42 protein-coding genes and 1 pseudogene are annotated in these 57,671 nt (G+C 64.6%); 23 read left to right on the top strand and 20 right to left on the bottom strand.

Annotated features, from left to right (window positions below):
- Nucleotides 1-20: 20 nt before the first annotated feature.
- From urtA to CT676_RS25210, 9 genes are all read left to right on the top strand, one after another.
- Nucleotides 21-1,280 (top strand): urea ABC transporter substrate-binding protein, encoded by a 1,260-nt coding sequence (gene urtA, locus CT676_RS25250; RefSeq protein ID WP_135215591.1) that lies wholly within the window; start codon nt 21-23, stop codon nt 1,278-1,280.
- A gap of 130 nt (nt 1,281-1,410) precedes the next feature.
- Nucleotides 1,411-2,337: an urea ABC transporter permease subunit UrtB gene (urtB, locus tag CT676_RS25245; RefSeq protein ID WP_085404025.1), complete on the top strand. Its 927-nt coding sequence runs from the start codon at nt 1,411-1,413 to the stop codon at nt 2,335-2,337.
- An 18-nt stretch (nt 2,338-2,355) separates the two neighbouring features.
- On the top strand, nt 2,356-3,498 hold the full coding sequence (gene urtC / locus CT676_RS25240) for an urea ABC transporter permease subunit UrtC (protein WP_085404024.1): 1,143 nt from the start codon (nt 2,356-2,358) through the stop codon (nt 3,496-3,498).
- A 64-nt stretch (nt 3,499-3,562) separates the two neighbouring features.
- Nucleotides 3,563-4,318: an urea ABC transporter ATP-binding protein UrtD gene (urtD, locus tag CT676_RS25235; RefSeq protein WP_085404023.1), complete on the top strand. Its 756-nt coding sequence runs from the start codon at nt 3,563-3,565 to the stop codon at nt 4,316-4,318.
- 70 nt (nt 4,319-4,388) lie between these two features.
- Nucleotides 4,389-5,078 (top strand): urea ABC transporter ATP-binding subunit UrtE, encoded by a 690-nt coding sequence (urtE, locus tag CT676_RS25230; RefSeq protein ID WP_085404022.1) that lies wholly within the window; start codon nt 4,389-4,391, stop codon nt 5,076-5,078.
- Between the two features lie 28 nt (nt 5,079-5,106).
- Nucleotides 5,107-6,336: a formamidase gene (gene fmdA / locus CT676_RS25225; RefSeq protein ID WP_085404021.1), complete on the top strand. Its 1,230-nt coding sequence runs from the start codon at nt 5,107-5,109 to the stop codon at nt 6,334-6,336.
- Nucleotides 6,337-6,430: 94 nt separating this feature from the next.
- On the top strand, nt 6,431-6,808 hold the full coding sequence (locus CT676_RS25220) for a zinc ribbon domain-containing protein (RefSeq protein WP_085404020.1): 378 nt from the start codon (nt 6,431-6,433) through the stop codon (nt 6,806-6,808).
- A gap of 45 nt (nt 6,809-6,853) precedes the next feature.
- Nucleotides 6,854-7,894, top strand: a complete 1,041-nt coding sequence (locus tag CT676_RS25215) for an aliphatic amidase (RefSeq protein WP_028155256.1) — start codon at nt 6,854-6,856, stop codon at nt 7,892-7,894.
- A 393-nt stretch (nt 7,895-8,287) separates the two neighbouring features.
- Entirely contained in the window at nt 8,288-11,284 is a 2,997-nt protein-coding gene (locus tag CT676_RS25210) for an autotransporter outer membrane beta-barrel domain-containing protein (RefSeq protein WP_135215590.1), read from the top strand.
- A 159-nt stretch (nt 11,285-11,443) separates the two neighbouring features.
- On the opposite strand, the gene CT676_RS25205 is transcribed toward CT676_RS25210, so the two are convergent.
- The 5 genes from CT676_RS25205 to CT676_RS25185 all read right to left on the bottom strand — a co-directional run bounded on the left by CT676_RS25205 (nt 11,444) and on the right by CT676_RS25185 (nt 19,011).
- Nucleotides 11,444-12,274, bottom strand: coding sequence for an MlaD family protein (locus tag CT676_RS25205; protein ID WP_085404018.1), 831 nt, complete (start codon nt 12,272-12,274; stop codon nt 11,444-11,446).
- A gap of 142 nt (nt 12,275-12,416) precedes the next feature.
- Complete coding sequence (locus tag CT676_RS25200) at nt 12,417-14,636, bottom strand: acetate--CoA ligase family protein (RefSeq protein WP_085404017.1); 2,220 nt, start codon at nt 14,634-14,636, stop codon at nt 12,417-12,419.
- Between the two features lie 213 nt (nt 14,637-14,849).
- Nucleotides 14,850-15,842, bottom strand: coding sequence for a glycosyltransferase family 2 protein (locus CT676_RS25195; protein ID WP_085404016.1), 993 nt, complete (start codon nt 15,840-15,842; stop codon nt 14,850-14,852).
- Between the two features lie 153 nt (nt 15,843-15,995).
- A complete protein-coding gene (locus CT676_RS25190; protein ID WP_085404015.1) occupies nt 15,996-16,565 on the bottom strand; it encodes a class GN sortase in 570 nt (189 codons plus the stop codon).
- 181 nt (nt 16,566-16,746) lie between these two features.
- Nucleotides 16,747-19,011, bottom strand: coding sequence for a marine proteobacterial sortase target protein (locus tag CT676_RS25185; RefSeq protein WP_135215589.1), 2,265 nt, complete (start codon nt 19,009-19,011; stop codon nt 16,747-16,749).
- A gap of 187 nt (nt 19,012-19,198) precedes the next feature.
- Here CT676_RS25185 and CT676_RS25180 point away from each other — a divergent pair, with 187 nt between their 5' ends.
- On the top strand, nt 19,199-19,969 hold the full coding sequence (locus tag CT676_RS25180) for a helix-turn-helix transcriptional regulator (RefSeq protein WP_085404013.1): 771 nt from the start codon (nt 19,199-19,201) through the stop codon (nt 19,967-19,969).
- A gap of 48 nt (nt 19,970-20,017) precedes the next feature.
- The gene (locus CT676_RS25175) at nt 20,018-21,508 is read left to right on the top strand and encodes a glycosyltransferase family 2 protein (protein ID WP_085404012.1); all 1,491 of its coding nucleotides are present in this window, start codon (nt 20,018-20,020) and stop codon (nt 21,506-21,508) included.
- On the opposite strand, the gene CT676_RS25170 is transcribed toward CT676_RS25175, so the two are convergent.
- Entirely contained in the window at nt 21,505-22,725 is a 1,221-nt protein-coding gene (locus tag CT676_RS25170; RefSeq protein WP_085404011.1) for an ABC transporter substrate-binding protein, read from the bottom strand. The two genes, CT676_RS25175 and CT676_RS25170, sit on opposite strands and share 4 nt — an antisense overlap.
- Before the next feature lie 88 nt (nt 22,726-22,813).
- Nucleotides 22,814-24,364, bottom strand: coding sequence for a long-chain fatty acid--CoA ligase (locus CT676_RS25165; RefSeq protein WP_085404010.1), 1,551 nt, complete (start codon nt 24,362-24,364; stop codon nt 22,814-22,816).
- 265 nt (nt 24,365-24,629) lie between these two features.
- Between CT676_RS25165 and CT676_RS25160 the strand changes: the two genes are divergently transcribed.
- From CT676_RS25160 to CT676_RS25125, 8 genes are all read left to right on the top strand, one after another.
- Nucleotides 24,630-25,766, top strand: coding sequence for an acyl-CoA dehydrogenase family protein (locus CT676_RS25160; protein WP_085404009.1), 1,137 nt, complete (start codon nt 24,630-24,632; stop codon nt 25,764-25,766).
- Between the two features lie 169 nt (nt 25,767-25,935).
- Complete coding sequence (locus CT676_RS25155) at nt 25,936-27,099, top strand: acyl-CoA dehydrogenase family protein (RefSeq protein ID WP_085404008.1); 1,164 nt, start codon at nt 25,936-25,938, stop codon at nt 27,097-27,099.
- Complete coding sequence (locus tag CT676_RS25150; RefSeq protein WP_135215588.1) at nt 27,099-27,755, top strand: glutathione S-transferase family protein; 657 nt, start codon at nt 27,099-27,101, stop codon at nt 27,753-27,755. Before CT676_RS25155 ends, CT676_RS25150 begins: the two co-directional genes overlap by 1 nt.
- A gap of 205 nt (nt 27,756-27,960) precedes the next feature.
- Nucleotides 27,961-28,761, top strand: coding sequence for an AraC family transcriptional regulator (locus CT676_RS25145; RefSeq protein WP_085404006.1), 801 nt, complete (start codon nt 27,961-27,963; stop codon nt 28,759-28,761).
- Between the two features lie 198 nt (nt 28,762-28,959).
- Nucleotides 28,960-29,826 (top strand): 3-keto-5-aminohexanoate cleavage protein, encoded by an 867-nt coding sequence (locus tag CT676_RS25140; RefSeq protein WP_028155241.1) that lies wholly within the window; start codon nt 28,960-28,962, stop codon nt 29,824-29,826.
- 114 nt (nt 29,827-29,940) lie between these two features.
- Nucleotides 29,941-31,557 (top strand): acyl-CoA carboxylase subunit beta, encoded by a 1,617-nt coding sequence (locus CT676_RS25135; RefSeq protein ID WP_085404005.1) that lies wholly within the window; start codon nt 29,941-29,943, stop codon nt 31,555-31,557.
- Complete coding sequence (locus CT676_RS25130) at nt 31,554-33,530, top strand: acetyl-CoA carboxylase biotin carboxylase subunit (RefSeq protein WP_135215587.1); 1,977 nt, start codon at nt 31,554-31,556, stop codon at nt 33,528-33,530. The genes CT676_RS25135 and CT676_RS25130 overlap by 4 nt, the downstream gene beginning before the upstream one ends.
- Before the next feature lie 266 nt (nt 33,531-33,796).
- Nucleotides 33,797-34,609 carry a hypothetical protein gene (locus CT676_RS25125; RefSeq protein WP_085404090.1) on the top strand — a complete coding sequence of 271 codons (813 nt, stop codon included), beginning with the start codon at nt 33,797-33,799 and terminating at the stop codon, nt 34,607-34,609.
- On the opposite strand, the gene CT676_RS25120 is transcribed toward CT676_RS25125, so the two are convergent.
- The 7 genes from CT676_RS25120 to CT676_RS25090 form a co-directional block, all read right to left on the bottom strand.
- Entirely contained in the window at nt 34,581-35,567 is a 987-nt protein-coding gene (locus CT676_RS25120; protein WP_085404089.1) for a dipeptide ABC transporter ATP-binding protein, read from the bottom strand. The genes CT676_RS25125 and CT676_RS25120 overlap by 29 nt on opposite strands.
- Nucleotides 35,564-36,571 carry an ABC transporter ATP-binding protein gene (locus CT676_RS25115; RefSeq protein ID WP_135215586.1) on the bottom strand — a complete coding sequence of 336 codons (1,008 nt, stop codon included), beginning with the start codon at nt 36,569-36,571 and terminating at the stop codon, nt 35,564-35,566. The genes CT676_RS25120 and CT676_RS25115 overlap by 4 nt, the downstream gene beginning before the upstream one ends.
- Nucleotides 36,571-37,464, bottom strand: a complete 894-nt coding sequence (locus tag CT676_RS25110) for an ABC transporter permease (protein WP_071909067.1) — start codon at nt 37,462-37,464, stop codon at nt 36,571-36,573. The genes CT676_RS25115 and CT676_RS25110 overlap by 1 nt, the downstream gene beginning before the upstream one ends.
- Nucleotides 37,465-37,473: 9 nt before the next feature.
- Nucleotides 37,474-38,421, bottom strand: a complete 948-nt coding sequence (locus CT676_RS25105; protein ID WP_071909068.1) for an ABC transporter permease — start codon at nt 38,419-38,421, stop codon at nt 37,474-37,476.
- Nucleotides 38,422-38,456: 35 nt separating this feature from the next.
- Nucleotides 38,457-40,055: an ABC transporter substrate-binding protein gene (locus tag CT676_RS25100; RefSeq protein WP_085404088.1), complete on the bottom strand. Its 1,599-nt coding sequence runs from the start codon at nt 40,053-40,055 to the stop codon at nt 38,457-38,459.
- A gap of 350 nt (nt 40,056-40,405) precedes the next feature.
- The gene (locus CT676_RS25095; protein ID WP_071909070.1) at nt 40,406-41,956 is read right to left on the bottom strand and encodes an AMP-binding protein; all 1,551 of its coding nucleotides are present in this window, start codon (nt 41,954-41,956) and stop codon (nt 40,406-40,408) included.
- Between the two features lie 18 nt (nt 41,957-41,974).
- Nucleotides 41,975-43,129, bottom strand: a complete 1,155-nt coding sequence (locus CT676_RS25090) for an iron-containing alcohol dehydrogenase (protein ID WP_085404002.1) — start codon at nt 43,127-43,129, stop codon at nt 41,975-41,977.
- A 338-nt stretch (nt 43,130-43,467) separates the two neighbouring features.
- Between CT676_RS25090 and CT676_RS25085 the strand changes: the two genes are divergently transcribed.
- The 3 genes from CT676_RS25085 to CT676_RS25075 all read left to right on the top strand — a co-directional run bounded on the left by CT676_RS25085 (nt 43,468) and on the right by CT676_RS25075 (nt 49,324).
- Nucleotides 43,468-44,679, top strand: coding sequence for an efflux RND transporter periplasmic adaptor subunit (locus CT676_RS25085; protein WP_085404001.1), 1,212 nt, complete (start codon nt 43,468-43,470; stop codon nt 44,677-44,679).
- A complete protein-coding gene (locus CT676_RS25080) occupies nt 44,676-47,846 on the top strand; it encodes a multidrug efflux RND transporter permease subunit (protein WP_085404000.1) in 3,171 nt (1,056 codons plus the stop codon). Before CT676_RS25085 ends, CT676_RS25080 begins: the two co-directional genes overlap by 4 nt.
- Nucleotides 47,847-48,130: 284 nt before the next feature.
- Entirely contained in the window at nt 48,131-49,324 is a 1,194-nt protein-coding gene (locus CT676_RS25075) for an ABC transporter substrate-binding protein (RefSeq protein ID WP_063979973.1), read from the top strand.
- A gap of 150 nt (nt 49,325-49,474) precedes the next feature.
- On the opposite strand, the gene CT676_RS25070 is transcribed toward CT676_RS25075, so the two are convergent.
- From CT676_RS25070 to CT676_RS25055, 4 genes are read right to left on the bottom strand one after another with little or no spacing between them, the layout of a single operon-like run.
- Nucleotides 49,475-49,861 carry an MAPEG family protein gene (locus tag CT676_RS25070; protein WP_085403999.1) on the bottom strand — a complete coding sequence of 129 codons (387 nt, stop codon included), beginning with the start codon at nt 49,859-49,861 and terminating at the stop codon, nt 49,475-49,477.
- A gap of 27 nt (nt 49,862-49,888) precedes the next feature.
- Nucleotides 49,889-50,971, bottom strand: a complete 1,083-nt coding sequence (locus tag CT676_RS25065) for a lipocalin-like domain-containing protein (RefSeq protein ID WP_085403998.1) — start codon at nt 50,969-50,971, stop codon at nt 49,889-49,891.
- Nucleotides 50,961-53,423, bottom strand: a complete 2,463-nt coding sequence (locus CT676_RS25060; protein WP_135215585.1) for an ABC transporter permease — start codon at nt 53,421-53,423, stop codon at nt 50,961-50,963. The genes CT676_RS25065 and CT676_RS25060 overlap by 11 nt, the downstream gene beginning before the upstream one ends.
- Nucleotides 53,420-54,073: an ABC transporter ATP-binding protein gene (locus tag CT676_RS25055; protein WP_085404087.1), complete on the bottom strand. Its 654-nt coding sequence runs from the start codon at nt 54,071-54,073 to the stop codon at nt 53,420-53,422. Before CT676_RS25055 ends, CT676_RS25060 begins: the two co-directional genes overlap by 4 nt.
- A gap of 146 nt (nt 54,074-54,219) precedes the next feature.
- On the opposite strand from CT676_RS25055, the gene CT676_RS25050 reads away from it, so the two are divergent.
- On the top strand, nt 54,220-55,557 hold the full coding sequence (locus CT676_RS25050; protein WP_085403996.1) for an MFS transporter: 1,338 nt from the start codon (nt 54,220-54,222) through the stop codon (nt 55,555-55,557).
- Nucleotides 55,558-55,760: 203 nt separating this feature from the next.
- Here the strand turns inward: CT676_RS25050 and CT676_RS25045 are convergent, their stop codons facing one another.
- Nucleotides 55,761-57,479 (bottom strand): amidohydrolase family protein, encoded by a 1,719-nt coding sequence (locus tag CT676_RS25045; RefSeq protein WP_085403995.1) that lies wholly within the window; start codon nt 57,477-57,479, stop codon nt 55,761-55,763.
- A gap of 77 nt (nt 57,480-57,556) precedes the next feature.
- Nucleotides 57,557-57,671: pseudogene (locus tag CT676_RS25040) on the bottom strand (IS110 family transposase); the annotation flags it as partial.

Raw genomic sequence — 57,671 nt, 5'->3', positions numbered from 1 at the left:
CGAACAAAAGTGGGGTGCTCATGTCAGACGAAGCAAACAAGGGCCTGTTGTCGCCGCTCCGGCGCAAACTATTGATGGGAATGGCCGTCGTGCCGGCCATCACGATGCTGCCGCGGGCGTCTTTCGCGCAGGCTCCGGCGACCTCGGCGGTCAACACCACGGGCCTCGCGGTCACCGACACCGAGGTGACGGTCGGCATCCTGCACTCGGCGACCGGCACCATGGCCATCTCCGAGACCGGCTCGATCGAGGCCGAAAAGCTCGCCATCGAGCAGATCAACGCCATGGGCGGCGTGCTCGGGCGCAAGATCAAGTTCATCCAGGAAGACGGCGCCAGCGATTGGCCGACCTTTGCGGAGAAGGCCAAGAAGCTGCTCGTCAACGACAAGGTCGCGGCGATCATGGGCTGCTGGACCTCGGCATCCCGCAAGGCGGTGCTGCCGGTCATGGAGCAGTACAACGGCATGCTCTATTACCCGACCTTCTATGAGGGCCTCGAGCAGTCCAAGAACGTGATCTACACCGGCCAGGAAGCGACCCAGCAGATTCTCGCCGGCCTGAACTGGATCGCCAAGGAAAAGGGCGCCAAGTCGTTCTTCTTCATCGGCTCCGACTACATCTGGCCGCGCACCTCGAACAAGATCGCGCGCAAGCACGTCGAGAACGTGCTGAAGGGCAAGGTCGTCGGCGAGGAGTATTATCCGCTCGGCAACACCCAGTTCAACTCGGTGATCAACAAGATCAAGCTGACCAAGCCCGACGTGATCTTCACCGACGTCGTCGGCGGCTCGAACGTCGCGTTCTACAAGCAGCTCAAGGCCGCCGGCATCGACCTCTCCAAGCAGGCGCTGCTGACGATCTCGGTGACCGAGGACGAGATCGACGGCATCGGCGGCGAGAACATCGCGGGCGCCTATGCCTGCATGAAGTACTTCCAGTCGCTCGACAATCCGAACAACAAGACCTTCGTGCCGGCGTTCAAGAAGATGTGGGGCGAGAAGACCGTGATCGGAGACGTCACCCAGGCTGCCTATCTCGGCCCGTGGCTGTGGAAGTTGACGGTGGAGAAGGCGGGCTCCTTCGACGTCGACAAGATCGCGGCGGCCTCGCCCGGCGTCGAGTTCAAGGGTGCGCCGGAAGGCTATGTGCGCATCCACGAAAACCATCACCTCTGGTCGAAGACCCGGGTGGGGCGCGCCAAGCTCGATGGTCAGTTCGAGCTGATCTACGAGACCGCCGATCTCGTCGAGCCGGATCCGTTCCCCAAGGGTTACCAGTAAGTCGCGACGTCGCTCGCGCCTTTCCTCAACACCAAGCCTCTCCCTGGCGTGGACAGCAAATCCACGCCCAAGACCCCCGCGTCGCGAACCTGCTCGCGACGCGGGACCTTATCCCTGACGGAGGACATCGATGTTCGGCGACTATTCGCTTGGTGATCTTGGCTCCATCTTCGTCATGCAGGGGTTTGCAGGACTGATCCTGTTCTCAGTCTACGTCCTGATGGCGCTTGGGCTTGCGATCATCTTCGGCCAGATGGGCGTCATCAACATGGCTCATGGCGAGTTCATGATCCTCGGGGCCTACGTCACTTGGATGACCTCGAATTTCTTCCAGGCCTATCTGCCGAGCCTGTTCAGCGGCTACTTCTTCCTGGCGATGATCCTGGCCTTCGTCGCATCCGGCGCGCTGGGAATGCTGGTGGAGTGGGTGCTGATACGGCATCTCTACAAGCGCCCGCTCGATACGTTGCTTGCGACCTGGGGCCTCAGCCTGATGCTGCAGCAGGCCTATCGTTCCGTGTTCGGCGCGCGCGAGGTCGGCGTCGAGCTGCCGCAATGGATGCTCGGCTCGCTGCACGTCACCGACAGCATCGAGGTGCCGATCAACGGCGTCTTCGTGATGTGCCTCACTTTGCTGATCACCATCGGCGTCGCCTATGTCATGTACAAGTCGCGCTGGGGCCGCCAGGTCCGCGCCGTCGTGCAGAACCGCATCATGGCCGGAGCCGTCGGCATCAACACCGAAAAGGTCGATCGCTACACCTTCGGTCTCGGTTGCGGCATCGCCGGTGTCGCCGGCAGCGCCTTTACGATGATTGGCTCCACCGGGCCAACCTCCGGACAGCTCTACATCGTCGATACGTTCCTGGTGGTCGTGTTCGGCGGCGCCGCCAGTTTGATCGGCACCATCGCCTCGGCCTTCTCGATCTCGCAGACGCAATCGACCCTCGAGTTCTTCATGTCGGGCTCGATGGCGAAAGTGCTGACGCTGCTCGCGGTTGTCGGAATCCTGATGCTGCGGCCGCAAGGGCTGTTCGCCCTCAAGGTCCGCAAGTGAGAAACTGGGGCTGATGCAATGACCGACAATCGTTTCTGCAATCGATCGGAGTTCATCGGAATTCTGGTGCTCGCGGTCTTCCTGGTGGTGGTCCTGCCGCTCACACTTGATGTCTTCAGGCTCAATCTGGTCGCGAAATACCTGACCTATGCCTTCGTCGCGCTGGGGCTGGTGATCTGCTGGGGCTACGGCGGCATTCTCAGCCTCGGTCAGGGCGTGTTCTTCGGGCTCGGCGGCTACTGCATGGCGATGTTCCTCAAGCTCGAGGCATCGAGCGTGGAGAACACCAAGATCCAGTCGACGCCCGGCATTCCCGATTTCATGGACTGGAATCAGATCACTGCGCTGCCGCTGTTCTGGAAGCCATTCAGCAGCCTCACCTTCACGATCGCCGCCATCATTCTCGTGCCTGGCATCTTCGCCCTCATCATCGGGACCGCGATGTTCAAGCGCCGGGTCGGCGGCACCTACTTCGCCATCATTACCCAGGCGGTCGCGGCCATCCTCACGATCCTGATCGTGGGACAGCAGGGCTATACCGGCGGCATCAACGGCATGACCGACCTGCGGACGCTCAAAGGTTGGGACATCCGGCCCGACCATGCCAAGATCGTGCTGTACTTCTTCGAAGTGGGATTGCTGTTCGCCTGCATCATGATCGCGCAGTTCGTCCGGCACTCCAAGCTGGGACGCATCCTGGTCGCGATGCGCGAGAAGGAGGACCGCGTCCGCTTCTCCGGCTACAGCGTCGCGAATTTCAAGATCTTCGCCTTCTGCATTGCCGCCGTGTTCGCCGCGATCGGCGGCGCCATGTTCGCGCTCAATGTCGGCTTCATGTCACCGTCCTTCGTCGGCATCGTGCCGTCGATCGAAATGGTGATCTACACGGCGGTCGGCGGCCGGCTCTCGATCCTCGGCGCGGTCTACGGCACGCTGCTGGTCAACTTCGCCAAGACCAGCCTGTCGGAAACCTTTCCCGAATTGTGGCTGTTTGGCCTCGGCGGATTGTTCATCGCCGTGGTCCTGGCCTTCCCGAACGGTCTCGCCGGGATCTGGGGCGACTACGTGCAGCCGCGCATCGATCGCCTGATCTCGTCGCGCAAACCGAAACCCGAAGGTTGGACCGACAGCTCCGTCGCTGACGGCGCCCCGGCGGAGTGAGGAGATCGTCATGCTCGTAGGTCGCCACGATGCCGATGCCACGCTGGCAGTGAGGAGATAGATCATGCTCGTCGGTCACCAGCCCAAGGAATTCCTGCTCGCCGTCGAAGCGCTGACCGTGTCGTTCGACGGGTTCAAGGCGGTCAACGACCTCTCGTTCTACGTCGACGAGAACGAGATCCGCGTCATCATCGGTCCCAACGGCGCCGGCAAGACCACCGTGCTCGACCTGATCTGCGGCAAGACCAAAGCAACCTCAGGCTCGATCCAGTTCCGCGGCAAGGAGCTGACCCGGATGAAGGAGAACGAGATCGTCAAGACGGGCGTCGGCCGCAAATTCCAGAACCCCTCGATCTACGACGATCTCACGGTGTTCGAGAATCTGGAGATCTCCTATCCGCGCGGCCGCTCGGTATTCGGCGCACTGACCTTCACCCGCGACGCCGCCGTGCGCGACCGGGTGCACGAAGTCGCCGAAATGATCTTCCTGAAGGATCGGCTCAACGTGAACGCCGATCTGCTCAGCCACGGCCAGAAGCAGTGGCTCGAGATCGGCATGCTGCTGATCCAGGATCCGGATCTGCTGATGCTGGACGAGCCCGTTGCCGGCATGAGTGTGTCCGAGCGCACCAAGACCGCCGAGCTGCTCAACCGCATCATCAAGAACCGTTCAGTGCTGGTGATCGAGCACGACATGAAATTCGTCGAGGACATCGCGCACAAGGTCACCGTGCTTCACCAGGGGCAGATCCTCTCCGAGGGCACCATGGAAAAGGTGAAGAACGACCCCAAGGTCGTCGAAGTCTATCTGGGCCATTAGCACATGATCCCGGAAAGTGGCGTCCGGTTTCCGGACAAGATCATGTGCAAGAAGTAAGGAGCGCGCGACGATGCTGGCAATTTCCGATCTTCACGTCGCCTACGGCCAGAGCGAGGTGCTGCACGGGCTCAACGTCAAGGTCGCGCCCAACGAGATCGTTGCGATCATGGGCCGCAACGGCATGGGCAAGACCACGCTGATGAAGTCGCTGATGGGCATCCTGCCGGCGAAGAGCGGTTCGGTGACAATGGACGGCGCCGAGCTCGGCAGTCTGCCGAGCTACGAGCGCGTCGCCAAGGGCCTCGCCTATGTGCCGCAGGGCCGCATGATCTTCTCGACCATGACCGTGAAGGAGAACATCGAGACCGGCCTCGTCGTCTCCGGCGGGACCGAGGTGCCGGCCGACATCTACGAATTGTTCCCGGTGCTGCTGGAAATGAAGGGCCGCCGCGGCGGCAATCTCTCCGGCGGACAGCAGCAACAGCTCGCGATTGCGCGTGCGCTCGCGACCAAGCCGAAAGTGTTGCTGCTGGACGAACCGACCGAAGGCATCCAGCCGTCGATCATCAAGGAGATGGCGCGCACCTTGAAGCGCATCCGCGACGAAAAGGGGCTCTCGATCGTGGTGTCGGAGCAGGTCCTGAGCTTCGCGCTCGATATCGCCGACCGCGTGCTGGTGATCGAGAACGGCGAGATCGTGCGCGACGATCCGCGCGACGCCGTCGATGCCGCGCAGGTCTCGAAATATCTATCCGTCTAACCAACCGCAGTAAAAGGGGAGCATCTCGATGCCAGAGACACTGATCAAGGTCGATCTCACCAAATCGGCTTACGATAATGACATGGTGCACAACCGCTGGCACCCCGACATCCCGATCGTGGCCTGGGTCAATCCCGGCGACGATTTCATCATCGAGACCTATGACTGGACCGGCGGCTTCATCAAGAACAACGATTCCGCCGACGATGTGCGCGACATCGATCTGTCGATCGTGCACTTCCTGTCCGGCCCGATCGGCGTCAAGGGCGCCGAGCCCGGCGACCTCCTCGTCGTCGACCTACTCGATGTCGGCCCGATGAAGGAGAGCCTGTGGGGCTTCAACGGCTTCTTCTCCAAGCAGAACGGCGGCGGCTTCCTGACCGACCATTTCCCGCTGGCGCAGAAGTCGATCTGGGACATCAAGGGTCTCTACACCTCGTCGCGTCACGTGCCCGGCGTCAACTTCGCCGGCCTGATCCATCCTGGCCTGATTGGCTGCCTGCCCGATCCGAAGATGCTGGAGACCTGGAACAAGCGTGAGGCCGAGCTGATCGCGACCAACCCGACCCGCGTGCCCGGCCTCGCCAATCCGCCATTCGCGCCGACCGCCCATGGCGGCCGCGCCAAGGGTGACATCAAGGCCAAGATCGGCGCCGAGGGTGCGCGCACCGTGCCGCCGCGCGAGCACGGCGGCAATTGCGACATCAAGGATCTCTCGCGCGGCTCGAAGATCTACTTCCCGGTCTATGTGCCCGGTGCGGGTCTCTCGATGGGCGATCTGCATTTCAGCCAGGGCGACGGCGAGATCACCTTCTGCGGCGCCATCGAGATGGCCGGCTGGCTGCATCTGAAGGTCGAGGTGATCAAGGACGGCATGGCGAAGTACGGCATCAAGAACCCGATCTTCAAACCGTCGCCGATCACGCCGAACTACAAGGACTATCTGATCTTCGAGGGCATCTCGGTCGACGAGCAGGGCAAGCAGCACTATCTCGACGTCCACATCGCCTATCGCCAGGCCTGCCTCAACGCGATCGAGTATCTGAAGAAGTTCGGCTACTCCGGCGCCCAGGCTTATTCGATCCTCGGCACCGCGCCGTGCCAAGGCCACATCTCCGGCGTGGTCGACGTTCCCAATGCCTGCGCCACGCTATGGCTGCCGACCGAAATCTTCGACTTCGACGTGATGCCGTCGGCGGCAGGACCGATCAAGCACATCACCGGCGATATCCAGATGCCGATCTCGCCGGACAAATAGTCTCCCTGCGCGACGGGATGCGGGACGGCGCGACTTTGCAGCCCCGCATCCGCCGCGGGAATTCTCTCACAGGCAACAGCGTAGGGATGATGCGATGCCGGTCTATGAATATCTCTGTGACGATTGCGGGCCGTTCAAGGACCTGCGCCCGATGGCGGAATGCGACGATCCGCAAAGCTGTCCGCACTGCGAGACGATGGCGCCGCGGGTGATCCTGACCGCGCCGAATTTCTTCTGCATGCCGGCGGAGAAGCGCAAGGCGCACGCCGTCAACGAGCGCAGCACGCATGCGCCGCAGACGCTCGCGCAATACAAGGCCTCGCACGGTCCCGGCTGCGGCTGCTGCTCGTCGGGCAAGACCGTGAAGGACAAGAGCTCGACGGACAAGACAAAGCCCGCGCGGCTGATGACCAAGACCAGGAGTGGCGCCAAGGGCTTTCCGACCGCGCGGCCCTGGATGATCAGCCACTAACGCCACGCGCCAACATCAAACGAACAAAAGACAGGAGCGGCCCAAATGCTTCACGGTGACATTTCCAGCAGCAACGACACCGTCGGCGTCGCAGTGGTCAACTACAAGATGCCTCGCCTGCACACCAAGGCCGAGGTGCTCGACAACGCCCGCAAGATCGCCGACATGCTGGTGGGCATGAAGGCGGGCCTGCCCGGCATGGATCTCGTGATCTTCCCGGAATACTCGACCCAGGGCATCATGTACGACTCCAAGGAGATGTACGAGACGGCCTCGGCGGTGCCAGGTGAAGAGACCGCGATCTTCGCGGAGGCCTGCCGCAAGGCCAAGGTCTGGGGCGTGTTCTCGCTGACCGGCGAACGCCACGAGGAGCATCCGCACAAGGCGCCCTACAACACCCTGATCCTGATGAACGACAAGGGTGAGATCGTCCAGAAGTACCGCAAGATCATGCCATGGGTGCCGATCGAGGGCTGGTATCCCGGCAATTGCACCTATGTCTCAGACGGCCCGAAAGGGATGAAGGTCAGCCTGATCATCTGCGACGACGGCAACTTTCCGGAGATCTGGCGCGACTGTGCCATGAAGGGCGCCGAATTGATCGTGCGTTGCCAGGGCTACATGTATCCGGCCAAAGAGCAGCAGGTCATGATCTCCAAGGCGATGGCGTGGGCCAACAACGTCTATGTCGCCGTCGCCAACGCCGCCGGCTTCGACGGCGTCTATTCCTACTTCGGTCACTCCGCGATCATCGGCTTCGACGGCCGGACGCTCGGCGAGTGCGGCGAGGAGGACTACGGCATCCAATATGCCCAGCTGTCGAAACATCTGATCCGCGATGCGCGCCGCAACGGCCAGTCGCAGAACCATCTCTACAAGCTGGTCCACCGCGGCTACACCGGCATGATCAATTCCGGCGAAAGCCCGCGCGGCGTCGCGGCCTGCCCCTATGATTTCTACAAGAACTGGATCGCCGACCCGGAAGGGACGCGGGACATGGTCGAGGCGATGACCCGCTCGACGCCGGGGACGGAGGAATGTCCGATCGACGGCATCCCGAATGGGTCGGCCCCGAGCAATTACTGAGCTATTGCGGACGGCGCGCTTGCCATTCATGCGAATGCACCGAGGAATGGGGGCACGGGGCGCGGCCCTGGATGATCAGCCAAGATGTGAACAGCCGTACATGGAACGGACATTCTGACGCATGGGCGCATGCGCGGGGTAGGAATTGAGCCCGGCAAAACCGTGGCTCGGTTGCAACATGAGTTGTTGAATCTGCCCAAGTTGCGGTCCCGTTGGCTGATTCTCGAGGAACCGTAGTTCTACCGGCCAGCCTCATGGCCTAAGTTCCTCGCGGCGCCGCTGGGGAGCGCCGCGGGTGAGGGGAAGAGCGTGGGGGCTTGGTTGCCATCGAGCGGGCGGGGTTGCTCGCGTCGTGCCACCGCTGTTCGCGCGGCATTCTGGATCGGCCTCGCCTTGAGCGCGGCGGCGGCGGCGAGCCCCGCAGCAGCGCAGCAAATCTTCAACGGGTCGCAGACCACGCCGAACGGCGCCGTCAACGGCGGAGGCGGCGTCTGGGACACCACCACCACGAATTGGACGGACGTCTTCGGTTCGACCAGCACTGCTTACGATCCCTCGTCAGTCGGCACGGTGTTCGGCTACTCGGGAGTCTCGACGCCGGCAAGCGGTGGCACGGTGACGGTTACGCCAGGCGGCGTGCAGCTCACCAGCCTCGTGGGCTTCGACCTCACCGGCGACGGTTCTGTCTACACCATTCAGGGCGGCGATCTCAGGCTAGCCTCCGGGGGGACGACGTTCTTCACCAACGATGTCACCGGCACGACAGACCCATCGGCCGTCATCGCCTCGCGCATCACCGGCAGTGGTGGCATCTCCGTGCAGGGACCCGGCATCCTGGCGCTGCTCGGCGCCAACACCTATACCGGCGACACTTTCATCTGTTCGTGCGCAGCGCTGCAACTCGGTGACGCCACCCACACCGCGAGCATCATTGGCGCCGTCAACAACGAGGGCCTCTTCAATATCGTCAATGCCGATACGTCGGGAATTACATCGCTCCTGAACGCTATCTCCGGAACGACGATGTTCCTCAACGCGACCTCCGCCAGCTCTATGGTGATCACCAATAACGGCCAGCTGTACTTCGGTGATCCGCTCGGGGGCGGCACCGACACCGCCACGGCCGGCCGGGCGACCATCATCAATGACGGCGGCTTGACCGGCTTCTTTGGCCGGACCAATGCGGGCACGGCCAACATCACCAACCAGAATGGCGGCGGCACCGCGTTCCTCGATCAATCCTCGGCGGGCTCCGCGACCATCGTGAACAAGGATTTCAGCGGGACCGTGTTTGGTACGCTGTCCGGGTCCGATACTGCGACCGCCGGCAATGCAACCATTATCAACGAGGCCGATGGCCTGACCAATTTCGGTGCGTTCACGACGGCCGGCAACGCCACGATCGTCACCAAGGACGGTGGCAAGACCGAGTTCTTCGATAATTCCACCGGCGGCAATGCGCGCTTCATCACCACCGGCACAGGCGTCGTCGATTTCGGGATCAGCCTCGGCCCGAACGGCGACGGCCGCATCACGGCCGGTTCGATCGAAGGCAATGGCACCTACTATATCGGTGGCGGCAACACGCTCGTCGTCGGCAGCAATAACCGCTCCGCGCTGGTCGATGGCGTCATCGGCGACTACGATCCCTGCGGGTGTGGTTTCATCGGCTCCGGCTCGCTGGAAAAGGTCGGCAGCGGAACGCTGATCCTCTCCGGCACAAACACTTACACCGGTACGACGACGGTGAATGGCGGCATCCTGCGGGTTGATGGCGACATCTCGCAATCGAGCCTGACCACCGTGAATGCCGGCGGTGCGTTGTTCGGCGCCGGGATTGTCGGCAACACCGTTATCGCCACCGGTGGCATCTATGCGCCCGGCGACGGCGGCCCGGGCTCAAGCATGCAGGTCCAGGGCGATCTCACCTTGCAGCCCGGCTCGGTCTATGTTGTGCAGGCCGGTAGTGGATTCAGCACGAGCCATGCGCTCGTCAGCGGCAACGTCACGCTGGACGGGACCGTGGGTGTCGCGCTGTATCCCGGCAGCAAGATAATGCAGCACTACTCGATCATGCAGTTTTTCGGCAGCGCCACCGGTAATTTCGCCGGCGTTGCCGCGCCGGGTGGCCTAGTCGGCACGACGACGGTCGGGTCAAACGAAGTGTTCCTCGATTTCACGCTGAACTATGGCGCGAAATACGCGCTCAACATCAACCAGCAGAACGTCGCCACGACGCTTCAGAATTTCTTCAACGCCAATGGCTTCCTTCAAGCCGAATTCGCGGGCCTCGGCCCCAACGGCCTGACCCAGGCCTCCGGCGAACCGGCAACGGGGTCGCAGCAGACGACCTTCAATGCGATGAACCTGTTCCTCGGCCTCTTGACCGATGTCTTCGGCTCGGGACGTAGCGGCACATCAGGTCCGACGCCCTATGCCGACGAGCCGGGCGCGAATGCCTATGCCGCGACCGGCAAGGGCGCGCGTGACAAGAACGCGCGCGACGCCTTCGCCTCGATCTACCGCAAGGCACCGGCCGCAACCTTCGAGCAGCGCTGGGATGTGTGGGCGGCCGGCTATGGTGGCTCGCAGACCACCGACGGCAATGTCGCGCTCGGTTCGAACAACACCACCAGCAGCGTCTATGGCACTGCCGTCGGCCTCGACTATCGCTTCTCGCCGTCGACGATCGCGGGCTTTGCGCTTGCCGGCGGTGGGACCGGCTTCAACGTCAACGGGCTCGGCTGGGGCCGCTCCGACCTGTTCCAGGCCGGCGCCTTCGTTCGTCACACGGCCGGACCTGCCTATATCACGGCCGCACTGGCCTATGGCTGGCAGGACGTCACGACCAACCGCATCGTCACGGCCGCCGGCGTCGATCAGCTGCGGGCGCAGTTCAACGCAAATGCGCTCTCGGGCCGTGTCGAGGGCGGTTACCGCTACGCTACGCAGTGGATCGGCCTCACGCCCTATGCGGCGGCCCAGGCCACCATGTTCAGCCTTCCGAACTATTCGGAGTTCGCGGTGGTCGGCAACAGCACCTTCGCGCTCAACTATGCCGCCAAGGACGTGACCAGCACCCGTACCGAGCTCGGCCTGCGCGCCGACAAATCATTCGCCGCGGCCGGTGGCCTGATGACCCTGCGCGGCCGCGTCGCCTGGGCGCATGATTACAATCCGGACCGCACCGTCGGCGCGGTGTTCCAGACCCTGCCGGGCTCGGCCTTCGTCGTGAACGGTGCAGCGCTGGCGCGCGATTCCGCGCTGACCACGGCGGCGGTGCAGATGAACTGGATGAACGGCTGGTCTGCGTCGGCGACCTTCGAGGGCGAGTTCTCGAACGTCACCCGCTCCTACGCCGGCAAGGGCGTTGTGCGCTACGCGTGGTAGGGCGTTGCTGGGGCGATCGCGCGAAGCGCGAGCGGGGTGGGGTGATCTCTCCACTCGGGCACTGCATGCTGGGAAGCACTTTCGCCTCACCTCGGATCGCATTTCGCTTTGCTGCATGCGATCCGATCCTCCCCCTCCAGGGGAGGATAAGAAAGAGCGTCACTGCTTCTTCTGCGGAGGCTTGCGCGGCGGGCGCGGGGCGGCGGCGGGCGAGGGCGTGCCAGCCATCTTGTTGGCGGCGTCACTGACGTCGAGCAGCGAGCGCCGGATGTCCTCGACGTAGGCAGCCGACTTCTTCTTCATGGCATCGGCGAGCTCGTGCAGTCCCCTGATCTTCTCGAACAGCTCGTCGGCCTTGCCGTCGACGAAGCCGGGGACCACGCCTTCGATCTTGGTGACCGCCTTATCGAAGCCTGCGAAGGCGCTGTCGACCTTGGCCATGACGGAGTCGATTTCGCCGCCCTTGCTTCTGAGATCGGCGGTGTAGTTCTCGAACGTGCGCAGGCCGTCCTTGATCGCAGGGGCATTGCTGACGATCGTGCGATCGACGCTGTGCAGAGTGTCGACGATGGATTCGGCGTCGCTGAGATCGGCGATCAGCATGGGGACGCCGTCCGTATCCAGCGGCACCGGCGGCGCGGAGGGCGCGCCGCCGATCAACGAGATCGCGGCGACGCCGGTGAGACCCTGGAACTCGATGCCCGCAACCGTGTCCTTGCGGATCGGCGCGGTGTTGTCGAGCATCACCAGCGCCACGATCTTGCGCGGATTATCCAGCTTGATCGACAGGATCTGGCCCGCGGGAACACCGTCGAAATTGACCGGCCCGCCGCGGCGCAGGCCGCTGGCGGAGCCGCCCTCGAACACCACGCGCAACTGGCTCCGGCTCTGGGCGGTGCGCCATTTCTGCACGCCGAGCACGCCGCCGAACGCCACGGCGATGACCGCCAGCGTCGCCGTTCCGATTACGAGGTTGCTCGCGCGTGCCATGCAGGGCGATTTTACGGCCAAAGCGGGGTGGTTGGAAGGACGATGCTGCGGCCGCAATACTAGAGCGGGCGGGTTAACGACTTGTCCGCCGTAGCTCGAAGAGAAGGCGGAAGCGTAACCCGCCAATCCGCCTTAGGCGACATCAATGCCCGGCCGCGCGTTTTGCAGCAGCATTGTTCAATACGATCAGCGCGTCGACGGCGACGCCCGTTTTGGTGTTGATCAGGAACGGGTTGACGTCGATCGAGGCGATCCGGTCGCCGGCATCTGCGATCAGGTTGGACAAGCCGACCAGCGCTTTCACCGCGGAGGCCTCGTGCAAGGCCGGCTTGCCGCGATAACCGCGCATCTTGATACCGGCCTTGGTGCGGCCGATCAGGAGCCGGGCCTCGGCCTCGTCCAGCGGTGCGCCGGCGAGCGCGACGTCCTTCATCAGCTCGATGTCGATGCCGCCGGTGCCGAACAGCACGACCGGCCCCATCTCGGCATCGAGCGAGGCGCCGACCACGAGCTCGAGATCGGCCTTGACCTGCTGCGCGATCAGGATGCCGTCGAGCTTCGGCTTGCCCTTCAGCTTCGCCACCCGCGCGGTGATGTCGGCGAATGCCTGCTTCACCTCCGCGGCGCTGTTGAGATTCAGCACCACGCCGCCGATGTCGGATTTGTGCAGGATCTCGGCGCTGACGACTTTTGCCACGACCGGGAAACCGATCTGCTTCGCGATCTTCGCGGCGTCCGCCGCCGTCTGCGCAATCGCTTCCTTCGAGACTGGAATGCCATAGGCCTTCAGCAGCTTCTTCGAGGCGACCTCGTCGAGCGCGGCACCGCTCGCCGATTTCAGCGCCTTCTCCAGCACGGCGCGGGCGGCAGGCTTCGAGCTCGAGGCGATGTCGGGCACTGCCTTGCGCAGCTTCGCATAGTCGAGCAGCGATTTGATCGCGGTCACCGCGCGGTCCATGCCCTGCATGACCGCGAGATGCGGCAGCGATTTGCGCAAGCCTTTGGTGAATTCGGTGAAGCCGACCGACATCGCGCTGATGTAGATCACCGGCTTGCCGGCCCGGCTCGCCATCCCATCGACGATGCGCAGATTGCGCTCGCGCAACTCGTGCGGCGCCTTGGGCAGTTCGGCATCGATGATGACGATGTCGATATCGGGGTCGTCGATCATCAGCTCGATCGACTTCATGTAGACGGAGGGATCGACCACCGCGGCAAAGCCGGCATCGAGCGGATTGCCCACGATCGAGCCCGGCCCGAGCATCTTCGCCAGTTCGGAGCCGACGTGCGGGCTCAGCGGCGCAAAGTTCAGGCCTTCCGCATAGAAGGCGTCAAGCAGCATGCCGCGCTTGCCGCCCGATAGTGTGACCGCGGCGAGCCGGTCGCCCTTGGGCACGGCCGCGTGAACGAAGCATTCGGTGGTCTCGATCAGCTCGTCGAGCCCGCCAACCCGGATCACGCCTTCACGGGTCGCGATGGCGTCGAACGTCTCGATCGAGCCTGCGAGCGCACCGGTGTGCGCCATCGCCGCCGCGCGGCCGCCCTCGGACGAACCGAGCTTGAGTGCGATGACCGGCTTGCTTGCGGCGCGCGCGGCCTTGCAGGCGTCGCGAAACGCCTTGGTGTTGCGCACGCCTTCGAGGTAGACCACGATCACCTTGATGCTCGGATCCTCGGCGAAATAGCGCATCAGGTCCGGCGTCTCGAGCCCGGCCTCGTTGCCGGTCGTCACCATGTAGCCGACCCCGACGCCGCGATCGTCCAGCGCCTGCCGGATCGCCATGACGATGGCGCCGGATTGCCCGGCGATCGCCACCGCACCCTGTTCCATGGTGACGACGCGGTCGTCGATATTGGTGAAGAGCTTTTCGCCCGCGCTCAGATTGCCGAGGCAGTTCGGGCCGGTGACGGCGAGCCCCGTTTCGCGTATCGCGGCTTGCAATTCGGCAGCGAGCTTCTGGCTCTCCTCATCCTGTAACTCGCTGAAGCCCGAGGTGACGATGGTGGCCGAGCGCGCGCCGGCCGCGGCGGCGTCGCGGATCACCTGCACGGCAAAGCGCGCGGGCACCAGCACCAGCACGTGATCGGGCTTTTCCGGGAGGCTCGCAAAATCCTTGTAGCAGGGCACGCCCCAGACGGTGTCGCGCTTGGCGTTGACCGGATAGAGCCCGCCCTCGTAGCCGTACTTGACGAGGTTGTTCCAGATGCGCTCGGCATAATTGCCGGGCTTGTCGGTCGCGCCCACCAGCACGATGTTGTGCGGGTGCAGCATGGCGTGGATGCCCTTGACGACATCGCTGGCATCGGGCGCTGGAGACCATGGACGCGGAGAAACAGACGCAGCAGGTACCTGGGCTTCCATGGCGCTTTACCTCTTGTTCTTGTTGCAGCGCCCTGTCTTGCGCCGGCGTCTGGCGGGGCTGATCGTGATGGCTCCATGCCGCGTGGCGGAATGCTGCGTGCTTCGCGACAAGGCTAGCATCACCAGACTTTTGGCGAAAGTGCGAACGATCGGACGACGTGCCACGACTGCGTGACGCATTCTTTCAAATGGTGATCACGCCTCTGCTATCGTTCAGTAATGCAGCAGGCGCAGCTTGTAGGCGTAGTGATACGCCAACTGCTTCGCGAGATAGGAAGCGATGGCGCGCCGGATCTGCATCTGCGTCGGATCGAAGCCGAGAACGCGGCGCCGCAGGATGCCCATCTCCCTGACGCCGAGCGCGTAGGTCGAAGCCGTCTTCTGTGCATCATGGATGCGGAAGCAGGCGAGAAATCGCGGCAGGCGCACGAACTTGAATTCCGCGGCTTGCGCGCGCAGGATGAAATCCCAGTCCATCGCGTAGTGGAAGCTCTCGTCGATGGGCCCGATCCTCTCCCACACGCGCTTGCGCCAGAACATCGTCTCCTGCGGGATGTAGTCGGCATATTGCAAAGCCTTGCCGTCATGAGGCGGCAGCACGGCGCGTCCGACCTCGAGCCCCTCGCGATCGACGAAAACGCGATGGCCGTAGACGATGTCGACATCGGGATGCGACATGAAGTAGTCGGCGACATAGGCGAGCGCTCCGGGCAGCAGCATGTCATCGCTGTTGAGGTAAGCCATGATCTCGCAATCGGCACCGGCGAAGCCGAGATTGATGGCGTTCGACTGCCCCTTGTCCGGCTCGCTCGTCCAGCTGATGCTCTCACCTCGGCTCTTCAGGAGATCGATCGTGCCGTCGATCGAGGCGCCGTCCTGCACGTGATAAGTCAGCTTCGGATAGTTCTGACTGACGATGCTCTCGATCGTGGCGTCGAGATATTGCGCATGATTGTAGCTTGGCGTGACCATCGTGATCCGCGGCGCATTCGCCGGGATCGCAGGCGCAGGCGGGAAGACAGTCAGGTTGAGCAGGCGCGGCGGATATTGCTCGAAGGTCCACATCGGCGGTCGTCGCCAGAGGCTCCGCAGCGAGGATCGTCTCTGTCCGGCAGCAATGAGGTCCTGATTCCGTTCCAGGAGCGCGACACGATTTTCGAGTTGCTCCAGCCGCTGTTCGAGGCGCTGCCTGAACTCGTCGTCCATTACAGGTTGTCCTGAAAATTACAGCGTCAAAAGATCAATCGGCTGTTCTTACAGGTCTATGGGAGACGACGCCAGTTCAGCGGCCCGATCAAGCGCGGTTCCCCGGCTGTTCGGCGCGGTCTCTATCGATCCCCGATGGCCGATTGCGAACCGCTATTCACCTGTTTCGATCAAGGTGGCATGCAGGGTGTAGCGCTCGGGTCCGGGCGTGACGGCGTCGAAGGGCCAGCAGGTTGTGAGCACCAGTTCGACATCCTGCGTCGCGGGATCGATGCCGGACTCATCGAAGCGAACCACAGCGGAGGAATCCGCCCGATAGCGAAAGTGCTTTCCGTCACGGCGTGTGACATCGATTACGTCACCAATGGCGACATTCCGCAGGAAGCGGAAATGTGTATCGCGGTGCGCGGCATATACCGCAACGCCGCGCTCGCCGGCATCAGCCGTTTGGTGGATATGGCCGGGTCCGAACGCGAGGGCCTGGCCGCTGGTACCTTCCAGCACGATCGCGCTGGCCCCGATTCGCTTCACCTCGATCCGCGCGACCGGCCAGGTGTCGGCCCAAGACCATGGCTTGACCACGCCGCCGGTCGTAACGCTCCTGTCGAACGCGCGCTCCAGCAGCACCTGGGCGAGCCATGCCTTGGCATGGATGTAGGCGCCGTCGCCGAACAGGATGAGGCCGACAAGTGCAACAGCGAGGGGGGAGATGAAGCGGGGCATAATGGTCCTTCCCCCGTCATTGCGAGCGAAGCGAAGCAATCCAGACCGTCTCCGTGGCGGCAGTCTGGATTGCTTCGTCGCTTCGCTCCTCGCAATGACGGCTGATAAAAAGGCGCGCGCGGCCGTTGGTATGGGACGGGCAGCCGCGCGCGCTAACAGAGGAGTTCGGGGGGCTCCTCTCTCAAGCGGCGTCAGTGAGCAAGGGCTGACGCCGGTTGAACACGTACAGGATCAGGGCGAGCACGATCAGGATGAAACCTGCGATCATCTTGAGCTCGGCTGAGGTCGCGGTCTTCGGTAGGCGGATCGCATCCGGCGCGGCGGGCGTCGGCCGCCTCGTCGCCGGCTGGTTGCGCGCATCCGCATGGCGTTCGCGCAATTGTGTGGGCGTCAGATGCGGTCGCTCGCCAAAGACCTTCTCGAAATCCCAACCGGCCGGCAGGTTGAGCGGCAGCTCGCTGAGCTTGAGCGGCGCGCCCTCGTGGCGGCTCGGCGTCTTATCGACCGCGACCAGGCTGGTGAGCCGCGTGACGATCTGATGGTCGAGCGCCAGCGCGAGGATCGCCTTGTCGGAGTCTTCGGGCGTCATCTCGCGCATGGTGCGCGCAACCTCGGCGTCGCCGATCTTGCGCTTGGCCCAGAGTTTTGACAGGCCCTTGCCTTCGGCGGCGTTTTGCAGCGGCAGCGTCACCGACCACGGGCGGTCGCCGACACGTCCCTTGATCTCGAGCGAGCCGGCGAGCTTGTCGAGCTTTGCCGCCAGCACCAGCGGTTCGTCGCGATAGACGTCGGGAATGATCGCAGGCGTCACGTCTGCCTTGGCATCGGAGAACTTTACGCTGAGCCCGGTCACCGCGGGGTTCTCCAGCTTGGCGAACAGGCCGCGCATGCGCTCCTCGACCTGCTCGACGGAGCCGATATGGGTGAAGGCCCCACGGCCGAGCTCGGCGGCGCGTGTCATCAGATAGGTGTTGGGCGCGGATCCGATGCCGACCATGAACACGCGCGAGCGGCCCCGCATCGCAGTGACCGTTTCGAACAATTGCTGTTCGTTGCCGATCGCGCCGTCGGTCAGGAACACCACCTGGCGGACCATGCTGGTGTCGCCAGCCTTGTCGGTCAGCGCGGCGCGCATCGCCGGCACCATCTCGGTGCCGCCGCGGGCCTGTAATCCATTCACGAAACCGAGTGCTTCGCCGAGATGCGCGGGGTCGGCCGGCACGGAGGTCGAGAACAGCACGTCCATGGTGTCGTCGAAACGGATCACATTGAAACGGTCATTCGGCTGGAGGCGGCCGAGGGCATAGAGTAGGCTCGCCTTGGCCTGAACGATCGACGTACCGCCCATCGAGCCGGAATTGTCGATCACGAACACGACCTCGCACGGCAGCGGCTTTTGCGTCGCCTGCTCGGCGCTGGGCGGGGAGACGAAGGCGAGCAAATAATCGGCATCGCCGATACGCTCGCGGAACAGCCCAACGGACGGTGCCTTCTCCGCGGCCGGCTTCCAGGTCAGCTCGAAATCGCGGTCGGCGGCCACCGCGCCGTCAGCGAGCGTGACGATTCGCGTCGCATTGTCCGGGCTCTCGACCTTGACGTTATGGTGGTGACTCCTGACCTCGCCAAGCGCGAAGCCTGCCTTCAGGCGCACCGTGATGCTGGTCGGATTGACCGGCACGTTTCTGGCGGGATCCAGCACCGGCGGCGAGATACGGTCGCGGTCCGGCACCGGCTCCGAATTGGTCGCGCCCCAGCCCGAGCCGTCCTTGCGGAAGTCGACGCTCTGCACGATCGGTGCCGGATTGTAGCGCGGCCCGACCACCAGCGGCAGCCGCAGCGAATATTCATTGCCGGATTGATGCACCGGCTCCTGATATTCGATCTGCACCAGCACGGTTTCGCCGGGACCGATATTGGCGACCGAATTGGTGAAGATGTTCGGCCGCTCCTGCTCCGTGAGCGCGGCCTTCTGGCCGGCACGGCGCGCCTGCTCGTAGATCACCCGTGCCTGCTGCCGTTCCTTGATGTCGCCGATGATGACGCGGTCGCCGACCACCAACTTCAGCGTGTCGACGGCGCCGCCGGTGGGAAGCGGATAAACGTAGGTCGCCTCGACCCAGTCCTTGGTCGGATTGCGGAAGACCTGGGTGACGCGGGCGCGCAGCGTCGGGCCTGACACCGTGATGTCGACGTCGATGCCGAGGCGGATCGCCTCCGTGTAGGCGCCGTCCTCCTTCAGGAGAAGGGTGCCGGATTTGGCATCGCCGGGCTGGAGCAGGCTGGCCTGCTCCGTCGTCGCCGACCATCCGGGCTCAAGACTCACGAGCAGGGCCACGAAGGCAACCAGCATCACCGCGATGCCCTGCACCAGCAGAAACAATCCGAGCTTGATCAGCCGCCCCAACATGGGGTGCTCGTCGCCGTCGGCTGTGTCGTAGCTATCCATTTCGCCTGCTCCCGAAGGGTGTTCGCTGGCTCGGAGCATCCGTCGGGAGCGCCTGAATGCGCGAGCAGAATGATCGGCAATGTTCCGCCGCGGCCGGCCCCGGCAGGCCAAGGCCGGGATCGCCAAGTACGGTTTTGTGCTGGCTTGTCCGCCCTGCTAGACTTGCGTCCGTGGAGCAGGGTTGACGATGCAGACGCAGGATAAAGTCACCGACAGGCAGCTTTCGGACGAGCAGAGCCGCGAGATCGCGGAGACCATTCGCGAGGAACTCGCCAGGCGCCGGATGTCCCGGCAGGCGTTGGCCGAGCAGGCCAAGCTCAGCCTGTCGACGCTGGAGAAGGTGCTCGGCGGCCGGCGGCCGTTCACGCTGGCAACGACCGTGCGGCTGGAGCAGGCGCTGGGCGTCTCCTTGCGCAAAAGCGCCGCCGTGGTGACGCCTCCGGCCGCAAACGATGTCGCGCCCGACAGCCTCGGCTCCTATGCGCATCGCGCGGTGACCTGGCTCGAGGACGTCTACATCACGCTGCGGCCGTCCTTCGGCGACAAGGATGCGATCTTCGCCTATCGCACCGAGATCGTCTGGGAGCCGAAGGTGTCCTCACTGGTGTTCCGCGAGGGCGAGCGAACCGACGCCGCCTATGAGCACACCGGCGAGGTTGCGGTGCCGCATCAGTCCGGCTTCATCTATCTCGTCATCATCAAGCACGGCCAGCATCGCGTGATCACGGTGTCGCGGCCGACGGTTGCCGGCGAGATGTACGGCATCATCTCGACGCTCCGCGCCGGACCCGGCTCGCAACTGACGCCGATCGCAGCGCCGATCGCCTATGTGCCGCTCCGCAATGTCGCGAAGCCGTCCCTGGGACGGGTCGGCCCCGACGATGCCAACCACGCATTGTATGGAAAGCATCTGCGCCGCACGGTGGAGGAATCGTTCGCGTTGTTTCTGTCGGTATAGTCCGCGAGAAAGAGTCCGGAATGGCGTCGCGTGCGTCTATAAGGGAACATGCAGGACGTGCCCGCACCATACGGCGGTGAATCTCCGCTGTTCTCCATCATCATCCCGCTGGAACATCACCGCGGGCAGTGGGAGCTGTCCTGGCTCGGCTGGACGTCGCAGACCGCCGACAAATCGCTTTACGAAATCATTCTGGTGGTGCCGCCTGATTTCGAGGCACTCAACGAGCTGAAGGCGCTGGCCGGCGGCAAAGCGCGCCTCGAATTCACCAATTCGGACCATGACATCGGGCTCTGCGCCTTCGGCGCCGCCAAGGCCCGCGGCAAATATCTGTTCTTTACGGAGTCGCATTGCCGGCCCGAGCCTGACGTGATGGAGGCCTGCATCCGCGCGATCGACGCGCGTCCCGACTGGGCGGGGTTCTCCTGTCAGTCGGTGCCGATCTGCCATAACCGGCTGTCCGTGGCGGAGGCCGCCATGTACCAGGCCGACATCGAGTTCGGCATGAAGCAGCATCCCTGGCGCAAGGTACTGGACCAGTGCTTCGTGACGCGGCGCGACGTCTATTGGGAATGCGGCGGCCTGCGCGAGGAGCTCGGCCATTTCGCCGAATGGGTGCTCGCCGCCGCGTATCACGCGAGGGGCCATACGATCGGCTATCTCGAGGAGGCGCGCTTCCATCACTACTATATCGGCGAAATCGGCGAGCTGAAGACATTCACGCTCGATTTCGTGCAGGGCGAGATCCGCTATCTCAGCGAAGCACGCGATGATCCCGGCAGCGAGCTGCTCGAAACTCCGATCGAGTGGAGCAGCCGCGGCGATTTCAACGTCGCGCTGGCGCGCAGCGCCCTTGCTGCACGGATGCGCGCCGGCCGCGTGACAAGCGAAGGCCTGCAGGCGATCGGGCGTTGGTGCGCGATCGCACTGGCCGGCGACCGCCTTGCGCTTGGTCTTGCACGTTTGGCGGCAGGCTATGCGCGCTGCAGCCTGACCCTGCTCACCATGGGCGGCTCTCGCGGCAGCATCGCGCGCTGGCTGAAGCGTTATATCGCCGCGCTGATCCACTATCAGCGCCTCTATTGCATCCGTGGCATTCGGGGGAGCCTTGGCGGAGCTGCGCAGAGTCTCGGCGATCAGATGGTCGCACAGGCCGGCTTCCATGCCTGGGAGGTCTGGCAGGGCCGCAGCTTCCGCTGGAGCGAGCCGGAAGCCGCCTTGCGGATCGAGGCGCCGCCGGGGCGCACCATCATTCGGATCGCGTCGCCGGAGATTCGCGGGCCGCTGGATCGGATCGGCGTGCAGTTCTATCTCGACGGCGTGCGCGTTGCGGATGCCGCGACCGCGATCGACGCGGATGCCTTCGTTCTTCAGCTCGATCTGCCGCCATCGGGCGGGGCGATGCTGGCATGGGCATGTCCGCGTTTTGCGGCCATCGATGACCCGCGCCGGCTCGGCCTGCCGGTCGCGGGGATCGACGTCAGTGCAGGCGAAGACGTCAGCTGCACGTCTCCGCCCGTTGCTGCGATGCGTGGCTAGCCGCCCGTTTCGGCGCTGATGATGTCGCCGAACAGCTCCCACTGGCCCTTCTTGAACCGCCACATCTTGAGCTGCTCGATCGGCGCGAAGTCCGTGGCCGAGGTGTTGATCTTGATCCCCGGGATCAGCGTGTCAGGGACGAAGTCCTTGAGGCTCGAGGCCTGCTTCATCACGTTCTCACGGGTCAGATTGTCACCCGACTGCTTCAGCACCTGCACCATCGTCTGGGCCGCGGCATAGGCGTACACCAGATTGGCATCCGAGATGTTCGCGCCGGGCATGTACTTGTCGATGAAGGTCATGAACTTCTTCATGCCCTCGTCGTCCTTCCACTGCGGGTCCGACGCATCCTTCAGATAGCCGGCCGACAACACGCCTTCGGATGCCTCGAGGCCGGCCGGCTTCATCACCGCGCCGATCGACACCGAGACGTCGGTCATCAGGTGCATCGGCCTCCACTCCAGCTCCGCGATCTTCTTGATGGCCTGCGCCGCGAATTTCGGGGTCGCGATGTTCACGAAGACATCGGCGCCGGTGCCCTTGAGTTTGACGATATGGGCGTCGATCGACGGCTCCGAGGTCTCGTAGCTCTCCTCGGCCACGATCAGCTTCGATGCCTTGTCGCCGAACACGTCCTTGATGCCGGCGAGGTAGTCCTTGCCGAAATCGTCGTTGGCATAGAAGATCGCGACCTTCGCGTCCGGCTTCTCCTTCAGAATGTATTTTGCGAAGATCTGTGCCTCGACCCGGTAGCTCGGCTGGAAGCCCATGGTCCAGGGAAAGTTCTTCGGGTCGTTCCACTTGCTCGCGCCGGTGGCGAGGAAGAGCTGCGGCACTTTCTTGGAATTGTGATATTTCTGCACGGCGGTCTGGGTCGGCGTGCCCAGCGCGTTGAACACCAGGAAGACCTCGTCGCTCTCGATCAGCTTGCGGATCTGCTCCACGGTCTTCGGCGGCGAGTAGCCGTCGTCATAGGAGATCCAGTTGATCTTGCGGCCGTTGATGCCGCCCTGGTCGTTGATCATCTTGAAATAGGCTTCCTCGGTCTTGCCGATGATGCCGTAAGCGGAGGCGGGACCGGAATAGGCCTCGACATTGCCGATCTTGATCTCGGTGTCGGTGACGCCGGTGTCGTACGCCTTCTGCGCATACGCGGACGGGGTCGCAAGCAGCGTCAACGCCGTTGCTGCGGCAAGCAGGGGGAGTTTCTTGTTCATGAAAATTCCTTGGGGTTTTCTTTGCGGTTTCTTCTGGGTTGGAGCAGGCACGTCAGAAACGAAGAAGCGCCCGCAAGGGGCGCTTTGATCAGGTGTTGGCGACTTTCTTGTCGACTTCGGACGCCACCGAGAATTCTTTCCGCAACGTCGGCTTGTGGATCTTGCCGGTGGCGTTGCGCGGCAGCGCATCGACGAAGCGCACCTGTCGCGGGCATTTGAAGCGCGCGAGATTGGCCGCGCAGTGCGCAAAGACAGCCGCCTCGGTCAGCCGCTGACCGGGCTTGGCTGCGACGATGGCGAGGCCTACCTCGCCCCATTGCGGATCGGGAATGCCGATCACGGCGGCTTCCGCGATCGCGGTGAGCTGATGCAGGATGTTCTCGACCTCGGCCGGATAGACGTTCTCGCCGCCCGAGATGTACATGTCCTTCCAGCGGTCGACGATATAGTAGAAGCCTTCCTCGTCGACGCGCGTCGCATCGCCGGTGTGCAGCCAGCCGTCGGTGAAGGATGTCTTGTTCGCCTCAGGCCTGTTCCAGTAGCCCGGCGTGATGTTCGGGCCCTTGACCCAGAGCTCGCCGAGTTCGCCGACATCGGCATCGCTGCCGTCGGGTCGCACGATCCGCACCTCGGTGTGCAGCACCGGCTTGCCGGCCGAGCCCGCCTTGCGCGCCGCATCCTCGCGATCAAGCACCAGCACGGCGGGCGAGGTCTCGGTCATGCCGTAGCCCTGCTGGAGCGCGACGCCGCGCGCCTCCCAGACTTTGAGCAGCGGCACCGGCATCGGCGCGCCGCCGACACCGCAGACGATCAGCCGGGTCAGGTCAGTTGTCGCGAAGGCCGGATGCTGCGCCATGAACTGGTAGATCGCGGGCACGCCGAAGAACACGTTGATGCCCTGCGCGGGATCGTTGATCAGGCCGAGCGCCGTGCCGGGATCGAAGGCGCGCATGATCATCACGGTGCCGCCGGCATGCAGCACCGGGTTGGTGTAGCAATTGAGCCCGCCGGTGTGGAACAGCGGCAGCACGGTCAGCAGCACCGAGGCCGGCCCGATGCAGGCGGGGCCGCCGAGATTGACGCAATTCCAGAAGGTCATGCCATGGGTGATGGTCGCGCCCTTGGGATGGCCCGTGGTGCCCGACGTGTACATGATGGTCGAGACGTCATCGAGCGTGACCTCCTCGGCGCGGGCGAGCGGCTTGGCGGACGCGATGCCGGTCTCGTAAGCGCCGCCGGGGCCGAGCAGCAGGCTGCTCGCGACGTTGCAGAGTTTTGCGACGCTCAGCGCGGTCTCGGCCAGGTCAGTGTCGTGGATCATCACCTTCGGCGCGCAATCGCCGGTGATGAACTGAAGCTCGGGAACGGTGAGGCGGGTGTTCAGCGGCACGAAGACGGCGCCGAGCCGTCCGCAGGCGAACTGCACCTCCAGCGTATCGGTCGTGTTCAGCGCCAGCACGGCGACGCGGTCACCGCGCGACACCTTGAGAGTGTCACGGAGAAATCCGGCCAGGCGCGAGACGCGGGCATCGAGCTGCGAATAGGTGAAGCGGCGCTCGCTCGCGAGGTCGATGACCGCGACCTTGTCAGGCGTACGGCGGCCGTGATGGACGATCCAGTCGTAATAACGAACGGCCAAAATCCCTCCCTCGGCGGTCTTGTGCCGCCTGCGTCCCTATTTGCCGGGCACCATGCCCGGCGTGGCCCTGGGGCCAGCCGGAGTTTGTGCGCACGTCTTTTTTTGCCCCGGAGTTGGCCTGCGGGGGGCGAAAATCGTCTTGCGTTGAGTTGCTAGGCATGGCTGCGCGTGGAGTGGTTCCCCCGGTCAGCCACTCTGCGCAAGTGAACGGCAGATGTTCCGGCCATGGTGGCCAACACGAATCCGCCAGCAGGGCGAGACGACGATGAAGAGCCCGTTCTATACCACCGAGCATGACGCCTTCCGCGAGGTGATGCGCCGCTTTGTCGACAAGGAGATCACGCCCTTTGCCCATGAATGGGACGAGGCCGGCGAATTTCCCCGCGTGCTCTATCGCAAGGCGGCCGAGATTGGCCTGTTGGGGCTCGGATTCCCCGAGGAATATGGCGGGATCGCCGCCGACCAGTTTATGAAGATCGTGGCGAGCCAGGAATTGGCGCGTGCCGGGGCCGGCGGGGTCAGCGCCAGCCTGATGAGCCACACCATCGGCTCGCCGCCGATCGCGCGGGCGGCGCGCCCGGAGGTCAAGGCACGCGTGCTGCCGCAGGTGCTGTCGGGCGAGAAGATCTCCGCGTTGGCGATCACCGAGCCGGGCGGCGGCTCCGACGTCGCGAACCTCCGCACCAGGGCGCGGCGCGATGGCGATCACTACGTCGTGACCGGCGAGAAGACCTTCATCACCTCAGGGATGCGCGCCGATTATCTGACCGTTGCGGTGCGTACCGGCGGCGAGGGCGCCGGCGGCGTCAGCCTGCTCCTGATCGAGGGTGACACGCCCGGCCTGTCACGGACGAAACTGAAGAAGATGGGCTGGTGGGCCTCCGACACCGCGACGCTGCATTTCGACGAGTGCCGCGTGCCGGCCGAAAACCTGATCGGCGAGGAGGGCCAGGGCTTCAAGATCATCATGCGGAATTTCAATAGCGAGCGCATGGGCATGGCGGCGGGCTGCACCGCCTTTGCGCGGGTCTGCCTCGACGAGGCGATCGCCTACGCCAAGGAGCGCAAGACTTTTGGCAAGCCGCTCGCCCAGCACCAGGTCATCCGTCACAAGATCGTCGACATGGCGCAGAAGGTCGCGGCATCCCAGTCGATGCTGGAAATGCTGGCCTGGCGGCTGGAGCAGGGCGAGAGCCCGATCGCCGAGATCTGCATGATGAAGAACCAGGCCACGCAAACCATGGCGTTCTGCGCCTCGGAAGCCGTGCAGATCTTCGGCGGCGCCGGCTTCATGCGCGGCATCAAGGCCGAGCGCATCTACCGCGAGGTCAAGGTCAACGCCATCGGCGGCGGCACCGAGGAGATCATGAAGGATCTGGCCTCAAGGCAGATGGGGTTGTGAACGCCCCACCGTCATACCCGGGCATAGCCGTCCGCAGGACGGCGTCGCTTCCGCTCGCCTATGTCCCGGGCATCCACGTTCTTGCTGCCGGCTGACGAAGACGTGGATGGCCGGGACAAGCCCGGCCATGACGAGCACATTAGAGATACCGAGAGCTGAGCTGACAAAAATGCTATTCACCGCCGACCACGACGACATCCGCCGTTCCCTGCAAAAATTCATCGCCAACGAGATCAATCCTCATGTCGATGACTGGGAGAAGGCCGACATCTTCCCGGCGCATGAGCTGTTCAAGAAGATGGGCAGCCTCGGTTTCCTCGGCTTGAACAAGCCGGTCGAGTTCGGCGGCTCCGGCCTCGACTATTCCTATGCGCTGATGATGGCGGAGGAGCTTGGCGCCATCACCTGCGGCGGCGTGCCGATGGCGATCGGGGTGCAGACCGACATGGCGACGCCGGCGCTGGCGCGGTTCGGTTCGGACGAGGTGCGGCGCGAATTCCTCAGTCCGTCGATATCAGGCGATTACGTCGCCTGCATCGGCGTTTCCGAGCCCGGTGCGGGTTCGGACGTTGCCTCGATCAAGACAAATGCACGCTCCGACGGCGACGACTACGTCATCAATGGCGGCAAGATGTGGATCACCAACGGCACCCAGGCCGACTGGATCTGTCTGCTCGCCAACACCGGCGATGGGCCGGTTCATCGCAACAAGTCGTTGATCTGCGTGCCCATGAAGAGCAAGGGCGTCACGGTGGCACGAAAGCTCGACAAGATGGGCATGCGCTCCTCGGACACCGCGCAGATCTTTTTCGACAATGTCCGCGTGCCCAAGCGCAACCGGATCGGCGAGGAAGGCAAGGGCTTTACCTACCAGATGATCCAGTTCCAGGAGGAACGGCTCTGGGGCGCGGCGGCCTGCCTGAAGGCGCACGAATACATCATCGATCAGACCATCGAATACACCCGCAACCGCAAGGCCTTCGGGAAGTCGATCCTCGACAACCAGGTCGTGCACTTCAAGCTCGCGGAGATGCAGACCGAAGTCGAGCTGTTGCGCGCGCTGATCTATCGCGCCGCCGAGCAACTCGTGGCCGGCGAGGACGTGACCAAGCTTGCGACCATGGCCAAGCTCAAAGCCGGCCGGCTCGGCCGCGAGCTCACCGACGCCTGCTTGCAATATTGGGGCGGAATGGGCTTTACCAACGAGACGCCGGTCAGCCGTGCCTATCGCGACAGCCGCCTGACCTCGATCGGCGGCGGTGCTGACGAGGTCATGCTGATGGTCCTGTGCAAGATGATGGGCACGCTGCCCGGCAGTAAAGGTATTTCCTGATGATCACGCTCTATCACTGCGACGCCGCGCGCTCGTTCCGTCCGCTCTGGATGCTGGAGGAGATGGGGCTTCCGTATGAATTGAAGATGCTGCCGTTCCCGCCGCGGGTCTTCGCCAAGGAGTACCTTGCGCTCAATCCGCTCGGCACCATTCCCTTCATGGTCGACGGCGAGACGAAGATGACCGAGTCCTCCGGCATCTGCCATTACCTCGGCATCAGGCACGGACCGACGCCGTTGATGGTCGGACCCGAAGATCCCGCCTATGGCGCGTTCCTGAACTGGATGTATTTCAGCGATGCCACGTTAACCTTCCCGCAGACGCTGGTGCTCCGATACACCCAGCTCGAGCCGGAGGAGCGCCGCAATCCGCAGGTCGCAGGCGACTATGCGAAATGGTTCTTGGGGCGCCTGCGCGCGGTCGAGGCAGCGACGGCCAATGCCGAAACATTGTGCGCAGGCCGCTTCACCGCCGCTGACATTGTCATCGGCTACGCGCTCCGGCTCGCCAACAATGTCGGGCTCGCCAAGGATTTCGGGCCAAATGTCGCAGCCTATTGGGCGCGGCTGCAGCAGCGCGACGGATTCAAGCGCGCGGTTGCCGAGGAGCTGAAGGCCGGCGTCGAGCAGAATGTTGCGCCGCGCGTGAGGGCGTAAGGGAGGCTGTCATTCCGGGCGATGCGAGGCGTCGAACCCGGAATCTCGCGCAGCAATCTCCAGGTTCCGGTTTCGGTCCGGCGGACCGCCCCGGAACAATAACGCATGTCTCCATGACAGCGCTATCGCGCCGTGACAGCGCCCAAATTTCCGCTAAGGTGACCTCCGTCCGCAGCGGCCAAAGAGCCGCGCGAGGAGGATCCCAATGGAAGATAACGGTCGCGAATCCGACCATCTGATGCTGATCACGCCGGAGCGGGTATTCTATGCCGGCCTGCTCGGCCGCCCGCGCAAGCGCACCCCCGGCTGCTGCCACGTCTATGTCGCGGTGAAGGGCAGCCTGCATCTGACGATCGACGACGTTCTCGCCACCGGCGAGCTGTTCGTGACCCTGCCGAACCAGCGGCATTCCATCGCCAGCGACTACCGCACTGCAATCAGCGTGACGCTCGAGCCGGAAAGCATGCCGGACGGCGTAATCGAGGCCCTGGCCGAGCGGCTGACCGGACCTGACCGGGCCGTCTATGCCCGCAAGATCCTCGCCGCCTACACGCTGCTGCGCCAGCGCCGCTATGGCGACATCACCACCGCCGAATTCGACGAGATGTGCTTTGGCGAGGCGTTGCCGCGTCGCGTGCTCGATCCGCGCGTGATGCGCGCCGTCGCCCGCATCGGCCGCTTCTCCGGCGAGCCGGTGACGGCGGATACGTGCGCCACCGAAGCGGGGCTCTCGGCCTCGCGCTTCCTGCATCTGTTCAAGGAGGAGACCGGCATCTCGTTCCGCTCCTTCCGCGCCTGGAAGCGTGCGCGGCATTTGCTGCACTTCGCCAACCAGGACCTCAATCTCGCCCACCTCGCGCAGGACATCGGCTATCCCGACTCCACCCATTTCAGCCATTCGATCCGCCGCTTCTATGGATTGAAACCGCGCGCGATCTTCGTCGGCTCGCGCGACCTCGCGATCTACCGCAGCACCGAGACGGTGAGGCTCGCGGAGGCGAGTTAGGCGCGCTCTCGTAGGGTGGGCAAAGCGAAAGCGTGCCCACCATCTTCGTTCAGCGCCAAGATATGGTGGGCACGGCGCGAGAGCGCCTTTGCCCACCCTACGATAGCCGTGCCTTCCAGCTTCTCCGCGCAAGAAGCCGCATGCCGCTCATCACATGATCGCAAGCGTTGAATTCTCAACGTGCGAGACATTTTTGGCATGAGCGACAAGGCCGTCATCACCTGCGCGCTGAACGGCGTGCTCACCGACCCGAAGCAGCACAACGTGCCTGTGACGCCCGAGCAGATGGCACGCGAAGCCAAGGCTGCGTTCGATGCCGGCGCCAGCATCATGCACATCCATCTGCGCCAGCAGGCGCCGGACAAGGGACATCTGCCGTCCTGGGACGTGAGTGTCAGCAAGGAGATTCAGCAGGCAATCCGCGAGGCCTGCCCCGGCGTCATCATCAATCACACCTCGGGCGTCTCAGGGCCGAACTACAGCGGCGCGCTCGACTGCATCCGCGAGACCAGGCCGGAGATCGCGGCCTGCAATGCCGGCTCGCTGAACTATCTGAAGGTGAAAGCCGACAACACCTGGGCCTGGCCGCCGATGATGTTCGACAACGCGGTCGAGAAGGTGAAGGACTATCTCGACGTGATGAACGCGGTCGGGACCATCCCCGAGTTCGAATGTTTCGACGTCGGCATCGTCCGCTGTGTCGGCATGTATCACCAGGTCGGCATGTACAAGGGCCCGCTCGAATATAACTTCGTGATGGGCGTTGCCTCCGGCATGCCGTCCGATCCTGATCTGCTGCCGATCCTGATCAAGCTGAAACGGCCCGAGGCGCATTTCCAGGTCACCGCGATCGGTCGCGAAGAGATCTGGCCGCTGCACCAGCGCTGCGCCGAGCTCGGCGGCCACCTGCGCACGGGTTTGGAGGATGCCTTCTATCTCGCCGACGGCAAGAAGGTGACGTCGAACGGCCAGTTGATCGAGGCCATCGCCGCCTGCGCCCGCCGTGCGGGCCGCGAGATCGCAAGCCCCGCCGAGGCGCGGAAGATCTTTGGGACGAATAGGTAAGGTATCGCCTCAACCGTCATTGCGAGCGAAGCGAAGCAATCCAGGGTCTTTCCGCGGTGACGGTCTGGATTGCTTCGTCGCTTCGCTCCTCGCAGTGACGAGCAGGATAGAGTTATGTCCATTCTCGACAACACTATTTCTCCCGGCAGCGCCAGCTACCACGCCAATCGCGACGGCATGCTCGCGCTGATCGACCGCATGCGCGCGCTGGAAGAGCGCACGCGTGAGGCGTCGGCGGCGGCAAAGGATCGCTTCCACAAGCGCGGCCAGCTGCTGCCGCGCGAACGCGTCGCGCTGGTGCTCGATCCCGGCGCGCCCTTCATCGAGCTGTCGACGCTCGCCGGTTACATGTTCGACGTATCAGATGCGAACAAGAGCGTGCCCGGCGGCGGCGTCATCGCCGGCATCGGCTTCGTCTCCGGCGTCCGCTGCATGGTCAGCGCCAATGACGCCGGCATCGATGCCGGTGCGCTCCAGCCTTACGGCCTCGACAAGACGCTGCGGGTGCAGGAGCTCGCGCTGGAGAACAAGCTGCCCTACGTCCAGCTCGTCGAAAGCGCCGGGGCCAATCTGCTGCGCTACCGCGTCGAGGACTTTGTCCGTGGCGGCAACATCTTTCGCAATCTCGCGCGGCTCTCGGCGGCGGGGCTGCCGGTCGTCACCGTCACGCACGGCTCGTCCACCGCGGGCGGCGCCTACCAGACCGGCCTGTCCGATTACATCGTCATGGTCCGCGGCCGCACCCGCGCCTTCCTTGCCGGGCCGCCGCTGCTGAAGGCCGCGACAGGCGAGATCGCGACCGAGGAAGAGCTTGGCGGTGCCGAGATGCACACGCAGGTCTCCGGCCTCGGCGATTATCTCGCGGAGGACGACCGCGATGCGCTGCGCATCGCGCGCGAGATCATGGCGGCGCTGGAATGGGAGCGGCCGGGCCGAGCGGTTTCACAGTTCAAACCGCCGCGCTACGACCAGGACGAGCTGCTCGGTATCATGCCGATGGACCACAAGCGCACCGTCGACATGAAGCAGGTGATCGCGCGTATCGTCGACGATTCCGACTTCACCGAGATGGCGCCCAATTACGGCCCCGCCACCGTCTGCGGTCACGCCCGCATCGAAGGCCAGGCGATCGGCATCATCACCAACAACGGCCCGCTCGATCCCGCCGGCGCCAACAAGGCGACGCATTTCATCCAGGCCTGCTGCCAGACCCGCACGCCGATCCTCTATCTCAACAACACCACCGGCTACATGGTGGGCAAGGCCTATGAAGAAGCCGGCATGATCAAGCACGGCTCCAAGATGATCCAGGCGGTGACCTCGGCGACGGTGCCGCAGATCACCATCTACTGCGGCGCCTCGTTCGGCGCCGGCAATTACGGCATGTGTGGCCGCGGCTTCCATCCGCGCTTCTGCTTCTCCTGGCCAAACGCCAAGACAGCAGTGATGGGCGGCGAGCAGGCCGCCGAGACCATGGCGATCGTGACCGAGGCCGCCGCAGCACGGCGCGGCAAGCCGGTCGAGAAAGAAAAGCTCGACGCGATGAAGGCGCAGATCATCGGCGTGTTCGACGGCCAGATGGACGTGTTCTCGACCAGCGCGCGCGTGCTCGACGACGGCGTGATCGATCCGCGCGACACCCGTGCGGTGCTGTCCGAGGTGCTCGCGATCTGCCGCGAGGGCGATGCGCGCACCCCTCAGCGCATGCAATTCTCGGTGGCCCGCCCATGAGGAACGGATCAGTGCAGCACCGGCCGTTCTTCAGGGTTTTGGTTGCCAATCGCGGCGAGATCGCGCTGCGCGTGATGCGCAGTGCGCGGCAGCTCGGCCTCGGCGTCGTTGCGGTCTATTCGGATGCCGATCGCGATGCGCTCCATGTACGGCAGGCCGACCAGGCCGTGCGCATCGGCGAAGCCCTGCCGGCGCAATCCTATCTCAACATTCCCGCGATCATCGCCGCGGCCAAGGCGAGCGGCGCGGATGCCGTGCATCCCGGCTATGGCTTCCTCGCCGAGAACGAGGAGTTTGCACAAGCGTGCAAGGATGCGGGCCTCGTCTTCATCGGTCCCTCGCCGCAGGCGATCGAGGCCATGGGTAACAAGGCCGGCGCCAAGGAGATCATGAAGAAGGCCGGCGTGCCCTGCGTGCCCGGCTATCAGGGCGCCGACCAAACCGACGAGGTCATGCTCGCGGAAGCCAGGAAGATTGGCTTCCCCGTGATGATCAAGGCGGTTGCGGGCGGCGGCGGACGCGGCATGCGGCTCGTTACCGATGCCGCATCCTTCCCCGATGCGCTGCGCAGTGCGCGGTCGGAGGCGAAGGCCGCGTTCGGAGATCCCACGGTCATCCTCGAACGTGCCATCCAGAATCCCCGACACATCGAGATCCAGGTGTTCGGCGACAGCCACGGCAACGCCATCCATCTCGGCGAGCGCGACTGCTCGGTGCAGCGGCGACATCAAAAGCTGATCGAGGAGGCACCATCGCCGGCGGTCACGCCGGAGCTGCGCGCGAAAATGGGCGAGGTCGCTGTCGCCGCGGTGAGGGCATTGCGTTACGAGGGCGCCGGCACGCTGGAGTTCCTGCTCGACGCCAGCGGCGAATTCTACTTCATGGAGATGAACACGCGCCTCCAGGTCGAGCATCCCGTCACCGAGGCGATCACCGGGCTCGATCTCGTCGAGCTGCAGCTGCGTGTCGCGCGTGGCGAGCCTCTGCCGGTGAAGCAGCAGGACATCCGATTCTCGGGCCATGCCATCGAGGTGCGGCTGTGCTCGGAAGATGCCGCGCAGGATTTCATGCCGCAGTCCGGCCGCATGGCGCGCTGGCAGGTGCCTGACAGCATCCGCGTCGAGCACGCGCTGCAATCGGGCGCGGAGATCCCGCCGTTCTACGATTCCATGATCGCAAAGGTGATCAGCCATGGCGCGACACGCGAGGAGGCGAGGGGGCGGCTGATCGTCGGCCTGGAGCAACTCACTGCGTTTGGCGTGACCACCAACCAAGCATTTCTGATGTCCTGCCTGCGCCATCCCGGATTTGCCAGGGGCGAGGCGACGACAGCCTTCATCGGCGCACATCGCGACGAACTGTTGGCGCCGCCGGCGAATGCTGCATTCGATACGGCGCTGGCGGGCCTGCTGCTCTATGTCACCAATCCGCGCGCGCCGTCATGGCAAGGTGGCCGGAGCCTGGCGGCAACATTTCCGTTAACGGCGAAAGTCGAGATCGCCAGCCACACCCACGAGCTCGAAGTCACGCGTGAGCGCAGTGGCGGCTACATCGTCGCCGCCGACGGCCGTCAGGACAAGTTCGAGATCGACCAGCTCGATCCCGACGCCATCCGCTTCCGCCACGACGGCGTGATGGACAGCGCAAAATTCCTGCGCGACGGCGACCGGCTCTACCTCCAGCATCGCGGCATCCCGCTTGCGGTCACCGACCTCACCCTCGCCGCACCGAAGGCGGCCGCAACCAACGGCGGCGATGGCAAAGTCCGCGCCGCCATGAACGGCCGCGTCGTCGCCGTGCTGGTCAAGCCCGGCGACCGCGTCACCGCCGGTCAAGCGGTGATGACCCTGGAAGCAATGAAGATGGAGCACGTCCACAAGGCCGGCATCGACGGCGTGGTCGCCGCGATCGACGTCGCCGAAGGCGAGCAGGTCACGACGGGCAGGATCGTCGCGGAGATTGCGGCGGGGTAGCCTCTCTCCGTCATTGCGAGCGAAGCGAAGCAATCCAGTCTGCATCCGCAGAAGCACTCTGGATTGCTTCGCTGCGCTCGCAATGACGATGGGGAGAGATGCCGTCTCAAACGCGACTCGCCGCCGTGGCTGCACGCGGGCGTCCCAATAAATCCAAATAATTCCAATATGATATTGCCTGTTTGATCTCGCTCAAGATTTTTATTGAACATTGTTCAATTTAGGGCTACTAATATTGAGCGATGTCAAATCATGTGGAGGCCTGCATGTTGCGCGCAAATCACCACGCCCGAGAGACCGATGCCCTGCTGCCGTCAGTGTCCCGCCGGTTCTCGTTCGCCCCGCCGCAAGTTCGCGAAAAATATCTGATCGGCGCACTCTTCGTCCTGACGCTCGTGGCGCTCCTCGCACCCGCGATGCCCGCCTCCGCCTGGCACATCCCGCATTTCGTCGACACCCGCACCTGGCTGGGCGTGCCCAACGCCGGCGACGTGCTGAGCAATCTTGCCTTCCTGGCGATGGGCGCTTGGGGCTTGCTGCGCCTGCGTGCCCACCCTGATGCGCCCGCGGGTGCAGGTTGCCTCTTCGTGGGTCTGATCCTCACTTGCCTAGGATCGTGCATCTATCATCTGGATCCCGACGCGCCGCAGCGGCTGGTGGCCGATCGTCTCGGTATGGCGGTGGCGTTCGCGGGCTTTCTGGGCATCGCGGCCAGCGAGCGCATCAGCGTGCGTGCCGGTCAGGCGGTGGTGGTGCTGGTGACGGTTGCGGGCCTGCTCGCGGCCTGGGTGGCACGCGAGAATCTCACGCCATGGGTGGTCGTGCAGTTCGGCGGCATGGCGTTGGCCGTGGGACTGGCGTTGACACGGCCCCGGCCCGGTGCGCTTGGCGTGTCTCTGGGCGGCGTGATCTTCTTTTACGCGCTGGCCAAGCTTTTCGAGCTGGGTGACGTGACCATATTTGAAGCGACAGGCCACATTGTCTCGGGCCACACGCTCAAGCATCTGGCCGCCGCGCTGGCGGCCTGGCCGGTGATCCGGGCTTTGCGGCCTACTGGCTCCGTCCGGTCCCCTCGTTGAGCAGACACGCCACCTGATGTCCGCCGCCCGCGTCCACCAGCGCCGGCCGCTCCGTCCTGCACCGCCCGATCGCAAACCGGCAGCGGGTGTGAAACGCGCAGCCCGGCGGCGGATTGACCGGGCTCGGCACGTCGCCGTCGACCAGCGGCGCGAGCTTCTTGGCAAACGGGTTCGCAACCGGCACTGACGCGAGCAGGGCTTGCGTATAGGGATGGCGGGGATTGCGGAACAGCTCGTCCTTGTCGGCGATCTCGACGATGCGGCCGAGATACATCACGGCGACGCGATGGCTGATATGGGCGACCACGGCGAGGTCATGCGCGATGAAGAGATAGGAGAAGCCGTGCTGCTTCTGCAGGTCGATCAGGAGATTGATCACCTGCGCCTGGATCGAGACGTCGAGCGCGGAGACCGGTTCGTCGCAGACGATCAGGCGCGGCCCCAGTGCCAGCGCGCGTGCGATGCAGATGCGCTGGCGCTGGCCGCCGGAGAATTGATGCGGGAAGTTGCGCATCTGATCAGGCCGCAGGCCCACCTGCTCGAACAGTCTTGCGGTACGCGCTTCCAGCTCCTTGCCGCTTGCGAGCCCATGCACGGCGAGCGGCTCGCCGACGATGTCGCCGGCGGTCATGCGCGGATTGAGCGAAGCAAAGGGATCTTGAAACACGATCTGCATTGAGCGGCGATGCGGCCGCAGCGCGGTCTTGGAGAGACGGGTGATGTCCTCTCCATCAAGGCGGATCTGACCCGAGGTCGGCTCGACCAGCCGCAGCACGCTGCGCGCCACCGTCGACTTGCCGCAGCCGGATTCACCGACCAGGCCGAGCGTCTCGCCGGTATGAACCGAGAACGAGACGCCGTCGACCGCATGCACGGTGCCGACCTGCCGCCGCAACACGCCGGCGCGCACCGCGTAGTGCTTCTTGAGATCGGTGACTTCGAGCAGCGCTTCGGTCATGCCACCTCCGCCACTTCGGCCGCGCGCCAGCACGCCGCGAGATGGCCGCCGCCCCAGTCCTCCAGCGGCGGATATTCGGCCTCGCAACGCTTGATCGCGAGCTTGCAGCGCGGCGCGAAGGCGCAGCCTTTCGGCAGCCGCACCAGCGACGGCACGGTGCCGGGAATTTCGTTGAGCCGCGCCTGCACCGGAACACCTGACGCCGGCACGGCCGGGATCGAGGCCATCAGCCCGCGGGTGTAGGGGTGCTTGGGATCGGCGAACAGCGCTTCCACCGTTGCCTCCTCCACCTTCTTCCCCGCATACATCACGATCACCCGCTGCGCGGTCTGCGCGACGACGCCGAGATCATGCGTGATCAGCACGAGGCCGGTGCCGAGCTCCTTCTGAAGGTCGAGGATCAGCGCCAGGATCTGTGCCTGGATGGTGACGTCGAGCGCGGTGGTCGGCTCGTCCGCGATCAGCAGCGCCGGACGGCAGGCCAGCGCCATCGCGATCATCGCGCGCTGGCGCATGCCGCCGGAAAGCTGATGCGGATACTCCCGCGCGCGCCGCGCCGGTTCGGGAATGCGGACCAGCCGCAGCATCTCGACCGCGATGTCGCGCGCTTCTCTGGCCGGCATCGCCCGGTGCAGCCGCACCGCCTCGACGATCTGGTCACCGATCCGCATCACCGGATTGAGCGAGGTCATCGGCTCCTGGAAGATCATGGAGATGCGATTGCCCCTGACGGCGCGCATCTCGGATTCATCCAGCGCCAGCAGCTCGGTGCCTTCGAGCGAGACCGACCCGCCGACGATGCGGCCGGGCGGATCGGGCACCAGCCGCATCAGCGACAGCGCGGTGACGCTCTTGCCGCAGCCGGATTCGCCGACGATCGCGAGCGTCTCGCCACGTTTCACGGTGAACGAGACGTCGTCGACGGCTTTGAACAGGCCGGAATTGGTGAAGAACACCGTCTTCAGGTTCTTCACATCGAGCACGAGATCGGATTTTTCTGCCATCAGCCGCGCTGCCGGGGATCGAGGATGTCGCGCAGGGCGTCGCCGAACAGATTGGCGCCGAACACGGCGAGGCTGATCGCGATGCCGGGGAAGATCACCAGCCACGGTGCGGTGCGGACATATTCGGCGGCGGATTCCGAGAGCATCCGACCCCATGACGGATAGGGCTCGGGAATGCCGAGGCCGAGGAAGGAGAGCGAGGCTTCGGTGAGGATGGTCGAGCCGAGCTGCGCGGTCGCGAGCACGATCAGCGGCGCCAGCGTGTTCGGCAGCACGTGGCGCAGCGCGATCCGCACCTCGCTCATGCCGATCGACTTGGCGGCTTCGATAAAGGGCAGCTCGCGCAGCGCCAGCGTGTTGGCGCGAATGACGCGCGACACGGTCGGGATCAGCGGAATGGCGATGGCGATGATGACGTTCGGCAGGGACGGACCGAGTGCGGCGGTCATGATCAACGCCAGGACCAGCAGCGGAAGCGCTTGAAGAATGTCGGAGACACGCTGGAACACCAGATCGACCCAGCCGGAGAGATAGCCGGAGGTCAGCCCGACGATGACGCCGATCGTGCCGCCAAGTGCCGTCGAGCCGATACCGACGGCGAGTGAGATTCGTGCACCGTGGATGATGCGGCTGAACACGTCACGGCCGAAGGAATCCGTGCCCATCCAGTGCGCCAGGCTCGGGCGCGCCAGCGCACGGGCGGCGTCGATGGTCAGGGGATCGTAGCGCGCGATGAAATCGGCAAAGATCGCCGTGAGCACGAACAGCGTCATGATGATCAGCCCGGCCGCGCCCAGCACATGCCGCTGCGCCAAATACAGCACGCGCCGCCAGCCACCGGTCGCATACGCGCCGGCCCGCCTCAGTTCGAGATCATAGTCAATCGCGGCCAAGCTGATCTCCTAATCCGTATACCGGATACGCGGATCGAACACCGCGTAGAGCATGTCGACGATGAAGTTCGCGCTGACCACCACGACCGCAATCAGCATCACGAGGTTCTGCACGATCGGGTAGTCGCGCCAGCGGATCGCTTCGACCAGGAAGCGCGCGACGCCGGGGATGTTGAACACGGTCTCGGTCACGATCAGGCCGCCGATCAGGAACGCTGCCTCGATGCCGATCACGGTGATGACGGGCAGGATCGCGTTCTTCAGCGCATGCTTATAGTTGACGGCGGCGTCGGAGGCGCCCTTGGCGCGCGCGGTGCGGATATAGTCCTGCCGCAGCACCTCCAGCATCGAGGATCGCGTGATGCGCATGGTCAGCGCGGCGCTGCGGAAGCCGACGGCGGCCGCCGGCACGGCGTAGGTCGCGAACGCCTCGAGCCAGGTCTGCGGATTGGGATTGAAGATCGGCATCTGGTTGAACATCGCCACCGACGCCGTGAGGATCAGCAGGCCGAGCCAGAACGAGGGCAGCGACAAGCCGCTGAGGCTGACGACGCGCAACGCGTAATCGAGCCGCGTCCCCTGCTTCACCGCGCTGATGACACCGAGCGGAATGCCGATCGAGGCCGAGAACAACAGCGCCAGCCCGGCGAGCCGCGCGGTGATCGGGATCCGCGGCAGGATCTCCTGAAGCGCAGGCTTCTCCGAGACATAGGAGTAGCCGAAATCGCCGCGCAGAAAGCCGCTGATCCAGTGCCAGTACTGCACGACCAGCGGCTGGTCGATGCCGAGCTCCTTCTCCAGATTGGCCCTGTCGGCGGGATCGACGTAGCCGGCCGCGGCAAACAGGATGTCGACGATGTTGCCGGGCACGACGCGCAGCAGGAAGAAGATGACGACCGAGATCCCGAACAGGGTCACGAGCATCAGGAACAGGCGCCGCACCAGATAGGCAAACATGCATCGCCTCCTGTCGAAACCGCCAGCCGCCTGCGCTACTTGTCCATCCAGACGTCCTCGTAGCGATACCCATTATAGGAGCTGTTCGACATCACCGTTACGCCCTTGACATAGGGCTGCCAGCAGGAGCCGGTGCGCGCGTGGAAGATGATCGGGCGGGCGACGTCCTCCTGCAGCTTCTTGTCGATGTCCCACACCAGCTTCTTGCGCTTGTTGACGTCGGTCTCCTGCGACTGCACGTCGAACAGCTTCTCGATCTCCTTGTTGCAGTAATTGGTGTAGTTGCGCTCGGAGCCGCAGGAATAGTTCTCGTAGAACGACTGGTCGGGATCGTCGACGGCGTTGCCGGTCAAATTGAGCCCGAGCATGTAGTCCTTGCGTGCGATCTTCGGGAACCAGTTCGCGGTCTCGACCACGTCGAGCTCGCCGTCGATATAGATGCTCTTGAGCTGGTCGATCAGGATCACCGCGGGATCGCGATAGACCGGGATGTTGCGGGTCGAGACCTTGACGGCGAGATGCTTGTCCGGCCCGTAGCCGGCCTTCTGCATCAGCTTCCTGGCTTCCTCGCGGTTGGCGTTCACATCGGGGCCGTAGCCGGGAATGCTCTCGAGCATCTCCTTCGGCATGCCCCACAGTCCGTTCGGCGGCGGCAGCATGGTGCCGCCGACATCGCCCTGGCCCTCGAACATGATCGAGATGAAGGCCTTGCGGTCGAGCGACAGCGCCATGGCGCGGCGGATGTCGATATTGTCGAACGGCGGCGCGGAGGAATTGACGATGATGTTGGTGGCGACATTGTTGGGCTCGACCACGCAGACCGCTTTCGGCGCCTGCGATTTGACGTCCTTCAGCAGCGGAATGCTCACTTCGGTCGGGAACGCCATGTCGAACTTGCCGGCGACGAAGGCGAGGATCGCGGTCGAACGGTTCGGGATGATGGTGAACTCGATGCCGTCGAGATAGGGCCGCCCCTCGCGCCAATAGTCGGGATTGCGGGTCAGCTTGATCGATTCATTGGCCTTGAACTCGACGAATTTGAACGGGCCGGTGCCGATCGGGTGCGTGCGCATGTCGCCGGGCGAGACGTGACAGGGATAGACCGGCGTGTAGCCCGAGGCGAGCAGGGCCAGCAGCGACGGCTGCGGCCGCTTCAAGTTGAAGGAAACCTCGAGGTCGCCGTTGGTGGAGACGTCGTTGACCTGCTCGTACCAGGTCTTGCGCGGATTCTGCCGGAACTTCTGCTGCGACTTGCCCATCAGCATGTCGAAGGTGCATTTGACGTCCGCGGAGGTGAACGGCTTGCCGTCGTGCCATTTCACGCCCGGGCGCAGCTTGAAGGTCAGCGTCTTGTTGTCGTTGACCCAGGCCCAGCTCTCGGCGAGTTCCGGAATGATGTTGTCCATCCTGTTCTGCGCCTCGTCCTGCTTGTAGATGACGAGGTTGTTGAACACAGGCATGAAGGGAACATTGAGCGAATAGGTCGCGCCTTCATGGATCGAGGCATTGCCGGGGCTGTCGCGGTGGTACATCCGCAGGACTCCGCCCTGTTTGGGCCCGCCGGCGAGCGCGGTGGTCGAGGTCGTCAGCACAGATAGCGCCGCCACTGCGGCGAGCGCCCACACGCTCCGCATGCTCATCCTCCCTGGACATTAGTCTTTTGGGCCTTTGCGGCCTGTTTGTCAGACGATAGCGACGCGCGTGCAGCGAGGCAACCGGCAAGGCCGCTCGCCGCCTCGACAATTCGGATGACGGAAGGCCGCAGGCGTTCACACTCTCTTCATGTGAGAGTGCAGGTGCGAAGGGATGGTTCCTGTGCGCGCAGCTGTCTCAACAAACTGCGGCGTCGTCCCGGATAAGCGAAGCGCAGATCCGGGATCCATAACCACAGGAAGTCGTTTGATGAAGACTCGGAGTTGACTCCCGCCGGTGGTTATGGGTCCCGGGTTCGCGACTTCGTCGCGCCCCGGGACGACAGTGGGGCTCACACGATCCGTGACGTCTTGTTCCCCCAATAGCGGTCCCGCAGCAGCCGCTTGTACAGTTTGCCCGTCGGCAGCCGCGGCAGTTCCTTCTCGAAATCGACCGAGCGCGGCACCTTCTGCCGCGACAGCGATTGGCCGCAGAAGGCGATCAGTTCTTCGGCGAGCGCCTCGCCCGGCACGATGCCGGGCATCGGCTGCACCACCGCCTTCACCTCTTCGCCGAGATCGGGATTGGGCACGCCGAACACCGCGGCATCGGCGACCTTCGGATGGGTGATGAGCAGGTTCTCGCATTCCTGCGGATAGATGTTCACCCCGCCGGAGATGATCATGAAGGTCGCGCGGTCGGTCAAATAGAGGAAACGATCCTCGTCGACATAGCCGACGTCGCCGACCGTGCTCATGCTGCCGTCGGCCGAGCGCGCCTCCCTGGTCTTCTCGGGGTCGTTGAAATATTCGAACGACGATGCCGTCTTGAACCAGACCTGGCCCGGCGTGCCGGTCGGGCACGCCCTCATGTTCTCGTCGAGAATGTGGAGGTCGCCGAGCAGCACCTTGCCGACGGTGCCGCGGTGGCTAAGCCATTCCTCGCTGTTGCAGGCGGTGAAGCCGAGGCCTTCGGTCGCGCCGTAATATTCGTGGATGATCGGCCCCCACCATTTGATGATGTCGTCCTTGACCAATGCCGGGCAGGGCGCTGCGGCGTGGATCGCAATCTCCAGCGACGACAGGTCGTAGCGGTCGCGCACCTCCTCCGGCAGCTTCAGCATGCGCGAGAACATCGTCGGCACCAGCTGGGTGTGGGTGATGCCCCATTGCTGGACGAGCTGGAGATAACGTTCGGGATCGAACGTCTCCTTGATGATCACGGTGCCGCCCATGCGGATCGTGAGGTTCACCGCGGCTTGCGGCGCGGAGTGATAGAGGGGGGCAGGCGAGAGATAGACCATGCCCTCGCGGTAGCGCCAAAGCTTTGTCAGGAAATCGAACAGCGGCAGATTGTGCTTCGGCGGCTCCTCCGGCAGCGGGCGCAGGATGCCTTTCGGCCGTCCGGTCGTGCCGGATGAATAGAGCATGGCGGTGCCGAGCCATTCATCGGCGATCGGAGCCTCGGGCAGGTCGGCGGTCACCTCGGCGAGGCCGACGATGCGGTCGCTCTCGCCGGGGCCGTCGGCGACGATGCAGAGCTTGATGTCCGGACAGGCCTTGATCGCCTCGCGGGCGATGTCGAGTTTCGCAACGGACGTGATCAGGATTTTCGACTGGCTGTTGACGAGGAGATAGGCGAGCTCGCCCGGCGTCAGGAACGAGTTGATGCAGGTGTAGTACAGCCCGGAGCGCTCGCCCGCGCCGCATGCTTCGAGATAGCGCGAATTGTTCTCCATGAAGATCGAATAATGGTCGAGCCGCTTCAAGCCGTGCTCGCGGAACAGATGCGCCAGGCGGTTGCTGCGCGCATCGAGCTCGCGATAGGTGACGGCCTCGCCGGTTGCAGCCATGATGAATGCGGGCTGGAGCGGGCGTAGACGAGCATGCTGACCTGGATACATCAGTCCTCCGGCTTGAAATTATGCGGCGAGAAGCAGGATTTCGCGAATGTCGGCGGGGCCGTCGATCTTGCGCGGGTTGCGCGGGATCCAGTTCGTGCGCATCGCCTGTTCGGCGATGGCGTCGAAATGCTCAGGCGAGACGCGGACGTCGGCGAGGCTGCGCGGCATGCCGAGTGAGCGGATGAAGGCATCGAGCACGTCGCCGGCGTTGTGGCCGGGAAAACCCATCGCGGCGGCGACGATCATCTGGCGCTCGGCGTTGTCGCGCGCATTCCAGCGCATCACCGCGGGCAGCATGATGCAGGAGGTGTAGCCGTGCGGCACGTCGAAGGCCGCACCCAGCACATAGCCGATGCCGTGGCTCGCACCCATCGGCACGCCGGCGGCGAGCGCGCCCATCGACAGCCAGGTGCCGATCTGCGCATCCATGCGGGCGTCGAGGTCGGCAGGGTCGGCCTTCACCCGCGGCAGCGCGTCGGCGAGCATGGCCAGCCCCTTCACCGACTGCGCGTCGGCATAAGGATGCGTCTCGCGCGAGCAGATCGCCTCGACGCAATGGTCGACGGCGCGGATGCCGGTGGAGAGAAACAGCCATTCCGGCGTGCGCACGGTGATGGCGGGATCGAGAATGGTCGCACGCGGCACCGTGAGCGGATGCCGCAGCATCTGCTTCACATGCGTGGCGCGGTCGGTGACGCCCGCGATCGCGCTGAACTCGCCGCCGGCGATCGTGGTCGGCACGCTGATCTGCCGCACGTTAGGGGCGGTCATCTCGGGCGCGACGCCCTTGTGGACGCGGATGCGCTCGATGCCCTCGACGTCGTCGATGCCGTTGGCAAGGCAGAGCTGCACCGCCTTGGCGCCGTCGGTGATCGAGCCGCCGCCCACGGTGACGATCAGGTCGGCGTTCACTGCGCGCGCCGCATTGGTCGCCGCGATCACCGCCTCGCGCGGCGTATGCGCCGGCATGGCGTCGAACAGGCCGGCGCAGCGCGCGCCGAGCGCCTGTTTGATCTTCGCGATTTCGTCGGTCTGACGGTTCAGCGTGCCGGAGACCATCAGGAAGGCGCGGCGCGTCCCCAGCCGGTCCATCTGCGCAACGACGGCCTCGGCCGCGGGATGGCCGAACACGACCTCCTCGATCGCGCCGTAAACGACACGTCCCTGGTGCACGCCTGTCCTCCCAGGACAATTCGGCTTTGTTTTTCTGGGAGTAATCTAGCCGAGCGGACGGTGTCCGTCATGTGCGAAGACGCTGGCGACTTTCTTACCCTCCGCCTCCAGGGGAGGGTGGCGAGCGCCGCGTCTTGATTGCTGACCTTCCGCCGACGCGCATCAGCTGCCGCTTGTCATCATCTCTCTCGCTGTCAACCCGTCATCCGGCTAGGGCATCCTCCCAAGCGTTGCGCGCGCTTTCGTCTTGAAGATTTCATCATTGAAACCCATCTTGTGTCGCCCGCGGGTAGGCGAGTACGCTGCTTTTGCTGCGGCAAATGTGCGAGGGACTTGGGATGAGCGGACCGGACCGAAACGAGCATTTTGTCAAAACGCACGATTTCGTCCTACCTCGACTTTGCGCAATTGCCGGGCTCCTCGCCGCGACGTTCGCTCTCACTGGTTGCGGACAACCGGCCTCGCAGGCCGCCGCCCCACCGCCGCCGCCGGTGACCGTCGCCCAGCCCGTCAAGCGCACCGTCACCGATTGGGACGAGTTCACCGGCCGCTTCGAGGCGGTCGAGGAGGTGCAGGTGCGCCCCCGTGTCGGCGGCTTCGTCAACTCCGTCGAGTTCCAGGACGGCGCGATCGTGCATCAGGGCGACCTGCTCTACGTCATCGACCCGCGCCCGTTCGAGGCGGTGGCCGAGCAGGCGGACGGCCAGTTGTCCGACGCGCGTGCCAAGGTGGAGCTTGCCAAGCGCGAGCTCGACCGTGGTCTGAACCTGGTCCAGACCAGCGCGGTCTCCGAGCAGGCCGTCGACCAGCGCCGCCAGGCCCTGCAGGCGGCGCATGCCGCGGAGACGCAGGCCGCAGGTGCGCTGAAGGCCGCCCGGCTCAATATCGAGTTCACCCATGTGACCGCGCCGCTCACCGGCCGCGTCAGCCGCCATCTCGTCAGCCCCGGCAATCTCGTGCAAGGCAGCGATACCGGCACCTCGACGCTGCTCACCTCGATCGTCGCGCTCGACCCGATCTACGTCTATTTCGACATGGATGAAGCAACCTTCATCAAATACAGCAAGCTGTGGTTCGAAGGCCGCCGCCCGAGCTCGCGCGACACCGCGAACCCGGTGCAGGTGACGCTCGCCGGCGAGACCAAGCCGTCGCATGAGGGCACCATCAACTTCCTCGACAACCGCCTCGATGTTTCCACTGGCACGCTGCGCAGCCGCGCCGTGATCAAGAACACCGATCTCTCGATCCTGCCGGGCCAGTTCGGCCGCGTCCGGCTGATCGGCAGCGCGCCCTATGACGCGCTGCTGATTCCCGACGTCGCGGTCGCGACCGACCAGTCCCGCAAGATCGTGTTCGTCGTGAAGCCGGACGACACCGTCGAGGCGCGCCCCGTGGTGCTCGGTCCGCTCGATGAGGGCCTGCGCGTGATCCGCGAGGGGCTGAAGGCGGAGGACCGCGTCATCGTCAACGGCATCCAGCGCGCCCGCGTCGGCGCCAAGGTCGCTCCGTCTCCCGCGCCAGCGCCGGCCAAGTCCGGTGACAAGTCATGAACCTTGGCCGTCTCTCCATCAACCAGCCCATCCTGGCGATGGTGCTGTCGATCGTGCTGCTGATCGTCGGCGCGCTCGCCTATACGACGCTGCCGGTCTCCGAATATCCGCAAGTGGTGCCGCCGACGGTCGTCGTCACCACGCAATATCCGGGCGCCTCGGCGCAGACCGTGTCCGACACGGTCGCAGCTCCGATCGAGCAGCAGATCAACGGCGTCGAGGACATGCTGTATCTCTACAGCCAGGCGACCTCGAACGGGCAATTGACGATCACCGTCACCTTCAAGCTCGGCACCGATCTCGACAAGGCGCAGGTGCTGGTGCAGAACCGCGTCGCGATCGCACAGCCGCAGCTGCCGGACGAAGTGCAGCGCAACGGCGTCGTCACGCGCAAGAACTCGCCCGACATCCTGATGGTCGTGTTCATGCTGTCGCCGGACGATACGTTCGACCAGCTCTACATCTCCAATTACGCGCTGCTCCAGGTCCGTGACCAGTTGCTGCGGATCGACGGCGTCGGCGATATCCAGATCTTCGGCGCACGCGACTATTCGATGCGGCTCTGGCTCGACCCTGATCGTATCGCCAATCTCGGCCTGACCTCGACCGAGGTGCTGGCCGCGATCCGTGCCCAGAACGTCCAGATCGCGGGCGGCCAGATCGCCGAACCGCCGATCGCCGACCGGGCCTTCCAGCCAAACCTCGTTTTCACCGGGCGCCTCAAGGACCAGAAGCAGTTCGAGGACATCCTGATCAAGGCCGGCTCCGACGGCCGCACGGTGCGGCTGCGCGACGTCGCCCGCATCGAGCTCGGTGCTCTCGCCTACTCCACCAACAGCTTCCTGCTGCGCAAATCGGCGGTCGCCATGCTGGTGACGCAGCGGCCGGGATCGAACGCGCTCGCGACGGCGAAAAACATCTCCGACACGATGACGACGCTCAAGCAAAGCTTCCCGAAGGGCCTCGACTACAATATCGGCTACAACCCGACCGAGTTCATCGCGCAATCGGTCCACGAGCTGATCAAGACCATCTACGAGGCCATGCTGCTCGTGGTCATCGTGGTGCTGGTGTTCCTGCAAGGATGGCGGCCCGCGATCATTCCGATCATCGCGATCCCTGTCTCGCTGGTCGGCACCTTCGCGGTGATGGCGGCGCTCGGCTTCTCCATCAACAACCTCACCTTGTTCGGCCTCGTGCTTGCGGTTGGCATCGTGGTCGACGACGCCATCGTGGTGGTGGAGAATGTGGAGCGCCATCTCGAGCACGGCTTAAGTCGGCGCGATGCGGCGCTGAAGACCATGGAGGAGGTCGGCGGCGCGCTGGTCTCGATCGCGCTGGTGCTCTGCGCCGTGTTCGTGCCGACCGCATTCATTGGCGGCATCTCCGGGCAGTTCTTCCAGCAATTCGCCGTCACCATTGCGGTGGCGACCGCGATCTCCTGCTTCTGCTCGCTGACGCTGTCGCCGGCGCTGGCTTCGATGATCCTCACGCCGCACGCAGAGAAGCGACCGCCTGCCGCCTGGAATCTCCTCGCGCGTGGCTGGAATGCGTTCACCGGCGTCTTCAACCGCGTGTTCGATCGGCTCTCGCATGGTTATGCCGGCCTTGCCAATTTCGTGATCCGCCATTCGGTGGTGATGATCCTGATCTATGTCGTGCTGATCGGCAGCGCCGGCTGGCTGATCGCGACCACGCCGCAGGGCTTCATTCCCGCGCAGGATCGCGGCTACGTCATCATCTCCGTGCAATTGCCGGGCGCGGCGTCGCTGGCGCGCACCACCGAAGTCGTGCGCGAGATCGAGCGGATCTCGCTGGACACGCCCGGCATCGTCCGCGTCGCCGCCTTCGCCGGCTTCTCGGGCGCCACCCGCACGCAGGCGGGCAATGCTGCGGCGCTGTTCCCGGTGTTCGACGAGCCCGAGGCGCGGATGAAGAAGGGATTGTCTGCGAACGCCATCACGGTCGAACTGCGCAAGCGCCTGGCCGCAATCCAGGGCGCCTTCATCATCGTGATTCCGCCGCCGGCCGTGCCCGGCATCGGCACCGGCGGCGGCTTCACCATCCGCGTCCAGGACCGCCAGGGCCGAGGACCTGAGCTGCTCGCCGCGGCCACCGACGAGCTTGTCGCCGCGGCGCGCAAATCGCCGTTGCTGCTCGGCCCCACGGTTTTCTCCCCGTTCTCGGCCAACACGCCGCAGCTCTTCGTCGACATCGACCGCACCAAGGCGCAGAAGCTCGGCGTGCCCATCGCCAGCATCAACGACACGATCCAGACCTACTTCGGATCGACCTACGTCAACGACTTCAACCTGTTCGGCCGCACCTATCACGTCACCGCGCAGGCCGACTTCCCGTTCCGAAAAGAGCCCAGCGACCTCTCGCGCCTGCGCACGCGCAACGCCTCCGGCGACATGGTGATGCTCGGCAGCGTGGTCGAGTTCAAGGACGTCTCCGGCCCCGACCGCGTCGCACGCTACAATCTCTATGCTGCGTCCGAGCTCCAAGGCGAGCCGGCGCCGGGCACCAGCTCGACCACCGCGCTCAACACCATCAAGAAGCTCGCGGACGACATCTTGCCCAGCGGCTTCACCTTCGAATGGACCGATCTGTCCTATCAGCAGGTCACCGGCGGCAATGCGGGCCTGCTCGTGTTCCCGATCTGCGTGCTGTTCGTCTATCTCGTGCTCGCCGCGCAATATGGCAGCTGGACGCTTCCATTCGCGGTGATCCTGATCGTGCCGATGTGCCTGTTGGCCGCCACGATCGGCGTGCGCATCATGGGGCAGGACGTCAACATCCTCACCCAGATCGGATTCGTTGTTCTGGTGGGGTTAGCTGCAAAGAACGCGATCCTGATCGTCGAGTTCGCACGCGACATCGAGAAAGAAGGCAAGCCACGGCTGGAGGCCGTGATCGACGCCTGCCGCCTGCGCCTGCGGCCGATCCTGATGACCTCCTTCGCCTTCATCCTCGGCGTGCTGCCGCTGGTGATATCGTCCGGCTCCGGCTCGGAGATGCGGCAGGCGGTCGGCGTTGCCGTGTTCTTCGGCATGATCGGCGTCACCCTGTTCGGCCTGCTGTTCACCCCGATCTTCTATGTGGTGGTGCGGAACCTGGCGGAAGGGCGGAACGAGGGGAAGAAGCCGGAGGTGGTGGCTTCGTAATATTGGTGGTGGCCGCCGGCTTATCCAAATCCTCGATGTCGTCCCCGCGAAGGCGGGGACCCATAACCACAGGGAGGAGTTTGGCGAAGGCTGGCAACCACTAGCTCGCGCCAAACTCCTCCCTGTGGTTATGGGCCCCGGATCTGCGCTGCGCTTGTCCGGGGCGACACCAATTTTGTAGCTGGCGCCCATACTAACGATCAACATGAAATGGATGGGCAGGCGCGGGGTTCTTCACTAGTATCCGCGCGATTTCAAAACAGAAAACTGCTGGGAGCCAACATATGAAATCAGCACTTTTGGCCGCTGTCGCAACGTCTGCTCTGTTGCTGGCTGCGCCGGCCTTCGCGCAAGGCGTCAAGATCGGCATTCTCAACGATCAGTCCGGCGTCTATGCCGACTACGGCGGCAAATACTCGGTCGAAGCCGCCAAGATGGCGATCGAGGATTTCGGCGGTGAAGTGCTTGGTCAGAAGATCGAGATGGTCACCGCCGATCACCAGAACAAGCCGGATCTCGCCACGTCGATCGCGCGGCGCTGGTACGATGTCGAGAACGTGGACATGATCACGGAGCTGACGACCTCCTCGGTCGCGCTCGCGATCCACGAGCTCTCCAAGGAAAAGAAGAAGATCGACATCGTCGTCGGCGCCGCGACCTCGCGCCTCACCGGCGATGCCTGCCAGCCCTACGGCTTCCACTGGGCCTATGACACCCGTGCGCTCGGCGTCGGCACCGGCGGCGCGCTGACCAAAGCGGGCGGCGACACCTGGTTCTTCCTCACTGCCGACTATGCCTTCGGCTATGCGCTGGAGAAGGACACCAGCGAGATCGTCACCGCCAATGGCGGCAAGGTGGCCGGCTCGGTCCGCGTGCCGCTCAACTCGTCGGACTTCTCCTCCTTCCTGCTCCAGGCGCAGAGCTCGAAGGCGAAGATCGTCGGCCTCGCCAATGCCGGCCTCGACACCACCAACTCGATCAAGCAGGCGGCCGAGTTCGGCATCGTCTCCGGCGGCCAGAAGCTCGCCGGCCTCCTGATGACGCTCGCCGAGGTGAATGGTCTCGGTCTGCAGGCCGCGCAAGGCCTGGTGCTGACCGAGGGCTATTACTGGGACCTCAACGACCGCACCCGCCATTTCGGCGAACGCTTCTTCAAGCGCACCAGCCGGATGCCGAACATGATCCAGGCCGGCACCTATTCGGCGACGCTGAGCTATCTCAAGGCGGTCAAGGCCGCCGGCACCAAGGACCCCGACGCGGTCGCCAAGAAGCTGAAGGAGCTGCCGGTCGACGACGACTTTGCGCAGGGCGGCAAGGTGCTCGAGAACGGCCGCATGGTCCACGACATGTATCTGTTCGAGGTCAAGAAGCCGTCGGAGTCGAAGAAGCCGTGGGACTATTACAAGCTGCTCGCAACCGTCCCAGGCGACAAGGCGTTCTTCGCCGCCAAGGACAGCGGCTGCCCGCTGACGAAGTAAGGCTCTCGTGTCCCGGACGCGCTGCAGCGTGAAACGCTGCTGCGCAGAGCCGGGACCCACATTTCTCCATAGGGCGAGACCAGATTGGGTTCCGGTGCAGCGTTACACGCTGCACCGCGCCCGGAAGGCGAGCGCGCGTGATGCCCCGCCTCACACCATCCGCAACACCACCGCCCCCAATGCCCCCGCCCACAGCGCAATCGCTGCGATGCCCTGGATCGCAAAGCCCGGGCCGCGCTTTGCCGCCGCCTGCGAATAGCCGATGAAGTAGACGATGCGGCCGATGATCCAGACCGCGCCGATTCCCGCTGCAATGGCGTCGCCGATATAGATCGCGAACAGCCAGAGCGCCGGCAGGAAGACCGGCATCCATTCCAGCGTGTTCGCCTGGATGCGGAAGGCGCGCTCGAAATCCGGGTGGCCTGACATTGCCGGCACCTTGACACCGGTCTTGGTGCGCGAGCGCGAGACGTTGATGCAGGTGAACATGTAGAATGCGATCGCCAGCAGCGTGACGAGGGCGGTGAGATGATACATCGCAGATCCTTTTGAGGAGGTCGCGCTTCAATAGCCGGTCAGCTCGAGGTAGCCAACGCCGTCATGCGTGCCGGCAAAGCTGATCGGCCCTTCCCAATAGGAGAAGCCGGTTCCCATCCAGGCTTTTGGGTTAAGCGGCTTGCAGGCAATCGAAAATGATCGTGAGGGGATCGCGATCTGCCATTCCACCGGCAGCTTGCGCCCCGCGATCTCGGCGGTCGCTTTCGGACTCATCTGGATATCGCCACCCGCGATCATCTGCGTGTCGCCCGCGGCGCTGATCCAGTTGCCGAACGGATACTCCTGGCCGTCCTTCTGCCGCAGCCGGTACAGCATCAGCTTGTCGCCGGATGCGAGATGTAGCGACAGCCAGTCCCAGCCGGTCTGGTCGGCATCGAGCGGCTGGCTGCTCCACTCGCGGTCCATCCAGGCCTGGCCCGAGACATCGACGGATTTGTCGTCGATCGTGAGGCTGCCGCGGGCGCGGTAGAACGGCTGGCTGTAATAGTAGGACGCCTGCCCGCGCTCGGACTTGCGGCTGAAACCGTGATCGCCCTGCAGCACCACGGGACGATCGGCCTCCAGTGTGAGCGAATAACTGAAATCGGTGCCCGAAGCCTTCAGCGTCAGCGGCGCCAATGTGCGATCGTCGGTGCGCTCAAAACCCTTCATCTCCCAATCGTCGATCCACGCCGCAAATGGCTTTGCGGTGACGCCGGCCTGTCCAATGCCGCCGCGTGCAAACACCTCGCTGAAGCGGTGAGTATCAGCGCGCGTCACCGCCGCATGCGCCATCCAGATCTGCTGATTGGCCCAGCCCTCTCCTTGCGGGCCCGACTGCGCCGCCTGGCGGAACAGCGTAAATTGCAGGCCGCACGCCGCGCCGCTGCCATCGACAAGGTTCGCGGTGAGATACCACCATTCGATACGAAACTCCGGATGCGGGCCGTGATCGGCCGGGAAGCTGAACGTCTTTCCCGGCGTCACCTTCGCAAAGCCGTCGGCGGTCTCGCCGAGCCCGGCATAACCTTGCGCGCCAGCGCGGCGGGCAGCCGCGAGTGCGGCGATGCCGCCGGCAAAGGCGCGCCGCGTGATTTTATCAGCGCTCATTGGCAAACACCTTGACGAGGCTCGCCGGCTGCATCCGCGCCAGTCGTATCATCGGCAGCAGCGCGGCAAGCAGCGAAGCGATCAGCGCGACCGCGACCAGCTCCACCAGCTGCAGCGGAAACACGTGGAACGGCAGCCGCCAGCCGAACGCCTTCACATTGACGATTGCGATCAGGCACCACGCCACCAGCAATCCGAGCGGCACGGCCAGCAGCGCCGTGAACAGCGCAACCGACAATGTCTTGGTCAGTTCGATCGCGGCAAGGCGCGGCCGCGTGATGCCGATCGCCCACAGCGGCGCGAGCTGCGGCAGGCGGGAATTCGCCAGTGTCAGCAGGCTGGTCAAAAGCGCGATGCCGGCCACGCCGAGCGTGAAGGCATTGAGCGCTGACGTCACCGCAAAGGTGCGGTTGAAGATCCGGATCGATTCCGCCTTCACCGTCGCCTGATCGGCGACGCTGCGGTCGTCGAGCGCGAATTGCTTCTGCAACGCCGCGATCAGGCCGGGGATATTTTCCTTCGCGACGATCAGGCCGATGCGCGTCTGCGGCGTCTGCGGAAAGTGCCGGATCAGCGCCGCGACGTTGACGGCGAGCTGCCCCTTGGGGTTGCCGTAATCGGCATAGATGCCGGCGATGTCGAGCTCCCAGGTGCCGCCCGGCGCCGGCACCTCGATGACATCGCCGACGCGGACGTTGAGGCGGCGGCTCAGCTGCTCGCTGATGAAAGCGGCATCGCCGGGCACGAGCTGGGTCCAGGCGCGCGGCGCGGTCTCCAGCAGCGGCCAGCGTTCGCGATAGAGCGCGTGATCGGGCAGGCCGAGCAGCTCCACCGGCTGCCCCTGAACCTGCGTATCGGCGCGTCCGCCCGACAGGATCGCCTGCACGTCGCTGCGCTCCTTCAGCCAGCTCCGGATCGCAACGCCTTGCGCATTGTCGGAGGCGCTGATGTAGACGTCGGCGGCAAGCCGCCCGTTGAGCCAGCCGACGAAGGTGCGGCTGAAGGTCTCCACCATGGTGGACACCCCGACATTGACGGCCAGCGCGAGCAGCAGCGCCATCAGGGCCAGCGACAAGCCGGAGAGCTGTTGCCGGCTGTCCGCCCAGAACCACAGCGCCAGCGGCCCCTTCGCCCAGCGCTGGCCCACGAGCAGGATGATTTCTAGGAATGCCGGCAGGATCAGCGCCGCGCCGAACATCAATGCGGCCAGCACGCCGAATCCCGCAATCAGCGATTGTCCGTAGTGAAGCAACAGCAGCGCGACCGCGAACACGGCGCAGGCCGCAATGCTCTGCAGGACCAGCCAGCGGCGCTGCCGCTGCTGCCAGGCGTAGGGCTGCGCGGTCGCCAGCACCGGCATCCTGATCGCCTTGATCAGGCTGGTCGCCGCCGCCACGATCGCGCCGGCGATGCTGATGCCGATACCGGCGAGCCACCATTCGGAGCGCAGTGTGAGCTGTCCCGGGATCTGCGCGCCATAGAGCCCGCGCAGCGACGCCGCGACATCGGGCAACAGCGCGGCCGCGATGAAATAGCCGCAGACGAGCCCGATCAGTCCTGCGACCAGCGCCAGCGCCACCAGTTCGACCACCAGCACCGTGTTGACCAGCCGCGCCGAGGCACCGCAGGCCCGCAACGTGCGCAGCATCGGCAACCGCTGCTCGAAGGCGAGGCCGACGGCGGAGTTGACGATGAAGAGACCGACGAAGAACGACAGCAGGCCGAAGGCGGTGAGGTTGAGATGGAAGCTGTCGGTGAGGCGCTCCAGCTCCGTCTCCGCATTCGGCTCGACCAGCTGCAACTGCTCGCCAACGACGCTCGCCAGTGGCGCCGGCTTGCCCTTGGGCTTGCCGATCAAAAGCCGCGACACCTGGTCCGGCTTGTTCAGCAGCCGCTGCGCGACGCCGATGTCGACGACCAGTACGCCGGCCACGAGTTGCGGCAGCACGCGCAGCGGCGGCAGTTTTGCGCCGTTGCTGATCGGCGGTGCCGCGCCTTCCGGTTCCTGCAGATCGCTCAGCGTCTCCCGCGCCACCAATGTCTGGCCGGGCGGCGCAACGAAACTGCTCAAATCCGGGGCGCCGAGGCGTGGCGCGTTGCCGACGTCGGCCGGCATCGTGATCGGCTCGATGCCGAGCAGCCGCACCGAACGCCCGTTGACCTGGACGCGGCCTTCCAGCACCGGCGAGACCGGCCAGCCCGCGCGGCGGAGTTTTATGAACAGCTCCTGCGAAAAGGTCGCTGCATCAGGCGCCACCAGCATCGCCGTGCGCACGCCGCCGAACGTCGCCGCCGCGCGGTCATAGGCATTGCGGGCCTGCTGGTTGATCGCCTGCACGCCGCTCCACAATGCGGTCGCCGCGATCAGCCCGATCAGGAGCGTCGCGAACTGCATCTTGTGCCGTCGCCAATGGCTCAGGAGAACCGCGAGGACCCACAGCGCGCGCCTCATGCGATCCGCCCCGCATGCAAGGTGACGTGGCGGTCGAGCGTGCCGGCCAGATGCAGGCTGTGCGTCACCATCAGGAAGCCGCAGCCGGTGCGCGTGACGAGATCGCGCGTCAGCGCCAGCACGTCGTCGGCGGTGTCCTCATCCAGGTTGCCGGTCGGTTCGTCCGCCAACAGCAGCGAGGGCTTGGTCGCCAGCGCCCGGCCGATCGCGACCCGCTGCTGCTGGCCGCCTGATAATTGCTCTGGATATCGCTTGAGCAGGCTGCTGAGCCCGAGCCGCTCGATCAGCTCTTTTGACCAGGCCGCATCGTGACGGCCGGCGATCCGCGCCTGGAAGACCAGATTGTCGGCGACCGACAGGCTCGGGATCAGATTGAACTGCTGAAAAACCAGGCCGATCCGGTCGCGCCGCAGCTCGGCCCGGCCGGCGTCCGAGAGCTTGGTCACCTCGGTGTCCTCCAGGCGAATTGTGCCGCTGTCGGCGGCATCGAGACCCGCAATCAGGTGCAACAGCGTGCTCTTGCCGCTGCCGGACTCGCCGGTCAGCGCGACGCGCTCGCCGGCCTTGAGGTCGAGGTCGACACCACGCAGCACGTGGACCGGCTCGCCGGCCGAGGAGAAGGTCTTTGAGAGGTTTCGGATGCTCAGCAAGGTCAATGCGCCGGACGGAATTAACTCAATGCTGCGTAGCACACTTGCCGTGGAAATGCCGGGGTTGCGTTGGCCTTGAAGCCGTTGTTAGCTCCCAAAACGGCCAAATCAAAAACGTGCCGACAAAAAGACATACGGGGAGATTGATGAGCGCTCAGGGAACGCCCGACGTTGCGGGCAGGACGGCAGGGGAAGTCAAGGCAACGCCGAAGGGCGCCTGGACCGTCACTTTTCTCCTCTTTCTCTTCATGGTGGTGAACTTCGCGGACAAGATCGTCGTCGGTCTCGCCGGCGTGCCGATCATGACCGACCTGAAGCTCGATGCCGAGCAATTCGGCCTGCTCGGCTCCTCGTTCTTCTTCCTGTTCTCGATCTCGGCCATCGTGGTCGGCTTCATCGTCAACAAGGTGCCGACGCGCTGGGTGCTGCTGACGCTGGCGGTGATCTGGGCGCTGGCGCAGTTCCCGATGGTGGGCACCGTCTCGTTCACCACGCTGCTGATCTGCCGCATCGTGCTGGGCGCTGGCGAAGGACCTGCCTTCTCGGTCGCAGCCCACGCCATCTACAAATGGTTCCCCGACGAGAAGCGCACGCTGCCGACCGCGATCCTGTCGCAAGGCTCGGCCTTCGGCGTCATCCTCGCCGTGCCGGCGTTGAACTGGGTCATCGTCAATCACTCCTGGCACTACGCCTTCGGCGCGCTTGGCGTCGTCGGCCTGCTCTGGGTCTGCGCCTGGCTGACGTTCGGCAAGGAAGGCCCGCTCGAGGATACGCAGGTTCTCGCCGTCACCGAGCCGAAAATCCCTTATGTGCAGCTGCTGACCTCGCGCACCTTCCTCGGCTGCGTGATCGCGACCTTCGGCGCCTATTGGGCGCTGTCGCTCGGCCTCACCTGGTTCACGCCCTTCATCGTCAAGGGCCTGGGCTTCTCGCAGAGCCAGGCCGGCTACGTCTCGATCCTGCCCTGGGTGTTCGGCGCGACCGTCGTCATCCTCACGGGGTGGGTCTCGCAGGTGATGATGGCGCGCGGCTACACCACGCGCATCTCGCGCGGCGTGCTCGGCTCGGTGCCGCTGATCATCGGCGGCCTGATCCTGGCGATGATGGCGCATGTGCAGGGTGCTGGCCTGCAGATCGCGCTGCTCGTCGTCGGCTCCGGCCTGTGCGGGGCGATCTACGTCGTCTGCCCGCCGATGCTCGGCGAGTTCACCCCGGCGTCGCAGCGCGGCGCGGTCATCGCGATCTACGGCGCGCTGTACACGCTGTCGGGCATCATTGCGCCGAACGTGATGGGCACCGTGATCCAGCGCGCCGGCAACATGGTCGACGGCTACCTGACCGGCTTCACCATCAACGCGGTGGTCATGGTCGGCTCCGGCGTCATCGGTCTGATGCTGCTCTGGCCGAACACGGAAAAGGCCAGGCTGACCCGTGGTGCGGCTCCGCAGGCCGCGGCGCTGAAGGGCGCCGTGTCGCCGACGTAAGGGGCGCGATTGCTCCAGGCACACTGTCGTCCCGGGGCGTGCGAAGCGCGAGCCCGGGACCCATAACCACAGGGAGTGGTTTGGCGATGACTCGGAGTGACCAGCGTGGCGCCGCAACGAATCCCTGTGGATATGGATCCCCGCGTTCGCGGGGATGACAGCGAGAGTGAGGCGCGGCTTTCGCGCCTCAGACTCGGTCTTCGCTAGCTCGCCATCCCCTGCGCACCCCGGATCAACTTCCCCGGTCGCCTTCCCGTGGCCTCACCGTGCCGCCGCGTCACCACGCCCGACACGATCGTCGCGTCATAGCCGTCGACATCCTGCAACAGCCGCCGCCCGCCGACCGGCAGATCGTAATGCACCTTCGGCGGATGCAGATGCAGCCGGTCGTAGTCGATCACGTTGACGTCGGCCTTGTACCCGGGAGCAACGAGCCCGCGATCGGTGAGGCCGACCGAGAGCGCGGTCTTGCGCGACTGCGCGGCGACCACGAAGGGAATCGTGAGCTTCTCGCCGCGCGTGCGGTCGCGGGTCCAGTGCGTCAGCAGATAGGTCGGGAAGCTCGCGTCGCAGATGATGCCGCAATGCGCGCCGCCGTCGGAGAGGCCCGGCACCGATTGCGGATCGATCAGCATCTCGCGCGTCGCGTCGAGATTGCCGTCGGCATAGTTGAGGAAGGGCACGTAGAGCATGCCGCGGCCCTCGTCGGAGAGCATCGCATCGTAGGCGAGCTCTTCCGGCTGGCGGCCCTGCTTGCGCGCCTGCGGCCCCAGCGCGTTCTCCGGCGGCTGCTCGTAATCGGGGGGATCGCCGAGCAAAAACATCTTGTCGTAGTTGGGCCGGAAGAACAGCGGATCGTCGGTCGCGGTCGCCGTCTCGCTCAGGATCGCCTTGCGCACTTCCGGCCGATGCAGCCGCGCCAGCCGCTCCCTGAGCGGCAGATGCGCGATCGCCTTGTAGCTCGGATGGGTCTGGAACGGATTGCGCGACAGCTCGAGCCCAAGCAGCAGGCCGACCGGGCGCGCCGCGATCTGCGCGGTGATGGAGAGGCCGCGCTTCGCCGCCGCATTGATCTCGTCCAGCGTCTGGCGCCAGCGGTTTGGCGCCTTGTCGTTCTGCGTGATCGAGAACGAGATCGGGCACTTTGTGCTGTCGGCCACCCGCAGCATCATCGGCAGATCTTCGTGGAGGGTGGAGAGGTCGAGCACGAATTGCAGCACGCTGCGGCCTTCGCGATGCATCGCGCCGGCAATGGCGGTGAGCTCGTCCTCGCCGGCCTTCAGCGTCGGCGTGAAATCGCCGGTCGAGGTGCGGTGGTTGAGCGTGCGTGAGGTCGAGAAGCCCAGCGCGCCCGAGCGCACCGCTTCGCCCGCGAGTTTCGCCATTGCCGCATTGTCCTCGGCGGTCGAGGGATCGCGGCGCGCGCCGCGTTCGCCCATGACATAGACGCGTAGCGCCGCATGCGGCAGCTGCGCGCCGACGTCGATGTCGAAATCGCGCTTCGACAGCCAGTTCATGTAATCCGGAAAGCTTTCCCACGCCCAGGGAATGCCGGCGCTCAGCACCGGCTCGGGAATGTCCTCGACGCCCTCCATGAGCTGGATCAGGCGGATGTGGTCGGCGGGCTTGCACGGCGCAAAGCCGACGCCGCAATTGCCCATGATCGCCGTGGTGACGCCGTTCTGCGACGACGGCGTGATGTCCTGGCTCCAGGTGACCTGGCCGTCATAATGGGTGTGCACGTCGACGAAGCCCGGCGTGACGAGCTTGCCGCGCGCGTCGATCTCTTCCTGTCCCTTCGCGGAGATCTTCCCGACCTCGGTGATCTTGCCGGCGGTGATGGCGACGTCGGCTTCAAACAGCTCGCCGCCGCTTCCATCCGCGACGGTGCCGCCGCGGATCACGAGATCAGGGGTGCTCATGGTGTTTCTTCCCAGTTTGTTGTTTTGCGTTTCTCTGTCCGTCGTCCCGGACAAGCGAAGCGCAGATCCGGCAACTGTTATGTCGGCTTGGCCTTCAGGTAGGGCTTCCTGTCGCGCATCATGGCGTTGAGGACCGTCAGCAGCTTCCTGGCGACGGCAATGAGGGCGAGTTTGGCTGGTTTGCCGGCCTGT

Origin of the sequence: Bradyrhizobium sp. MOS001, from assembly GCF_004634465.1 — a bacterium.
In the GTDB taxonomy this organism is placed as follows: Bacteria; Pseudomonadota; Alphaproteobacteria; order Rhizobiales; family Xanthobacteraceae; genus Bradyrhizobium; species Bradyrhizobium barranii.
This window is presented reverse-complemented; position numbering and strand designations above follow the sequence as displayed.

Excerpts from the sequence above, each read along its gene's own strand:
- CT676_RS25180 (WP_085404013.1), top strand. The coding sequence starts at position 19,199 with ATGCAGACGCAGGATAAAGTCACCGACAGGCAGCTTTCGGACGAGCAG.
- urtE (WP_085404022.1), top strand. The coding sequence starts at position 4,389 with ATGCTGGCAATTTCCGATCTTCACGTCGCCTACGGCCAGAGCGAGGTG.
- CT676_RS25135 (WP_085404005.1), top strand. The coding sequence starts at position 29,941 with ATGTCCATTCTCGACAACACTATTTCTCCCGGCAGCGCCAGCTACCAC.
- CT676_RS25145 (WP_085404006.1), top strand. The coding sequence starts at position 27,961 with ATGGAAGATAACGGTCGCGAATCCGACCATCTGATGCTGATCACGCCG.
- CT676_RS25115 (WP_135215586.1), bottom strand. The coding sequence starts at position 36,571 with ATGGCAGAAAAATCCGATCTCGTGCTCGATGTGAAGAACCTGAAGACG.
- CT676_RS25205 (WP_085404018.1), bottom strand. The coding sequence starts at position 12,274 with ATGGCACGCGCGAGCAACCTCGTAATCGGAACGGCGACGCTGGCGGTC.
- CT676_RS25075 (WP_063979973.1), top strand. The coding sequence starts at position 48,131 with ATGAAATCAGCACTTTTGGCCGCTGTCGCAACGTCTGCTCTGTTGCTG.
- CT676_RS25160 (WP_085404009.1), top strand. The coding sequence starts at position 24,630 with ATGAAGAGCCCGTTCTATACCACCGAGCATGACGCCTTCCGCGAGGTG.
- CT676_RS25175 (WP_085404012.1), top strand. The coding sequence starts at position 20,018 with ATGCAGGACGTGCCCGCACCATACGGCGGTGAATCTCCGCTGTTCTCC.
- CT676_RS25140 (WP_028155241.1), top strand. The coding sequence starts at position 28,960 with ATGAGCGACAAGGCCGTCATCACCTGCGCGCTGAACGGCGTGCTCACC.
- CT676_RS25155 (WP_085404008.1), top strand. The coding sequence starts at position 25,936 with ATGCTATTCACCGCCGACCACGACGACATCCGCCGTTCCCTGCAAAAA.
- CT676_RS25120 (WP_085404089.1), bottom strand. The coding sequence starts at position 35,567 with ATGACCGAAGCGCTGCTCGAAGTCACCGATCTCAAGAAGCACTACGCG.
- CT676_RS25100 (WP_085404088.1), bottom strand. The coding sequence starts at position 40,055 with ATGCGGAGCGTGTGGGCGCTCGCCGCAGTGGCGGCGCTATCTGTGCTG.
- CT676_RS25185 (WP_135215589.1), bottom strand. The coding sequence starts at position 19,011 with ATGGATAGCTACGACACAGCCGACGGCGACGAGCACCCCATGTTGGGG.
- urtB (WP_085404025.1), top strand. The coding sequence starts at position 1,411 with ATGTTCGGCGACTATTCGCTTGGTGATCTTGGCTCCATCTTCGTCATG.
- CT676_RS25095 (WP_071909070.1), bottom strand. The coding sequence starts at position 41,956 with ATGTATCCAGGTCAGCATGCTCGTCTACGCCCGCTCCAGCCCGCATTC.
- urtA (WP_135215591.1), top strand. The coding sequence starts at position 21 with ATGTCAGACGAAGCAAACAAGGGCCTGTTGTCGCCGCTCCGGCGCAAA.
- urtC (WP_085404024.1), top strand. The coding sequence starts at position 2,356 with ATGACCGACAATCGTTTCTGCAATCGATCGGAGTTCATCGGAATTCTG.
- CT676_RS25065 (WP_085403998.1), bottom strand. The coding sequence starts at position 50,971 with ATGAGCGCTGATAAAATCACGCGGCGCGCCTTTGCCGGCGGCATCGCC.
- CT676_RS25170 (WP_085404011.1), bottom strand. The coding sequence starts at position 22,725 with ATGAACAAGAAACTCCCCCTGCTTGCCGCAGCAACGGCGTTGACGCTG.
- CT676_RS25150 (WP_135215588.1), top strand. The coding sequence starts at position 27,099 with ATGATCACGCTCTATCACTGCGACGCCGCGCGCTCGTTCCGTCCGCTC.
- fmdA (WP_085404021.1), top strand. The coding sequence starts at position 5,107 with ATGCCAGAGACACTGATCAAGGTCGATCTCACCAAATCGGCTTACGAT.
- CT676_RS25060 (WP_135215585.1), bottom strand. The coding sequence starts at position 53,423 with ATGAGGCGCGCGCTGTGGGTCCTCGCGGTTCTCCTGAGCCATTGGCGA.
- CT676_RS25070 (WP_085403999.1), bottom strand. The coding sequence starts at position 49,861 with ATGTATCATCTCACCGCCCTCGTCACGCTGCTGGCGATCGCATTCTAC.
- CT676_RS25200 (WP_085404017.1), bottom strand. The coding sequence starts at position 14,636 with ATGGAAGCCCAGGTACCTGCTGCGTCTGTTTCTCCGCGTCCATGGTCT.
- CT676_RS25220 (WP_085404020.1), top strand. The coding sequence starts at position 6,431 with ATGCCGGTCTATGAATATCTCTGTGACGATTGCGGGCCGTTCAAGGAC.
- CT676_RS25130 (WP_135215587.1), top strand. The coding sequence starts at position 31,554 with ATGAGGAACGGATCAGTGCAGCACCGGCCGTTCTTCAGGGTTTTGGTT.
- CT676_RS25050 (WP_085403996.1), top strand. The coding sequence starts at position 54,220 with ATGAGCGCTCAGGGAACGCCCGACGTTGCGGGCAGGACGGCAGGGGAA.
- CT676_RS25195 (WP_085404016.1), bottom strand. The coding sequence starts at position 15,842 with ATGGACGACGAGTTCAGGCAGCGCCTCGAACAGCGGCTGGAGCAACTC.
- CT676_RS25105 (WP_071909068.1), bottom strand. The coding sequence starts at position 38,421 with ATGTTTGCCTATCTGGTGCGGCGCCTGTTCCTGATGCTCGTGACCCTG.
- CT676_RS25215 (WP_028155256.1), top strand. The coding sequence starts at position 6,854 with ATGCTTCACGGTGACATTTCCAGCAGCAACGACACCGTCGGCGTCGCA.
- CT676_RS25190 (WP_085404015.1), bottom strand. The coding sequence starts at position 16,565 with ATGCCCCGCTTCATCTCCCCCCTCGCTGTTGCACTTGTCGGCCTCATC.
- urtD (WP_085404023.1), top strand. The coding sequence starts at position 3,563 with ATGCTCGTCGGTCACCAGCCCAAGGAATTCCTGCTCGCCGTCGAAGCG.
- CT676_RS25125 (WP_085404090.1), top strand. The coding sequence starts at position 33,797 with ATGTTGCGCGCAAATCACCACGCCCGAGAGACCGATGCCCTGCTGCCG.
- CT676_RS25045 (WP_085403995.1), bottom strand. The coding sequence starts at position 57,479 with ATGAGCACCCCTGATCTCGTGATCCGCGGCGGCACCGTCGCGGATGGA.
- CT676_RS25080 (WP_085404000.1), top strand. The coding sequence starts at position 44,676 with ATGAACCTTGGCCGTCTCTCCATCAACCAGCCCATCCTGGCGATGGTG.
- CT676_RS25085 (WP_085404001.1), top strand. The coding sequence starts at position 43,468 with ATGAGCGGACCGGACCGAAACGAGCATTTTGTCAAAACGCACGATTTC.